At 46.1% G+C, this 57,671-nt stretch carries 55 protein-coding genes and 1 riboswitch (1 of these 56 running past the window's edge); of the genes, 39 read left to right on the top strand and 16 right to left on the bottom strand.

The window, feature by feature from the left end:
- From GC093_RS01185 to GC093_RS01150, 8 genes are all read left to right on the top strand, one after another.
- Positions 1-400, top strand: partial view of a bifunctional metallophosphatase/5'-nucleotidase gene (locus GC093_RS01185; RefSeq protein ID WP_171650023.1) — the final stretch only. The gene continues 1,187 nt to the left of window position 1, outside the view; 400 of the gene's 1,587 nt are visible here — the last part of the coding sequence; its start codon lies beyond the left edge, outside the window; the stop codon is at positions 398-400.
- Between the two features lie 109 nt (positions 401-509).
- Positions 510-671, top strand: a complete 162-nt coding sequence (locus GC093_RS01180) for a hypothetical protein (protein WP_171650022.1) — start codon at positions 510-512, stop codon at positions 669-671.
- 236 nt (positions 672-907) lie between these two features.
- On the top strand, positions 908-2,017 hold the full coding sequence (gene hisC, locus GC093_RS01175) for a histidinol-phosphate transaminase (protein WP_171650021.1): 1,110 nt from the start codon (positions 908-910) through the stop codon (positions 2,015-2,017).
- A gap of 123 nt (positions 2,018-2,140) precedes the next feature.
- A complete protein-coding gene (locus GC093_RS01170; protein ID WP_171650020.1) occupies positions 2,141-2,944 on the top strand; it encodes an alpha/beta hydrolase in 804 nt (267 codons plus the stop codon).
- A gap of 52 nt (positions 2,945-2,996) precedes the next feature.
- Positions 2,997-3,830, top strand: a complete 834-nt coding sequence (gene pxpB / locus GC093_RS01165) for a 5-oxoprolinase subunit PxpB (protein ID WP_246313276.1) — start codon at positions 2,997-2,999, stop codon at positions 3,828-3,830.
- Positions 3,820-4,836 carry a 5-oxoprolinase subunit C family protein gene (locus tag GC093_RS01160; protein WP_171650019.1) on the top strand — a complete coding sequence of 339 codons (1,017 nt, stop codon included), beginning with the start codon at positions 3,820-3,822 and terminating at the stop codon, positions 4,834-4,836. Before pxpB ends, GC093_RS01160 begins: the two co-directional genes overlap by 11 nt.
- 730 nt (positions 4,837-5,566) lie before the next feature.
- Positions 5,567-5,854, top strand: a complete 288-nt coding sequence (locus tag GC093_RS01155; protein ID WP_171650018.1) for a CD3324 family protein — start codon at positions 5,567-5,569, stop codon at positions 5,852-5,854.
- 136 nt (positions 5,855-5,990) lie between these two features.
- Entirely contained in the window at positions 5,991-6,752 is a 762-nt protein-coding gene (locus tag GC093_RS01150; RefSeq protein ID WP_171650017.1) for a LamB/YcsF family protein, read from the top strand.
- Here the strand turns inward: GC093_RS01150 and GC093_RS01145 are convergent.
- On the bottom strand, positions 6,749-7,510 hold the full coding sequence (locus GC093_RS01145) for a sulfite exporter TauE/SafE family protein (RefSeq protein ID WP_171650016.1): 762 nt from the start codon (positions 7,508-7,510) through the stop codon (positions 6,749-6,751). The two genes, GC093_RS01150 and GC093_RS01145, sit on opposite strands and share 4 nt — an antisense overlap.
- Before the next feature lie 333 nt (positions 7,511-7,843).
- Positions 7,844-8,227, bottom strand: coding sequence for a hypothetical protein (locus tag GC093_RS01140; RefSeq protein ID WP_171650015.1), 384 nt, complete (start codon positions 8,225-8,227; stop codon positions 7,844-7,846).
- Between the two features lie 210 nt (positions 8,228-8,437).
- Between GC093_RS01140 and GC093_RS01135 the strand changes: the two genes are divergently transcribed.
- Both GC093_RS01135 and GC093_RS01130 read left to right on the top strand, forming a co-directional pair.
- The gene (locus tag GC093_RS01135; protein WP_171650014.1) at positions 8,438-8,818 is read left to right on the top strand and encodes a response regulator; all 381 of its coding nucleotides are present in this window, start codon (positions 8,438-8,440) and stop codon (positions 8,816-8,818) included.
- A 43-nt stretch (positions 8,819-8,861) separates the two neighbouring features.
- Complete coding sequence (locus GC093_RS01130; protein ID WP_246313275.1) at positions 8,862-10,604, top strand: diguanylate cyclase; 1,743 nt, start codon at positions 8,862-8,864, stop codon at positions 10,602-10,604.
- Positions 10,605-11,116: 512 nt separating this feature from the next.
- Here GC093_RS01130 and GC093_RS01125 read toward each other — a convergent pair.
- The 6 genes from GC093_RS01125 to GC093_RS01100 form a co-directional block, all read right to left on the bottom strand.
- Positions 11,117-11,812: a stalk domain-containing protein gene (locus GC093_RS01125; RefSeq protein WP_171650013.1), complete on the bottom strand. Its 696-nt coding sequence runs from the start codon at positions 11,810-11,812 to the stop codon at positions 11,117-11,119.
- 64 nt (positions 11,813-11,876) lie between these two features.
- Positions 11,877-12,092, bottom strand: coding sequence for a hypothetical protein (locus GC093_RS01120; RefSeq protein ID WP_171650012.1), 216 nt, complete (start codon positions 12,090-12,092; stop codon positions 11,877-11,879).
- Between the two features lie 174 nt (positions 12,093-12,266).
- The gene (locus tag GC093_RS01115) at positions 12,267-13,385 is read right to left on the bottom strand and encodes a YeeE/YedE family protein (protein ID WP_171650011.1); all 1,119 of its coding nucleotides are present in this window, start codon (positions 13,383-13,385) and stop codon (positions 12,267-12,269) included.
- A 72-nt stretch (positions 13,386-13,457) separates the two neighbouring features.
- The gene (locus GC093_RS01110; protein WP_171650010.1) at positions 13,458-13,718 is read right to left on the bottom strand and encodes a sulfurtransferase TusA family protein; all 261 of its coding nucleotides are present in this window, start codon (positions 13,716-13,718) and stop codon (positions 13,458-13,460) included.
- 5 nt (positions 13,719-13,723) lie between these two features.
- The gene (locus GC093_RS01105) at positions 13,724-14,113 is read right to left on the bottom strand and encodes a rhodanese-like domain-containing protein (protein WP_171650009.1); all 390 of its coding nucleotides are present in this window, start codon (positions 14,111-14,113) and stop codon (positions 13,724-13,726) included.
- Positions 14,114-14,128: 15 nt separating this feature from the next.
- On the bottom strand, positions 14,129-15,100 hold the full coding sequence (locus GC093_RS01100) for a sulfurtransferase (protein ID WP_171650008.1): 972 nt from the start codon (positions 15,098-15,100) through the stop codon (positions 14,129-14,131).
- Positions 15,101-15,231: 131 nt separating this feature from the next.
- On the opposite strand from GC093_RS01100, the gene GC093_RS01095 reads away from it, so the two are divergent.
- Complete coding sequence (locus GC093_RS01095; RefSeq protein WP_171650007.1) at positions 15,232-16,308, top strand: YVTN family beta-propeller repeat protein; 1,077 nt, start codon at positions 15,232-15,234, stop codon at positions 16,306-16,308.
- A gap of 1 nt (position 16,309) precedes the next feature.
- Complete coding sequence (locus tag GC093_RS01090) at positions 16,310-16,840, top strand: TlpA family protein disulfide reductase (protein WP_171650006.1); 531 nt, start codon at positions 16,310-16,312, stop codon at positions 16,838-16,840.
- Positions 16,841-16,973: 133 nt separating this feature from the next.
- On the opposite strand, the gene GC093_RS01085 is transcribed toward GC093_RS01090, so the two are convergent.
- Together GC093_RS01085 and GC093_RS01080 are read right to left on the bottom strand one after the other, a co-directional pair.
- A complete protein-coding gene (locus GC093_RS01085) occupies positions 16,974-18,011 on the bottom strand; it encodes a ribonucleotide-diphosphate reductase subunit beta (RefSeq protein ID WP_171650005.1) in 1,038 nt (345 codons plus the stop codon).
- Positions 18,012-18,427: 416 nt separating this feature from the next.
- Positions 18,428-20,653 (bottom strand): ribonucleoside-diphosphate reductase subunit alpha, encoded by a 2,226-nt coding sequence (locus GC093_RS01080; protein WP_171650004.1) that lies wholly within the window; start codon positions 20,651-20,653, stop codon positions 18,428-18,430.
- Between the two features lie 770 nt (positions 20,654-21,423).
- Here GC093_RS01080 and nikR point away from each other — a divergent pair.
- Genes nikR through GC093_RS01065 form a run of 3 tightly spaced genes read left to right on the top strand, consistent with a single transcriptional unit; the run spans position 21,424 to position 24,057 of the window.
- Entirely contained in the window at positions 21,424-21,912 is a 489-nt protein-coding gene (gene nikR / locus GC093_RS01075; RefSeq protein WP_171650003.1) for a nickel-responsive transcriptional regulator NikR, read from the top strand.
- 27 nt (positions 21,913-21,939) lie between these two features.
- Entirely contained in the window at positions 21,940-22,344 is a 405-nt protein-coding gene (locus tag GC093_RS01070; protein WP_171650002.1) for a DUF2203 domain-containing protein, read from the top strand.
- 33 nt (positions 22,345-22,377) lie between these two features.
- The gene (locus GC093_RS01065; RefSeq protein WP_171650001.1) at positions 22,378-24,057 is read left to right on the top strand and encodes a copper resistance CopC/CopD family protein; all 1,680 of its coding nucleotides are present in this window, start codon (positions 22,378-22,380) and stop codon (positions 24,055-24,057) included.
- Positions 24,058-24,608: 551 nt separating this feature from the next.
- On the opposite strand, the gene GC093_RS01060 is transcribed toward GC093_RS01065, so the two are convergent.
- Complete coding sequence (locus GC093_RS01060; RefSeq protein ID WP_171650000.1) at positions 24,609-25,817, bottom strand: MFS transporter; 1,209 nt, start codon at positions 25,815-25,817, stop codon at positions 24,609-24,611.
- A 157-nt stretch (positions 25,818-25,974) separates the two neighbouring features.
- Positions 25,975-26,895, bottom strand: coding sequence for an aldo/keto reductase (locus GC093_RS01055; protein WP_171649999.1), 921 nt, complete (start codon positions 26,893-26,895; stop codon positions 25,975-25,977).
- A gap of 182 nt (positions 26,896-27,077) precedes the next feature.
- Between GC093_RS01055 and GC093_RS01050 the strand changes: the two genes are divergently transcribed.
- Positions 27,078-27,518: a hypothetical protein gene (locus GC093_RS01050; RefSeq protein ID WP_171649998.1), complete on the top strand. Its 441-nt coding sequence runs from the start codon at positions 27,078-27,080 to the stop codon at positions 27,516-27,518.
- A gap of 92 nt (positions 27,519-27,610) precedes the next feature.
- Positions 27,611-28,141 carry a signal peptidase I gene (gene lepB / locus GC093_RS01045; RefSeq protein WP_171649997.1) on the top strand — a complete coding sequence of 177 codons (531 nt, stop codon included), beginning with the start codon at positions 27,611-27,613 and terminating at the stop codon, positions 28,139-28,141.
- A 49-nt stretch (positions 28,142-28,190) separates the two neighbouring features.
- Here the strand turns inward: lepB and GC093_RS01040 are convergent, their stop codons facing one another.
- Positions 28,191-28,451: a hypothetical protein gene (locus GC093_RS01040; protein WP_171649996.1), complete on the bottom strand. Its 261-nt coding sequence runs from the start codon at positions 28,449-28,451 to the stop codon at positions 28,191-28,193.
- Between the two features lie 173 nt (positions 28,452-28,624).
- On the opposite strand from GC093_RS01040, the gene GC093_RS01035 reads away from it, so the two are divergent.
- From GC093_RS01035 to GC093_RS01005, 7 genes are all read left to right on the top strand, one after another.
- Complete coding sequence (locus GC093_RS01035) at positions 28,625-28,771, top strand: hypothetical protein (RefSeq protein ID WP_171649995.1); 147 nt, start codon at positions 28,625-28,627, stop codon at positions 28,769-28,771.
- Positions 28,772-29,062: 291 nt separating this feature from the next.
- Positions 29,063-30,097: a phenylalanine--tRNA ligase subunit alpha gene (pheS, locus tag GC093_RS01030; RefSeq protein WP_171649994.1), complete on the top strand. Its 1,035-nt coding sequence runs from the start codon at positions 29,063-29,065 to the stop codon at positions 30,095-30,097.
- A 21-nt stretch (positions 30,098-30,118) separates the two neighbouring features.
- A complete protein-coding gene (gene pheT, locus GC093_RS01025; RefSeq protein WP_171649993.1) occupies positions 30,119-32,569 on the top strand; it encodes a phenylalanine--tRNA ligase subunit beta in 2,451 nt (816 codons plus the stop codon).
- Between the two features lie 445 nt (positions 32,570-33,014).
- A complete protein-coding gene (locus tag GC093_RS01020; RefSeq protein WP_171649992.1) occupies positions 33,015-36,995 on the top strand; it encodes a hypothetical protein in 3,981 nt (1,326 codons plus the stop codon).
- Positions 36,996-37,021: 26 nt separating this feature from the next.
- Positions 37,022-37,567: a CvpA family protein gene (locus GC093_RS01015; protein ID WP_171649991.1), complete on the top strand. Its 546-nt coding sequence runs from the start codon at positions 37,022-37,024 to the stop codon at positions 37,565-37,567.
- 449 nt (positions 37,568-38,016) lie between these two features.
- On the top strand, positions 38,017-38,454 hold the full coding sequence (locus tag GC093_RS01010; RefSeq protein ID WP_171649990.1) for an NUDIX hydrolase: 438 nt from the start codon (positions 38,017-38,019) through the stop codon (positions 38,452-38,454).
- Positions 38,455-38,526: 72 nt separating this feature from the next.
- On the top strand, positions 38,527-39,909 hold the full coding sequence (locus tag GC093_RS01005) for a UDP-N-acetylmuramoyl-tripeptide--D-alanyl-D-alanine ligase (RefSeq protein WP_171649989.1): 1,383 nt from the start codon (positions 38,527-38,529) through the stop codon (positions 39,907-39,909).
- A gap of 101 nt (positions 39,910-40,010) precedes the next feature.
- On the opposite strand, the gene GC093_RS01000 is transcribed toward GC093_RS01005, so the two are convergent.
- Positions 40,011-40,406 carry a cupredoxin domain-containing protein gene (locus tag GC093_RS01000; protein WP_171649988.1) on the bottom strand — a complete coding sequence of 132 codons (396 nt, stop codon included), beginning with the start codon at positions 40,404-40,406 and terminating at the stop codon, positions 40,011-40,013.
- A 245-nt stretch (positions 40,407-40,651) separates the two neighbouring features.
- The gene (locus GC093_RS00995) at positions 40,652-41,017 is read right to left on the bottom strand and encodes a phage holin family protein (RefSeq protein ID WP_171649987.1); all 366 of its coding nucleotides are present in this window, start codon (positions 41,015-41,017) and stop codon (positions 40,652-40,654) included.
- A gap of 310 nt (positions 41,018-41,327) precedes the next feature.
- On the opposite strand from GC093_RS00995, the gene GC093_RS00990 reads away from it, so the two are divergent.
- From GC093_RS00990 to GC093_RS00970, 5 genes are all read left to right on the top strand, one after another.
- On the top strand, positions 41,328-43,694 hold the full coding sequence (locus GC093_RS00990; RefSeq protein WP_171650050.1) for an endonuclease MutS2: 2,367 nt from the start codon (positions 41,328-41,330) through the stop codon (positions 43,692-43,694).
- A 190-nt stretch (positions 43,695-43,884) separates the two neighbouring features.
- Positions 43,885-44,562: a PspA/IM30 family protein gene (locus tag GC093_RS00985; RefSeq protein WP_171649986.1), complete on the top strand. Its 678-nt coding sequence runs from the start codon at positions 43,885-43,887 to the stop codon at positions 44,560-44,562.
- 118 nt (positions 44,563-44,680) lie between these two features.
- A complete protein-coding gene (locus GC093_RS00980) occupies positions 44,681-45,100 on the top strand; it encodes a DUF350 domain-containing protein (protein WP_171649985.1) in 420 nt (139 codons plus the stop codon).
- 138 nt (positions 45,101-45,238) lie between these two features.
- Entirely contained in the window at positions 45,239-45,751 is a 513-nt protein-coding gene (locus tag GC093_RS00975; RefSeq protein WP_171649984.1) for a hypothetical protein, read from the top strand.
- Positions 45,752-45,896: 145 nt separating this feature from the next.
- Positions 45,897-47,231 (top strand): MFS transporter, encoded by a 1,335-nt coding sequence (locus GC093_RS00970; RefSeq protein ID WP_171649983.1) that lies wholly within the window; start codon positions 45,897-45,899, stop codon positions 47,229-47,231.
- 128 nt (positions 47,232-47,359) lie between these two features.
- Here the strand turns inward: GC093_RS00970 and GC093_RS00965 are convergent, their stop codons facing one another.
- Positions 47,360-47,863 carry a DinB family protein gene (locus GC093_RS00965; protein WP_171649982.1) on the bottom strand — a complete coding sequence of 168 codons (504 nt, stop codon included), beginning with the start codon at positions 47,861-47,863 and terminating at the stop codon, positions 47,360-47,362.
- Between the two features lie 236 nt (positions 47,864-48,099).
- On the opposite strand from GC093_RS00965, the gene cysK reads away from it, so the two are divergent.
- The 10 genes from cysK (at position 48,100) to cobT (ending at position 57,641) form a co-directional block, all read left to right on the top strand.
- Positions 48,100-49,026: a cysteine synthase A gene (gene cysK, locus GC093_RS00960; protein WP_171649981.1), complete on the top strand. Its 927-nt coding sequence runs from the start codon at positions 48,100-48,102 to the stop codon at positions 49,024-49,026.
- A 277-nt stretch (positions 49,027-49,303) separates the two neighbouring features.
- Positions 49,304-49,588 (top strand): hypothetical protein, encoded by a 285-nt coding sequence (locus tag GC093_RS00955; RefSeq protein ID WP_171649980.1) that lies wholly within the window; start codon positions 49,304-49,306, stop codon positions 49,586-49,588.
- A 293-nt stretch (positions 49,589-49,881) separates the two neighbouring features.
- A complete protein-coding gene (locus GC093_RS00950; protein WP_171649979.1) occupies positions 49,882-50,373 on the top strand; it encodes an Lrp/AsnC family transcriptional regulator in 492 nt (163 codons plus the stop codon).
- Positions 50,374-50,386: 13 nt separating this feature from the next.
- The gene (locus GC093_RS00945; protein ID WP_171649978.1) at positions 50,387-51,589 is read left to right on the top strand and encodes an aminotransferase class I/II-fold pyridoxal phosphate-dependent enzyme; all 1,203 of its coding nucleotides are present in this window, start codon (positions 50,387-50,389) and stop codon (positions 51,587-51,589) included.
- A 138-nt stretch (positions 51,590-51,727) separates the two neighbouring features.
- Positions 51,728-51,994: an aspartyl-phosphate phosphatase Spo0E family protein gene (locus GC093_RS00940; RefSeq protein ID WP_171649977.1), complete on the top strand. Its 267-nt coding sequence runs from the start codon at positions 51,728-51,730 to the stop codon at positions 51,992-51,994.
- 177 nt (positions 51,995-52,171) lie between these two features.
- Positions 52,172-52,717 (top strand): hypothetical protein, encoded by a 546-nt coding sequence (locus GC093_RS00935; protein ID WP_171649976.1) that lies wholly within the window; start codon positions 52,172-52,174, stop codon positions 52,715-52,717.
- 29 nt (positions 52,718-52,746) lie between these two features.
- Positions 52,747-52,942: riboswitch (cobalamin riboswitch) on the top strand.
- Positions 52,943-53,136: 194 nt separating this feature from the next.
- Positions 53,137-54,192, top strand: a complete 1,056-nt coding sequence (locus tag GC093_RS00930) for an ABC transporter substrate-binding protein (protein ID WP_171649975.1) — start codon at positions 53,137-53,139, stop codon at positions 54,190-54,192.
- Entirely contained in the window at positions 54,193-55,224 is a 1,032-nt protein-coding gene (locus tag GC093_RS00925; RefSeq protein ID WP_171649974.1) for a FecCD family ABC transporter permease, read from the top strand.
- Between the two features lie 46 nt (positions 55,225-55,270).
- Entirely contained in the window at positions 55,271-56,056 is a 786-nt protein-coding gene (locus tag GC093_RS00920; protein WP_171649973.1) for an ABC transporter ATP-binding protein, read from the top strand.
- A gap of 523 nt (positions 56,057-56,579) precedes the next feature.
- Entirely contained in the window at positions 56,580-57,641 is a 1,062-nt protein-coding gene (gene cobT / locus GC093_RS00915) for a nicotinate-nucleotide--dimethylbenzimidazole phosphoribosyltransferase (RefSeq protein WP_171649972.1), read from the top strand.
- The last annotated feature ends 30 nt before the right edge of the window (positions 57,642-57,671 follow it).

Genomic DNA, 57,671 nt, shown 5'->3' with positions numbered 1-57,671 from the left:
ACAAGATATCAAGGATGCTTTGGAGCGCTCGGCATCCTATTTTGCCACCTATACAGGCGGATCAGTTCAGGTTAATCCAGCCTTCAGTGATCCCAAGCCGCAGCATTATAATTATGATATGTGGGAAGGCGTTGAATACAAGCTCAATATCTCGCGGCCAGAAGGAGAACGGGTTGTCCATTTAGCTTTTGAGGGTCAGCCTATTGACCGAAATCGCGAATATGATGTGGTGATGAACAATTACCGTGCCGGAGGCGGAGGCAACTATGCTATGTTCCAAGGAAAGCCGGTTATCCGTGATATTCCAACTGATATGGCTGAGTTGTTAGCCACCTATATCATGGAAAAAGGAACTATAGAAGCTTCTTTAAACTCGAACTGGGAAGTCATATGGGATTAAGCAAGGGAAGATTCGTGAGCAACCCTATATAGATAGGCAGGGATAGTCCAATCCATTAGAAACGTATATCCATACTATACATTAATCCATTGAAGAGGAGGGGTAATGTATGGGATTCGGTCTTGGCGGAATTGGCGGAATTGGCGGAGTTGGCGGAGTTGGCGGAATTGGTGGAATTGGTTGTGGAGTTGGTACAGGTCTGGTTACTAGCACAGCTGTAATATTGGTATTGTTCATTCTTCTTGTTATCGTTTCAAGAGCGTTTATCTAATTAAAAGTAATTATGCATGAAATAGGGAAAGCAGCTAGGCTATATGAGCCAATAGCTGCTTTTTCTCTTTTTTAACTGGATTTAGTGAGCTTATCCCTACATGGGTGAATTTTTGAAGTATCATAGTTCCTTTTCAAAAAAATTAATCAAAAAGTATTTACTAAACAAACGCGGTGATGTATTATCGAATTAAAGTATTGAAGTATTTTTTAAAAAAATAATTAGGAGCTGACCTCATGTCAAATTTAAAGCAAACCCATATTGTCCCAAGAAAAACTCTCGATAATATTAAACCATATTCACCGGGCAAGCCGATCTGGGAAGTGCAGAATGAGCTGGGGCTAACCAAGGTTATCAAGCTGGCCTCTAATGAAAATCCACTGGGTGCTTCGCCTAAGGCGATTGATGCTATTAATAGTTTTGTGACGGAAATCCACCGATACCCAGATGCAGGAGCCAAGCTTGCAAGTGCTGCTATTGCATCGAAGTTAGGCATCAAAGCGGAAGAAATTATTGTAACTAACGGTGGGGATGAGTTGATCTCGCTTGTTTCTGAAGCGTTTTTGGAGGCCGGCGATGAAATTGTTGTGCCGTCTCCTTCATTTAGTGAATATGAGTTTGGCGCACATTTAATGGGGGCTAGAACCGTAGCTGTTCCACTAAAAGAAGACTATCAATATGATGTTGACGCACTGCTTGCAGCTGTAACGGAACGTACTAAAATTATGTACATATGCTCTCCTAACAATCCGACGGGCACCTATATACCAGCCGCAGACTTAAAGCGCCTTATTGAAGCTTTGCCTGAGCATGTTCTCCTGATGGTGGATAGTGCCTACAGTTATTATGCATCAGCGGATGATTACACAAGCGGTATGGAATATGTTAGGGCTGGATATCCGGTTATTGTTCTTCAAACGTTTTCCAAAATATTTGGTCTTGCGGGCATACGTGTTGGATTCGGAGCTGCTCCAGAAGCTGTTATTCGCACCATTCTGAAGGTGAAGGAGCCGTTTAATGTGAATGCATTGGCTCAAATAGCTGCAGCAGCAGCAATTACGGATGAAGAACATGTACAAGCATCGATCGAAGTAAACCAATTGGGTAGAGAGCAGCTGTATGAAGGACTCAGCGAACTAGGTCTGAGCTATACGACGAGTATGAGTAATTTTGTGCTAGTGGAGTTAGGGACGGAAGCCAAATCTATTTATGACCAGCTTCTTGCCAAAGGAGTTATTGTCCGCTACGGGACTATTTGGGGTCTCCCACGCCATATCCGTGTTACGGTAGGGCTGCCTGAAGAAAATGAATGCTTTCTTGAAAGCTTGAAAGAGATATTGGGGTAGCGGTTAATTTAACTAAAATTTTTTCCAATAGTTGGATTCAAATATACGGATTGATGTAGTATGATCGAATCGAAGCTATGAAGATTTGATTTTTTACTTACATTATTCAGGAGGGACTATTTCATGAGTATATTGTTATGGCCGAATGGAACGCCGAATGCGTTAGGGGATGAAGCTGAGGACAAACCAACCCTAGTGCCTTACTTGGTGGAGGCTAAGAATCCAGCAGCTGCAGTAATAGTATGCCCGGGCGGTGGTTATGCACGTAGAGCGGCCCATGAAGGAGAGCCGGTTGCTCTATGGCTGAACTCTTTGGGGATTTCAGCTTTTGTTGTGCATTATCGTGTTGCGCCATATAAGCACCCGAATCCGCTCATGGATGCTCAAAGAGCCATACGAACAGTCCGCAGCAGGGCGATGGAGTGGAATATCGACACAAAACGTGTGGGTATATTGGGATTTTCCGCTGGAGGTCATCTGGCTTCATCTGCTGGGACGCATTATGACAATGGTCAGCCCGATGCGGAGGATCCGATAGAACGTGAAGGTTGCAGGCCGGATTTACTTGTGCTGTGCTATCCGGTTATTAGTTTTATGTCATTTGCACATTCAGGTTCCAGACTAAATCTTCTAGGAGACTCTGCGGACTCAGCGCTTGTAGAGCATCTATCCAGTGAAAATCAAGTGACAGAGCAAACGCCTCCTACGTTTCTATGGCATACTGCAGACGATGCTTCAGTCCCAGTAGGGAATAGTCTGTTATTTGCATCGTCACTTAGCCACAATAAGGTGCCTTATGAACTGCATGTATTTGAAAGCGGGCGGCATGGATTGGGCCTTGCTAAAGAACAACCAGGTGTACAGGCATGGCCGGAGCTATGTGCAGATTGGTTGAAGAGGCAAGGGTACAGTCAGCCTTCAGAGTAAGCTTGTAGCTTGCTGATGATACATCTGACTAAAGATCATCGTGGAGGATTAGATGACGGATACACGGAACCCGGGAATGAGCTATGAGCTGTATCCACTAGGTGAACAGGCTGTTGTGATCCGCTGGGGAGACAGAATAAGTGAGCAAACCCAGCGACATATAGACCGGTCTTTGAAAAGCCTGGAGAGGCATTGGTTTCCCGAACTTACAGAATTGGTTGCTGCTTACCGGACTGTGACTGTTTATTATGACCCTGTTGCATTGTATTTAAAATCGACTCGCGGTTATGATCCGAATGAGATTAACTTGCCCTATGAGCTGATCTGCAGCTGGATACATAGCTGCTTAAGGGAGCAGCGGCCTGAAGATGTCATCGAGGATAGTCAGGATGGAAAAGCAGCTGAGTCCGCTAATGTTAAAGTTGTACCTGTTTGTTTCGGCGGTGCTTACGGGCCGGACTTGGGTGAGGTAGCTCTTCATTCAGGTCTGTCGAGCGAGGAAGTTGTAGAGCTGTATTGCTCAGTATCCTATTTCGTTCATATGGTAGGCTTTGTGCCGGGTTTCCCATACCTGGGCGGCTTGCCAGAGCGTTTGCAGATACCACGTCGCAGCTTTCCTCGAGAGGAAGTACCTATCGGCTCTATCGGCATAGCAGGAGGGCAAACCGGGATTTACCCGTTGGCAAGTCCTGGGGGCTGGCAGTTGATTGGACGAACACCGGTGACGCTATTTGATGCCGCTCTTTCTCAACCGGCTCTGTTTAAAGCAGGAGATTATGTCAGGTTCGAGCAAATATCGGAAGCAGAGTTTACTGTGGTTAGCAGTAAGGCAAAAGCTGAAGCGGGTTTAAAAAGGAAGATGGAGGGTTTATGCGGTGACAATTGAGGTTATTAAGCCGGGGTTGTTCACTACGGTTCAGGACGGAGGGCGGTTTGGCTACCGCGGCATCGGTGTCGTCACAAGTGGTGCTATGGACAGGTTCGCCTTGCAGGCGGCGAACCTGCTAGTAGGCAACGAGCCGAGCGCAGCGCTGCTCGAGCTGACTCTCACGGGCGCGTCGCTCGAGTTTCACGAGGACGCGCTCGTGGCTCTGTGCGGCGCGGACATGGATGCCCGCGCCGAAGGAGCAGGGCCGCCGCTGCCATGCTGGCGGCCCGTGCTCGTGCGCAGCGGCACCACGCTGCGGCTGGGCCACACGCGCCGCGGTGCGCGCGCGTGCCTCGCTGTAGCGGGCGGCATCGCCGTGCCCGCTGTGCTGGCGAGCCGCAGCACGCATGCGCGCTCGCGCCTCGGCGGCCTCGCCGGCCGGGCCCTGCAGCCGGGAGACCGGCTGCAGGTGGGCCCGCCTGCGGCGGCCGCTGCCGCGCTAGCCGCGCGCTTGGCCGCGGCTACGCCAGGGGCGCTGATCGCCCCAGCTGCGTGGGCGATCGCGCCGAAGGCACGCCCGCCGTATGCGGAGCATCCGGTGGTGCGCGTGACCCTCGGGCGTGAAGCGGAAAGCTTTGCAGGCGGGAGCCTGCAAAGCTTTCTGTCCACGCCCTACCGTGTAACTCCACAGTCGGATCGCATGGGCTACCGACTGAACGGCGAGCGTCTTGTACTCTCCGAGCCGCTCGAAATGATTTCCGAATCCGTGACGATGGGCACGGTTCAGGCTCCGCCGGACGGTCAGCCAATTATTCTGATGGCTGACGCTCAGACCACCGGCGGTTATCCTCGCATTGCGCAGGTGGCCGCGGTTGATTTTCCGATCCTCGCACAAATGCGTCCGGGTGGTACGCTGCGCTTTCAAGAAATATCACTGGATGCTGCCCAGGTATTCTATATTCAACAGCAGCTCGAGCTTCGGCAGCTCGCTGCCATAATCAGCTTAAAAATCGCTGGTCTATAATCTATATATCTTGTCTCTTATGGCTTAACACCAAAACCAGTAACAGCCATCTCATCTGCCTCATGAATAGCGGGGAAACATATGCCCGTTAATTGCACTCTAACTAAGCTGCTTTATTACACCATATCCACACCCTTTTTTTGGAGAAAACGAATATAATTATTCTTTAGCTTGAAATGGGAAGCGTTTTTATGTGTTAATAGTAGTGTAGCAGGCCAGCTAACGATTTAACGGAAAGGAGTGATCGTGAACGATGATTACAATACTTGAGGTGGTCTCTGCGTAAGCAGAGGCTCCATAACAAGCGGGGAGGCTCCTAGCCTCCCTCTATTTCTTAAAAGGCAATCCCAGCATAGACATTAAACCTATACATAAGGTATAATAAGGAAGTATTTGGAATCATGATACTAAGACGAAAGGAGTGGCGTTCGATGTATGAAGGCACATTTACCAATAAAGGGTTGTGTGACAATTGAATAAGCATTTTCTCCATCACCGTCACCTGACGTCATTGACATGAACCATAATATATAATATGGAACCCAGGCACGATACGGCAGATCGTGTTTTTTTGTTTTCATGTGTGACCCTACATGCTGACGAACCAAGCTTGATCGATATGACTTGCTTGTGTTAGCTTACTAACTACCTTCAGGAGGTGTGAAGATGAAAATGCTTATCTCTTTCACGGCGGCGCTTGCAACTAAAGCACGGAAGGAGGATTTCATCGATGGGGTACAAAAACGGAAAGGATATTCTTCCCGCTAGCCTGCTCAAGCAATTGCAGGATTATATTTCGGGAGAGATTATCTATATTCCCAAAAAAGAACAGACTCGTGCAGGCTGGGGAGAGAACAATGGCACACGCCTGACGATCCAGCGGCGCAATACGGAAATATACCGGCTCTATGAAAACGGTTCGACCGTTCCTGAGCTGATACAAAAATATCATTTGTCCGAGGACAGCATCCGCAAAATTATTGTAAAGACCCGCGGTTTGGCAGTGCATCAGCACTAGATAGAGGGCTGCTTCAGAGCACCTTTATATGTACCGGATTTCCATACACCTGAAAAAAGCCGGAAGGCTTTTTTTCGTTATCTAGTTTTTTTGAGAAAGGTAAAGGGACATTTCATAAATTAATAGGGGGGAAATAATGAGTACAATCGATCTGAATTGCGACATGGGTGAGAGCTTCGGAGCTTATCAGCTTGGACATGATGAGTCATTAATGAAGCATATTACTTCGGCTAATATTGCTTGCGGATATCATGCAGGGGATCCGGCGGTAATACGTAGGACAGTGCGCTTGTGTCTCGACAATGGGGTAGCTATTGGAGCGCATCCTGGACTGCCCGATATGGCTGGGTTCGGCAGACGTGCCATGCATATTACGGCAGAGGAAGCCTATGAAATAACCGTGTACCAAATCGGTGCACTGTGGGGTTTCGTGCGTGCTGAAGGTGCTGTTCTGCAGCATGTAAAGCCACATGGCGCCCTTTATAATATGGCGTCAGTTGATACAAGCTTGTCCGACGCAATTGCTGAAGCTGTTTATCGCATTGATCCGGAGTTGATACTCTTCGGCCTCGCAGGCAGCGAGCTGGTTAAGGCCGGGAGTAGGAAAGGGCTGCGGGTCGCGGGAGAGGTTTTTGCTGACCGGACTTATCGTGCAGACGGAACCTTGACACCTCGTACTGAAGCGAATGCACTGCTGCACGATGCAGATACTGCCGCCAATCAAGTGATTGGCATGGTGAAGGAAGGCATGAATAGCAATCAGCAGGATAGCCGTATACACCTGAAGGCCGACACAGTATGCATTCATGGAGATGGGCCGCATGCCTTACAGTTTGCGGTAAAGATCCGCGCAAGGTTGGAGCAGGCTAGCATTGCTGTTCGCGCGCTTAGGACTTAAATAAGCTTAATTCCGCTAATCAGGATAATGGCTGCCATAAATGTGCGCAGAGGCTTGGAAGGCAGCTTAGCGGAGAGTGAGCTGCCGACAATAACGCCTGGCACAGAGCCTAGCAGCAAATTAAAAGCTAAGCCGTAATCGATGTTACCGAAACCGGCATGCAGTATCCCGGCAGCCGTCACTAGAAAGAATGCATGTACAATATCGGTACCAACGAGCCTTGCAGCGCCTAGTCGGTAAAAGAACATCATCGCTAGTGCAAACAACGAACCGGAGCCGATGGAAGTCATCCCGACGATAAAACCGAGGATAATCCCGATGGTGATCGTCAAGCTGCGTTTTTCCGTAATTGGCTTCATTTGCCAACGGTTTTCTTCCAGCTTACTGAACCACAGCTTGGCGATACTCGCAAGGGCGACGACAATTAGAACGATGCCCAGCATGTGCTTTACTATGGTCTCCTGAATATTATGAAGCGGCGGGTACAGCTCTAACAAGAGGATCGCCACAACGGCACCAGGAATACTTCCCATAGCTAAATATTTTACTAGCTTGAAATCAATTGTTTTTTGCCGATAATGCTGAATGCTGCCAAATAATTTTGTGATCGAATTATAAAACAAATCGGTGGCTACTGCGACAGTAGGCGATATGTTAAGCAAAATTAATAATGGTGTTAATAATGCTGCTCCTCCTACACCTGTCATACCGACAAGCAATCCAACTAAAAGCCCCATTGCTGCAATACTCCACTCCATACTTTTACACCTCTTACAGTTGTCTGTTAACTCTATTATAAATCAAACTAAGCTTATCGGGAATAAGGAATTTCGTTCCGACTAATTTATAATATGAATATGACATGATTTTGGCGCCCGTCTCAGGTAAAACATCACAAAAAAACGTCCGCACAATATTAGTGCAGCGTTATCATGAAGCTCGATGCAGGCCTCGTATGTAATTGTTTTTGCATCTTCCGGTCCTGCATTGGACCATCTGGGTACACGTTTGGTTAGATACTCGCGGCTATGGCAGGATACAAGAAGGATCGTAGAGGGGATACACAAAAAAGAGAGATAAGGTGTAGCTCCTTATGCTCTCTTTTTGCTAGAACTCCAGTCTTCTTTTTCCGATTTCTTAATAATCTCTGTCATACGGATAGCTAATCCATGAGCATCTTCTTCACCGAATATGTTTTTGATATCTTCGTAAGAGACGTTGTCTTGAAATATTTTACGGGAAACATTGGAATCTTTATACCAAGCTTCTGTGATGACGAAGTGTCCTTCCTTCTTTAGCCAAATCTCATGGTAATACTGTTCTTCTTCATTGCGTAGTTTCATGCTCATGTAATAAGCCGATATAGCAATTCGAGGATCTGAAATTCGTTGACTAAAAACAGAACCTGAAGATACGGGTTGACCGAAGGAGATATATTTCGACACTTTTTTTATTATGTGGTCAATATTATCCATAATATCTGCTCCTTTATAGTACAATGTATCTAGTGTAGGTTGATTTTTAATTGAACAAACCTATTATAATATAATACCATAGTTCATATGACTTATAAATTACTGTTTTATACTTTATGAAGAAGGTTATATGAAATTTACCAACAAAATCTGCGGCTATAATGATATAATAAAACAAAAATTTGAGACGAAATTTGGGGAGATTTTGAGATGGAGAATTATAAGATTTTATTAGCTGATGATGAGTTAGCTTTGCGGTTCTTATTAACTGAAACTCTTGCTGATGACGGGTATGAGATTACAGAATCAGAGGATGGGAAAGAAGCGCTCAATTACATTCAGCGGGAACGATACGATCTCATTATCCTTGATTATATGATGCCTGAATTGACTGGTGTTGAGGTGTGTGAGTGGCTGCGTAACCATGAAAATCCGAATCAGAATACTCCTGTAATATTATTGACTGCGAAAGCATTGGAGAAGGATAGGGAACGTGCGAGTGCTGCGGGAGTGAGTACTTATATTGTAAAGCCCTTCAGTCCACTGCAGTTAGTTGACACCGTTCAAGAGTTAATCGAAAGCAGACAGTGAGTCACTAATATAAGGGATCGAAATCGAAAACGACTGGAAGTGAATGGCTTTGCGGCATACGACTCAAGAAGAGCGGATTCAAAAAGAAGCAAGATTAATGAAAGAAGGACGAAAGCGTTATGTGGTGGAGCTTCGCAAACAGTTGGATAGACTTCGAGAGCTGTTTGCTTCAAAGAACGAGAACATTACATTCGATGTAGCACTGCAAATATACAGGTTAGTCCATACTTTAAAAGGCAGTGCGCCGATGTTCGGATTTGTACGAATCGGGGATATTGCAGAAAAGCTTGTACAGCAATGGGAATGGGCGCAATGTCAAGAAAGCATATCGAGCACAAATACATCTGTAATAGCTGGATTTCAAACGACTGTTTCGGAAGGGACAGTTTGGTTGCAGCAGCTAGCAATGGAATTGGATGTTTACTCTCAAGAATTGGATTTGGATGATAAACAGGACCAGAAGCTATTGCAAGGTGCTGCATTGGCGCCTGGCTGCCGGCTCCTTGTCATTGATGATGATGAGGTGCTTCGCTCTTATCTTGTCCGCCGTCTTACTCTGGAAGGTTATATAGTGGACGATGCACATGATGTTGCAGGTGCTCAAAAACTGCTGCGTGAATTCACCTATGATCTCATTACAATAGATTTAATGATGCATCCACAGTCAGGTTATGAGCTTTTTGAATTTGTGAAAGAGGATCCTACCTTAAAATGGATACCGTTAGTGGTGCTTTCCGGACGCAGCGATATCCATGATAAGGTTCGTTGTTTCTACTTGGGTGCGGACGATTATGTAACAAAGCCCTTTCAGTATGAAGAATTAAGCGCACGTATATACGGCCTGCTGAAACGGACGAAAAATTTTGAACAGATGGCATTTCGCGATCCATTGACAGGTGCCTATAACCGGCGTTACTTTGATCATCAAATTCTAGCTGAGCTGCAGCGGATTCAACGTTATCCATCGCCAATTTCCTTAGCATTTATCGATATTGATCGGTTTAAATCTATAAATGATACACATGGGCATCACATCGGAGATATTGTGTTACAGGGCTTAGCGCATTTGCTTCAAAATCATCTGAGGGAAACCGATTTACTCGCGCGCTTCGGTGGTGAAGAATTTGTTATTGTGCTTCCAGGAGTTTTGGGTGCGGATGCGAAAAAAGTAATGGAGACTATGCTGCAGCATACCCACGCAGGCCCTGTTGCCCAATATGATGGACAGGCCTTTCATATTACCTTTTCAGCCGGAGTTTGCGAATGGTCCGACGGAATTTCGGTAGCTGAGTGGATCAGACGAGCAGATGATGCTATGTATTCAGCGAAGCAATGCGGCAGAGATCGTGTTCTGCTATATGCGGATGATATGTCGGCTGCGCTATCTGAGGTTTCGGCTGCAACGGAGACTCGCAAGAAGACGGTACTGATAGCTGATGATGACCGCATCCTTCGCTCCATCCTTGTTTCCAAGCTGCAGCATCTGCCTGTTCAATTCATTGAAGCGGTCGATGGGGAAGAAGCTTACTCGATTATTAAAGGACAGCACGTGGATTTGTGTATATTGGATGGTGTAATGCCAAGGCTGGACGGTTTTGGAATGCTTGAAAAACTAAAGCGGGAAGAAGCGATGCCCGATGAGCTTCATATTCTGATGCTTTCAGGTCGCAGCCGTGATGAAGACATGTCAAGAGGACAACAGCTAGGCGTTAACGCCTATATGAATAAGCCGTTTTCAATGGTTGAACTAGAATTCAAGGTGAAACAAATGCTGGAGCTTGCATAACGTAACTAAGGCTATGATAGGCGCGATCCTAGGCTTGTCGGCTTTGCTCCACACAAACATAAAAAGAGCACTTCGTACCCTTTTAAAGGTTCCGAGGTGCTCTTATTTAAGTTGCTTTTTAAAGGGCTCAGAACCGAAAATCACCGCTTGACGAAATCATTCGATTTCGGCTCCTTACCAGCTCAGCGTTTGACAAGACCTTACGAAAAGCAATGACGACTGCGAACAAGACAAGACATTGTTCGAAGCTATTGCCTGCCCTCAAATCCTGCATTTATGCAGCCTTATGGCCGATATATCGGCAGTCTTGGTGAATTTATGCAATTGTGCAGCTTTTTTCATGCTTAGCAGAAACCGTATCGCTTTGCGTGAAATTGATGTACTTTTGCAGTTCTTTCCGCTCATAAGCATATTTCGGCAAATAATAACTGCATGTTTGCAGGATTGTGCAGGCTGATGATCGGAGGAGGGTCAAGCACTGATTTTGAGGTTGAACCTATTAGCGAAATAAATTAAAGTTCAACCATGCTCGCTGCAATTCCTTGCAATTGTTCTTTACTTAAAGATTGATCTTCTGAAAAGATAGAAATGTAAGTATCGCCGAGCTTGTACACAAGCATATCCATATCGCTCGGTTTAATCCATTTGGCAGAAACGTTGGTGGATAATTTTACATCCGTTCCTTCATAGGATGATGAATAATCTCGTGAACTCTCCATGATAATCATATGATTAAATACATGGCGAACCGAATCTTCGGAGCTTCCTGTCAGTTTGTATTTGTCTCCAGCAACTATTTTTGTTGGGATATACGCTTTAAAGACGCTGAGCTTTTGGAACTCCTGATCGATTAAACTTTTTTGTGAATCCGTAAAGGTAATGCCTGTCAATGGCGAGGCTTCAGTAACACCGTCTACTCTTTTGCCTAAAATGACTGAATTCGTATCGGCATCATAGTCAATTGGAGCATTGAAGGCTGATGATACGGCACGAAGAGGGACATAAGTCGAACCGTTATAGGTTATGGGCTGGACTTTCTGGCCGTTTTCATCCAAGGGGTACCAGTCAGCACCATTTAATTTAAAAGTAATATCTCCGTTTAAATAAGCTTTGATTTCTTGCAGGTTGGTTCCTGCATAAACCCCCACGGAGCCTGCAAGTAACATTCCAATCGATAGTACCCCTACAAGCAGCTTGTGCCCTTTCAAAATATGACGACTCCTCTCGTTGTGAACATTTTGAGTTGCTGTAGTGTTTAATTTGGACTTCATTCTATCTTTTTTTCATTTCAAAAAATTCACAAAGAGTCCTTTGATGATAGGAGATATCACTGACTCCGGATTGAGTGACAATAAGATTATCGTCAAATCGGATGATGATTCCACCTGAGTCTACGACATGATCGTCTTGAAAAACACGAATTGCACGTTGACGTTCCATAGCCTCTTGAAAATCTTGATCGGTAATTAGACGGCGGTTCTGAGCCAATCTGGGTCTCCCCCTAAACGATAGATATAAACCGATTCTACCATAAATGATATATGCTTGACTAATAAGGCTGACATGAGAATATATTGCTTTCAAGATTCAGGATAAAAAAGAGACCGTCTAAGACCAGATTATTTTCTGGTTCAAACGGTCTTCTTTCTATTCCTGCTGCTATCAGTCTTGAAAAGTATCGCTGCGCTGAAAGAGCATTAGCGGCATTTTGAAAACAAAAGCAACTACAATAACGATCCCAATAATCATACCTATCAAGACGAATACGCTGCTTAAGGATAAACCTCCAATACCGGTAATGACGTTGGCGATGTTGCAGCCAGGGGCTATACGGGAGGAGATTCCCATCAATAAGCCGCCGCCTATAGCAAAGGGCATCCGCGATGCACGCGGGATGCGTAATTTAAAGCTGCCGCTTAAGAGAGAAGCTGCGAAGGAACCGATCACCAGAAATATAACTAGCGTTTCCTCAGGACCTAGTCCGATTCTCGGGAAATCAGCAAACAACGCATTAAGATATGTGTTGTTAAAAACAAAGTCATCGCCCAAAAGCTGTGCCAGAGCAACTGCCCCGATTCTTGTCTCAGGACCTGTAATGCTTACATTTGACATGAGAGCGAATTGGATCGTTGCAACAACCCCAATTAGAAACGCTACTAGCCTGATATCCCAGTGAGATTGCTTGAGCGGGCTGCCTTCCCAATCGGTCAATGCCGATTTGATTCCACTTAGCAAACCGGAAATACCGAAACGATAGATGACGATAGCCAGCATCAAAATCACAATTGCAGCAGGAAGTACATAATAAGGCAGTGGCCATGAGAATAAAGTGTAGCCGCTTTCCGCTATAGTAAGAGGCTTTAGAGTATCTCGAGCCCATGGGTCGTACAGAAGTGCGAATAATAAATTGCCGACGATTGCAAAGAACAGAACCACCCAGAATTGCACATAACCCATGCCACAGCGGTAAAGTGTTCCCGAGCCGCAGCCTCCGGCAATAGTCATGCCAATGCCGAATAAGATACCGCCGAGTAGATTGGCCCCGCCCAAGGGAACTGTCCAGATATCGGATACGCTTTTAATCCCAAGCGTCAGCATTAAACCCCAGCCCAGTAGAGCTGTTGCGATCAGAACCAGCACACCATGCAAGATGCGTGTATCCTTTACGCTGATCCAATCGCGAATCGAGGCGACAAAGCAGAAATCTGCTTTTTGCAATAAAAATCCGTACAGAAACCCGAAGATGGCGGCCATCAAAAATACATCCCAAGTATAAGCCATTGATGTCAACATCCTAACCTAATAGTAATTAATAATATACGTCAATTTCGCTCTAAAGGAGCTATCTATTAACTAAGCCTTTTTAATGAAAATATGATAATTTCCGCCCTTTTTGGCGACACCAAGAAATTCTCCGTATTTGTTCATTTTGACTGCGGCAGGAATTGTTTTGGTGGCAATGGAATGATCAGTAATTTCTACTACGATTTCACCTGATTTAGCGCGTTTCAATCCAGCCAGTGCAAGATTCAAGGTATGAGGGCATACTTCGCCGATTGCATCGACAATATGGTCGGGTTTCAATTCAAGTAATTGTTGTTCATTTAAGCTCATCTGTATTACTTCCTTTCTAGTTGTTCAGGATTAAGATTTTCTACAATTAGGTCGGAGGGACCCACAGCAACTTCATGTCCCTGCTGCTGCCAATCAAGCATACCGCCTAGATGATTATGGACGCGTTCAAAGCCATTAGAGCTGAAATATTTGGCAACCTCGAAGCTGCGGCGGCCACTGCGGCATACAAAGACATATTCTTTGTTCCTGTCTAAACGGTCGATAACATCTATAATGTCACCCATCGGGATTAGAGGGAGCTCGGAAATATGGGCAACCTCATATTCTTCCGGCTCTCGGACATCAATAACAATTACTGGATTGTTAGGTTGGTCCAAAATATCTTTGAGCTCATGGGAGTCCAGATGTGAAATACCTTCAATGATTTGAGCCATGGAGCTTTCTCCTCTCTATTTCACAACTGCTGTGTCATCCGCATTGCCCCATTCGGCAAATGCGCCTTCATAAGGACGGATATCGGAGTAGCCAAGGAGGCGAAGGGTGAAGTAGGTGTGTGCCCCACGGATATTGGTTTGGCAATAAGGAACGATGGTTTTGCTTTTATCGACACCTGTTTGATCGAACGCTTTGCTTAAGTCTTGATAGTTTTTGAATCTTGGCACACCGTCAGATGAGTTAGCATCTAATGCGTCACTCCACTCTCTGTTGACCGCTTTATCGATATGCCCGCCTTTTTTATTGCCACGCAGGTCTTCACCGCTGTATTCCTTGGCTGAACGAACATCCAGCAGCACGCATTGCTGCAAATTCAGTGCCTTAAGTTGCTCCTTGGTCGTAACTAGCTTATCATTGGGAACAGCTGCAAAATTTCCCTTAACCGGGGCAGGAGGCGTATCGGTGGATACTTCCTTTGCTGCGACTGACCAAGCTGCATAGCCGCCATTTAAAACTTTAACGTGATCCTTGAGTCCGTAATATTCAAGTGCGTAAAAGACTCGGCTTGCGTTCAAGGAGTTGCCTTCGTCGTATAGCAGCACCGTCGTGTCACTGTTAACGCCCAGGCCTTGGAACAGCTCAGTAATTTTCTCTTTAGAAGCAATTGTGTTATTAGTCGAATCCTTCAGAAGACCGGAATTTAAAGCATAAGCTCCAGGAATATGACCTTGCTCATAACCTTTTGCACGGGTATCGAATATTTTTACTTTGCTGTCCTTCAGATGCTCTTCGGTCCACTTGACATCAGCCAGCAGAGCTGCGTTTGGATAGGGATCGGTAGCCTTGATGGCTGCAGTTGCTGCTTCTGGTTTAGCTGCGTTAGAGGCCGGTGGTGTTGCTGCTGGAGTGGCCGATTGTTTCTGACCGCATGCAGCCGTGACAAGCGTTAATGCAAGTAATGGAATGAGTAGTAATGGTTTGTTCATATGATTTTTCCCCCAAGATGAAATGTTTTCTTGATTTCAAAGCTTTATCCCCTGTATAATAACATTAATTCCGATTGATTTACAATGATTTATTTTGTGATAATTTTTTAAGTTGTGAGGAGAGCCTGCAAATGCTAGATTCAAAAAAAATAATCATTCTTGCCGTTTCTTTATCAGTAATTATGAGCGGCTGTGCGTTGGAAACCAAACAGGAGGCTGCGCAGCGCTTGCAGTCGAAAACTGGAGCTGGCGGGAATGGGGAGAATGCGAATAACTCGCAATCCGCCGCCGGTAAATTAACGAGCGTTCAATTCTATGTGCCGAGTGAAAAAGAAAATAAGCTTTCCGTGATTGATGTGGTATCGAGCAAGGTGGTTGGCAGTATTCCTCTTTCCGAGACGCCATCAACGGTCGTTTTTTCCACAACGATGCGCGAAGCTTTTGCTGCGAACCAAATGAGCAGCAGTGTTTCTTTTATTAATACACAAACCCTTAAGGTTGAGAAAGAAGTGCCGGTTGGCCCGATGCCGCACGGTATGGTCCTATCACCTGATAACAAAATGCTGTATGTCGCTACGGTTGCCGATCAATTTGTGTACCTGGTTGATACGAAGGAAGGCAAGGAGGCGGGAACGATTGATTTGGGACAAGGTGCCCGGACAAATTACCTCGTATTATTTGGTGAGAAGCTGTATGTGAGCGACCATGAAAATCATAAAGTGTATGTCGTGAATGTGAAAACCAAACAGGTGATGATGACTATTCCGACTGGAAAGATACCGCGTGCCATTAAACTGAGCGATGACGGAAAGAAATTGTATGTTCCGAGTGCCGGCGATCATGCTTTGGAGGTATACAATACCGCTGATGGCAAGCTGCTGAGTAAAATCAGCGTCGCTGAGGGAGCAACGGATGTTGCCGTTACTGAGGACGGCTTAACAGCCATTGTAACGAGCATGGAGGGAAGCGCCGTGAGTTTTGTTGATCTGGCAAGCGGCAAAACTATCAAGACGTTAACTGGGTTGGCTGGAGCGAGGCATATCTCCTTTAACCGCCAACAAACCAAGGCATATGTAACGCTAAGCGGTTCCGATGAGGTGATTGTAATCGATACGGCCAAACAGGAGGTCGTAGAGCGCATCAAGGTTGGGGCGCAGCCGCATGGCATTCAATTGAAGGCATTGCCAGGTATTGGAGGAAGCTGCTAGTATGAAGCGTAATTGGATTATCACGGGAGTACTGATTCTTCTCGCCGGACTGGCAGTTTTCCAAGCCATTTCTGCGCGTCAGGAAAAAGCCGCCAGACCTGCAGGTGTCGGTCCGAAGCCTGGGCTCGCAGCACCTGTACTTGAGCTTCCCGCTTTGGATGGTCAGACGTATAGAGTGGGGGGAGAACGTGAAAAGCCTTTGCTTCTGAACTTTTGGGCATCCTGGTGCGGACCCTGCCGTGAGGAAGCACCGGATTTAAAAAGGCTGTACGATCAATACAGTGATCGCTTCGATATATATGCGGTTAACGTAACCGTTCAGGATGAATTGGCAGATGCGAGGAAGATGGTTAAGGAATTTGATTTCAAATTTCCAGTGCTGCTGGATTATCAGGGACAAAGCCTTAGTGTGTACCAATACAGGGCGATTCCAACCAGTTTTCTGATTGACAAAAAAGGGAATGTCACAGAGATTATAAATGTCGTGGATCCGAAGCATTTGGAGGAGAAAATCCTTGAGCTGAGTAAGTAAACAAGGTAGTTAAGCAGGGACCGAGAATATCGGTCTCTTTTTTTGTGTTGAGCGCAGCAAAAACAACCCCTCACACCATCGTCAATGGAGTGAGGGGTTGTTTTTCTAATGATGATGCTCTGAATTCTAAGAATTATAGATCGTCCCAGTTCAAGCTGGAGGACTTGCTGTAGTTCGTTACCTTTTGTTCAAAAAAGTCGGTTTTCATACTGTTCATGTTGCTGAAGCTTTCAACCCATTTCATCGGATGGTCTTCAATCTCTGGATACAGGATGTCAAGACCGAGCTTACGCATACGCTCATTAGACAAATATTTAATATATTGCTCGATAATCTCATTGCTAAGACCATTAATTTGATTATCTGTAATATATTGGCCCCATTCTACTTCATGCTCAACAGCGGTTTTCATCATATTGCGCAGATCTTCAACGAGCTCTTCGGTGAATAGCTCTGGGTTTTCTTTGCGAATTTCACGGAAAATATTTTGGAATAAAGCCAGATGGGTCAGCTCGTCCCGCTGAATATACTTAATCTCGGATACAGTCCCCAGCATTTTCCCTTGGCGTCCAAGCGCATAGAAGAAGCTGAAGCCGCTGTAGAAATAAATACCCTCCAATATATAATTGGCCATAATTGCTTTTAGTAAATTTTGAGTTGTGGGTGCTTCGATAAATCTTTCGTACAGGTCGGTAATAAATCGGTTGCGGCGCAGCAAATGCTTGTCTTCCCGCCATTGATTATAGATTTCATCGCGAACCTCTGCGGAGCATACACTGTCCAAAATATAAGAGTAGCTTTGGCTGTGAACGGCTTCCTGGAAGGTTTGCACGGTTAAGCAGAGATTAACCTCTGGTGCTGTAATGTATTCGTTAATGTTTGGTAGATTGGAGGTCTGCAGGGAATCCAGAAAAATCAGAAAGCTGATGATTTTATCATAGCTTTGACGTTCGTGCGGCGAAAGGAATTTGTAATCCTTAGCATCTTGAGCCAAAGGGATTTCTTCAGGAATCCAGAAGTTGTTCATCATCGTCCGATACATCTTAGTTGCCCAATCATACTTGACGTTGTTCAACTCGATTAAGTTCGTTGTATTTCCGCCAATCATGCGGCGTTTTCCCCAGTCACGGTCACCGTGTTCGTTGAAAAGCTTCTTTTTGTTTAAGTCCATGGGACTACCCCCTAAATCCCCCTGCAAGGGGGACCCCAAGGGGCGACTGCCCCCTGGACCCCCGTTGTTTGGGAGTTACTATTGTGTTTGTTTGAGTCGCGTCCGTAGGAGAAAATGCTGCAGCTTGCGCTCCAGCATTTTCTCCTACACGCTTAACTTTGGTGCATTGGTTATGAGAGGTGGGGGTGAAAGGGCCCGCTTACGTACATACCGACACTTTGCAGAAGGCAAAGTGTCGGTATATACACGCTCTACTTCTAAAGATTTAAACCATTAAACAACCATTTAAAACATTTAAAGATGAGCAGTTCGCTTCGCTGCTGCTTTGGCGGCGTAATTTAACGCCGCCGAATAAGGGCTGTAATTACAGGAACAAACCCATAACAAGATCTAACCAGACTAAGGTTAGTATGTCATTAAGCGGAGCAGCTTACACAATCTTCAATCTCAAGGCTTTTATTACGAACGTAGTAAACGGTTTTCAAGCCGTTTTCCCATGCGGCCATATACAGCTCAAGGAATTCCTTGGCAGACAGCTCTGGCGTGATGTACAAGTTGAATGATTGAGCCTGGTCGATATGGCGTTGGCGAGCACCGGCAGCCTTAATGCTCCAAAGCTGATCAATGCGATGAGCTTCCTTATAGTACCACATGGTTTCCGCATTAAGGTTCGGAGCCGTTTGCGGGATCACGGCGTTTTTCTTCTCTTCTACGAAAAACTTGTTGAAGATAGGATCGATACCGGCAGTCGAACCAGCGATCAAGGATGTGGATGCGGTAGGTGCGATGGCGAACAACCAGCCGTTACGCACACCGTACTTAGCAACCTGCTCCTTGAGCTCAAGCCATTCAGGACTGTCATAGCCGCGGGATTCGAAATAAGCGCCTGTCTGCCATTCGCTGCCTTCAAACACTCGGAAAGCGCCTTTTTCTTTGGCGATTTCCATGGAGGCTTTGATCGCGTAATAGTTCATCCATTCATATACCTCATCGGCTTTGGCAACGTGATCGTCGGTTTCCCACAAAATTTTAAGCTGTGCAAGCATTTGATGATAACCGCTGGAGCCAAGACCGACCGCACGGTATTTTTTATTAGTAATTTCCGCTTGCGGGATTGGATAGTAATTGAGATCGATAACGTTATCCATCATCCGAATTTGCGTTGTAACAACACGTTCGATATCTTCTTTGGTATAGACACGACCGAGATTCGTGGAGGATAGGTTGCAAACAACGAAGTCGCCGCTTTTCACTTGGTTCGTTATGATGCCGTCCTCATGTTTGGATTCAACAAGCTCGGTAGCGCTCATATTCTGGCAGATTTCTGTGCACAGGTTGGAGCAATAGATCATTCCTGCATGCTTGTTCGGGTTAGCACGGTTCACCGTATCGCGGAAGAATAGGAAGGGTGTACCCGTTTCGAACGAGCTTGTCATGATCCGCTTCATAATATCGATGGCTGGAATTTCATCCTTGGAAATTTTGTCATCATTCACGCAATCCCAATAACGGCTTTCCCATTCTTCACCCCAGCTGTCCTCGATGGAGTAGCCTTTGATTTTACGAACCTCATGCGGATCGAACAAGTACCAAGTGCCTCTTTCTTGAGCGGTCTTCATGAATAGATCAGGGATACAAACGCCAGGGAATATGTCATGCGCCTTCATGCGATCGTCCCCGTTGTTTGTTTTTAAATTCAAGAAATCAAGGATATCCTTGTGCCATACATCCAGATAGACAGCAACTGCTCCGGAGCGAACACCCAATTGGTCAACGGCAACGGCCGTGTTGTTGTAGTTTTTGATCCAAGGTATGACACCGCCGGCTACTCCCTTATAACCGCGAATGTTGGAGCCGCGGCTGCGCACTTTACCTACATAGATACCCATGCCGCCTCCATGCTTGGATACCTGAGCAAAGCTTTGGTCTACATTGTAAATGCCCCATAGATTATCAGGTACAGTATCGATGAAGCAGCTGGACAATTGATGCAGCGGCTTACGGGCATTGGCGAGGGTTGGTGTAGCTACTGTCATCTCCAGCTTGCTGAGAACATCATAGAACTGTTTAGCCCATCTCAGTTTATCCGATTCATTCATAGCTAGATGCATGGCTACGCCCATAAATAGCTCTTGCGGCAGCTCGAGCACTTCTTTATCAATGCCGCGGATTAAATAACGATCGGACAATGTTTTGAGGCCTATATAATTCAACAGGTAATCGCGCTCAGGCTTAATGTAGGCTCCAAGCTCCTGAATTTCTTCGCGGGAATAATGCTCCAGAATGTACTTGCCGTACAATCCCATATCGGTTAAATAGGTAATGAGGGAGTACAAGTCACCGTAACCGAAGTGACCGTATTTGCGATTTGTGCGGGCTTCTTTATATAAATCGTAGGCGAGCAGCTTAGCGGCAACATATTGCCAAGTAGGCTGTTCCACGCTGGTTTTTTCAACAGCGACCTGGATTAATAGACGTTGAATTTCTTTCGTGGTGATGCCATTGCGGAACAATGGAAGCAGTGCGGTTTCCAGCTCTAGCGGGTCGCACTCCGGATAAGCTTCGCTTGCGAAGTCAATTACCTTTTTCATTTTGGAAAATACGAGTTCTTCTTTAGTACCGTCTCTTTTTACAATAATCATCCTACTACCTACTCCTTCTCGAGCAAAGATGGATAAACAAAATGTAACACTGCATAAAATGAAAAAGCATGCCGCCTCTGTCGCTTGCAGGCACATGCCAATAACCTTAGATGGTTTGCAGCAATGCGAAGTTTAACACATCGTACTGGTTTGAACTAAATCATTAATGCCAATACAAGGACATTGCTGACATATTGTATGTAACACACATCATGTAGAGGGCGTCAATTAGTATATAGGGAAGTTTCTGACTGAAAAGTTAAGAGCATTTTGTTATAAAAAACGCTCCGAATCTGCTGTAATGCCGCACTGGGCTTGTGTTGATCACCCTATTAAACTACTAATGACAAAATTTGTCGTGAAGAATGTGTGATTCCACAATATCTAGTTGTCCATAAAGCCGTAAGAAGAATTTACCTCAATATATGGTGGCTGTCAATCTATTAATTTTCGACAAGAATGATTAGTGGGAACGGTTTCAAACCGTCAAAAATGCAGCATTTACGAAGTATTACAGGGTTTTTTAATAAAAATGAGAGATGACTTTAAAAGTGACAAAATGACGCAGAAATAAAAAATAGGTGATAAGACCTAGCAGATCAGTAATCATCTTGGACCCTTGTTGTCCCATTTTATGGATGGCAATTTACAATCATTTTTTAAGGGCAACCCGATCGCTGAATAATGCCTATCATTAAATTTGGATTGATAGTTCCGAATGTGCTACATTTATGGCAAGAAGAAACGGCAACGGAAAAGGGGAGAGCTCAATGAATGAGAAGGAATCACTCGTCAGGTTCGGCATATCGATGCCTCAATCACTGATTGAGCAGTTCGATGCCTTAATTGTTCATCAAGGATATGACAATCGCTCCGAGGCGGTCCGGGATTTGGTACGCAGAGCCTTACTTGCACCCTCCCATATCGTGTCCGAGCAGTTAGCGGCAGGAACTATTGTAATGGTATATGATCACCATGTCAGTGATCTGCCTATTGTACTAACGGAGCTGCAGCATGATTATCACCATGAGATAAATTCCACCATGCATATTCATCTGAATCATCATCAATGCTTGGAGGTTATTGTCGTTAGAGGCGTCGTAAGGAGATTGCGTGAGCTTCAACAGCGCATTCAGGTGCTCAAAGGAGTAAGCTATGCTGAGCTGTCTGTAACACATGTGGATGGACAGGAGAAAGTACCTCATGATGGCGGTAAACATAATCATACTCACACGCATACTCACAACCATGATAATTAGATCTGATTGAAAACGGAGGAGAGCCGTATGAAAATTTATTTTACGGTAGCGGAAGCCAACGCCATGCTGCCTTTGGTGAAGCTAGAGCTGGAGAAGCTGCAAAGCATCAAGCAGCAGTACCGTGATAAGTATGAGGAATTGCAGCAGCTTAAAGACTACCATAAAAAACATGGAAACCTGCAACCCAACAGCGATCCGTATTTCACATTGGAATGTGAGATGGATTTTCTGCAGCTGGAGGGAAATACATTGCTTAGCAGCTTTGAGCTCAAAGGTGTTCAATTAAAGGATATCGATTCAGGACTGATTGATTTCCCGGCTCTGTTGGATGGGCAGGAGGTACTGCTTTGTTGGCGTCAAGGTGAGGATAGCGTTGCCCATTATCATGGGATTCAAGATGGGTTCTTAGGAAGAAGGAAGCTGACTGAGTAGCCCGGAGATTGATGGAGGAGGTTTACAGACATAATGGCTAGTGCAATAGCAATCATAACATCCCGAAAACAGCGAAAGCTATCCTGGAACAGCTTGTGCATTCTGCTGCTGACTATACTTATAGTCTCACTGTGTATTGGAGGGATAGCACCACAGAAAGTATCTGCTCACACGAGCTTAACGAGTGCGGTTCCAGCGGCCAATGCCGAGCTGGAGCAAGCACCCTCGAGTGTGATTCTTACCTTTAATGAAAGGCTGGAGGATGGGGTTTACTACATCAAGGTTTTTGACTCCAAGCAAAAGCCGGTTACTGACAGCAAAGCTAAGCTAAACGCTAGCCGAACAGTGGTCCAATTGGACCTGCCGAAGCTTACAACAGGCAATTATTTAGTCACTTACCATGTGATCTCTGCGGACGGTCACCCGGTTGAAGGGACCTATTTATTTTCCCTAGGACAGAGTATAAGTCAGCAGCCAGGAGGGATACCTTCTAATGCGGATCTGACTTTTACAGGACTGTCACAGGAATTTGGTGTTTTGGACATGGTTAATTATTTGTCCCGGATCCTTTATTTTATAACCATGCTGCTGTTTACAGGCTGGGTCATATGGCTGCGTTTCGGATTAGGGAATATCGGAAATGTTCGCCCGATGCTCGAAGGCTGGGCCGTACAACTGCAGCGTGCTTATTTGCTTGTTTTTCTCTTGTTCATGTTTACTCACATTTACGCAATGGTAGGGAACGGCGGCCCTGAGGCCATGGCAGATCTGTTCACGTCGACGGGTATTGGTTACATATGGCTGGGCAGCCTTGCTTTGTCATTGCTTGGTTTTATCGTTCTTTATCGTAATCCATGGATGGATGTAGTATGGGTTGCCCTTCTATGGGTGTTTAAAAGCTTGAATGGCCATGCGGCAGCTTTTGCGCCTCAATCACAAACCATAGTACTTGATGTGATCCACATGGCTGCAGCGGCCTTATGGATGGGCGGGCTGCTGATGCTGCTTGTGCTTTGGCGCAGTAATAAAGAGGAAGCTAAGGTATTTTTCCCTCGATTTTCATCGATTGCGCTTGCTTCCATAGCATTATTGACTTTATCAGGTGTTTTTATAGTTTTGATTTTCTTGCCGGACATCCGCTATCTGGTTGAAACACAGTGGGGCAAGATGCTTTTGGTCAAAAGCGCCCTTGTGCTGCTTGTTGTGTTAACCGGTTTGACTTTGCGTATCCTGTACCGTAAGCGTACGCTTGAAAAGGTTACATACTTACTCCGGGTGGATGCGGTTCTGGCACTGCTGATTGCTTGTATTGTCGGCATCTTCACTTATTTAACGCCGCTTCCAGCAAACGAACCGCTGTACTGGCATGTGATGGGTGAGAAGATCCACATGACTACACAAATCACGCCGAACGTGCCTGGAGTCAATGACATCACAGTTAAGGTGTGGCTTCCTGAGAAGCTGGGCAAGCCAAAGCAGGTATTACTCAAGCTGCGAAATGCGGGTACCCCTGAAATTGCCCCTATTGAGGTTCCGCTTAGCTTCACTACGGAAGACGAGAAAGCGTTCGAAGAATCCTATAACATGAAGAAGCATACCTACAAAGCGCGCGGCGCCTACTTACCGTATCCCGGGTATTGGGACATCGAGATTCGTGTTATGGACAGTAATGACGACGAGACCGTTTATCAGAAGCAAATAAGGCTCTACTAGTAGAGCTCGGTTATGTGCTAGCTGATTTACTTCATAGAAATAATGCAGAAAAATCGGTTCATATTCGCAGAATTTGCGAAAAGGACCGATTTTTGTTTTGCCTTGGTTTTCTTAAAAGTTGTTATACTTGGCTACGCACATCCTTGGCAAACACTCGTCCTCATTGGAGGATTTGAATAAACGGAACACGGAGTTCCTTTATTCGTTCTATCTCCTCCAACTTAAGGGGATGACGGAAGTCGGAATTCCGCTATTTGGGGCGAATAATGAGTACTATGCACAAAAACAGAGAGATAACGGAATTAGCTGTTCTTCCGTTATCTCTCTGTTTTTGTGCTTTCCCAGGCGATAGAGGAACAAGTCTTTCCGCTATTGGCCGCCACATCCGTGGATGCAGCACTTCTATTTGTCAGGACAACTGATTTTCTCTCGGATTTAGCTTCCAAGATCGAATTCGTATGTTACCAGATACGTGCCGTAATCCCACACCCGATTCCCTCCCCACGCACCAACGTATGGATTCGGATGATACGGACTTTTTTTTATTTGTGTTAGCTTTTTGCCGAATGCGCCTGGTTCCCTTGTTTTACATCCTGGAGTGTTGTGACATCTTCTGTCTCCGTATTTTCAGCCGAGCGGTAGCTAAAGAAAAATAATACTCGGGTGATGGCAATGAGGACAAAGCAGCCCCAAATCGGCAAAAACGCGAGCAGCGCCCCAGACAGCAGCGCTCCGATCCCATTTCCAGCATTCATAACGAGTTGAAAGTCAGAGAAGTAGACCATTTCCTTCCGATGCTTGGAGGCTTCCCTCATCATAATGGTTTGAGAAGCAACCTCATTGACAGCAAGACAAACCCCTACCCAGCCTTGAATAACGAGCAGTAGCCAGAATGATTGGATAAATCCATAGGGCAGCAGAGCAAGCGCCATGCCGATAATGGCTACCCCATATACCTTTATCATGCCGAAACGTTCCATAAGCATGCGGGCAACAGGCAGCAGTAGTGTGGATACTACACCTGCTATGACCACAAAATAAGCAATTTGCAAGTTGCTCAATTTCAACACATTGACATGATAAATGACAAGCAATGGAGCTACCATGGCGATGCCTGCATTGTTAAGCCCGAGCCACCACGTTTTACGGTCACACTCTTGAAAGGGGCGGACCCATGTAAGCTTAATCGGCTGTTTTTCTTTAGGAGCCAGTTCAGCCATAAGGGACATACCCGCAAATGTGGATAAGCATCCAATTAGCATTGAAAATACATAGTTTTTCGGAAACATCCAATTATAAGCATCGAGAAAGTGCCCGATTGTAAAGCTTCCTATGGTGACGATAACAATCCCGATAATTTTGTTGTTGCTAAAAATTTTGGAGAAGTCATTCGGAGACACCCACCTGCGCATAAGAGCTGGCTTCTGAGCGTCCGACACCATGACGGAAACTGCATTGACAGACCAGAAAAACAACAAATAGGGAATCGGATTAGGAAGCAGTACAGAAAAAGCCATGCACAAAAATGCAAACTGACGGATATAACCGCCTGTAAGAAAAACACCTCTGGTGACGGGCAGCTGTCGCGTAAGAAACGCTAGCGACAATGCACAGAACAGAGGTGGAAGTGAATTTGACAAAGCTATCTGGAAATTGGTTGCACCTAAGCGGGCGATTAATACTTGTAAAAAGGTAAAGAAGAATACGCTTTTCATATTTTGCAAGGCTGCGTCCAGGTAGATGCGAGTTGAAAGCTTCATCGGTTCTCAATACCTTTCTTATCTTGGCTGCGGAGTCGAGCTTCAGCTCCGGTTATGACTTCTCCGACTAGCATACCTTGATAAGATGTTGAATTACATGGACGGTGCTACTGAAAAACATGGATTATTATGCTTTAAAATTTATGCGGTTAGCGCCTTATTCTTTCCAGTTTTGAGGATGAAACTCGGAAATATAATCGGCTGCTGCTGCATTGCTGATCACTTGCTCCGGACTTTTGCATCCTGGAATAACGGCAGTCACAGCAGGGTGCTTGAGGCACCAGGCTAGTGCCCAGGTTGCCATATCGATGCCTTGCGGCACCTCGTTGTCGCGGATTTGTGCGACTTCCTCCAGCTTACGAAGCGTATGCTCTCGGTCATGATTGTTGCGTACGTCATTTTCGGAGAAGACGGCTCCAGGTTTATACTTGCCGCTCAAATAACCACTGGCTAAGGGAACTCGCGCGAGCACACCAAGATCCTGCTCCTGGCAGGAAGGGAATACCCGTTCTTCTGGCTTCCGATCCAATCGGTTATACACGACTTGAATTACGCGTGAATTCACTTTAGTTGAAGCTGCTGTTTGATGTAGATTATCGTTGCTGCCGATTGAAGTACCCAAGTGCCGAATTTTCCCCGCTTGAACCTGTTTATCCAGTACTGTCCACAATTCATCATTATCAAAAGCTTCATCTGAGCCGGAATGAAATTGATATACGTCTACATAATCAGTGCTCAATGCTTTTAACGAATCATCAAGCTGCTTAAGTACGTCTGAAGCGGTCCATAGCTGGTTGCGACTAAAGTTCTCATTAAAGTGGTGACCAAACTTGGTTGCAATCACCCAATCCTCTCTGCGCCTGCGGGATATATAATTACCGATCAGTGCTTCCGATACATGGTCGCCATAACATTCTGCCGTATCAATCAGGTTGATACCTGATTCCTGAGCTTGATCCAAAATAGCATCGGCCTCTTGCTGAAGAAATTGTTTGCCCCACTCTCCTCCGAATTGCCAGGTGCCGACACCAATGATGGATACTTTCAAATCAGTTGTTCCTAATCGCCGGTATTTCAAATTGAATCCCTCCCATGATCATATGTATGCTTTTATATTTTAACGATATTATTTCTATGAAGTCAAAAAAGCCAATTTCTTGATTAGCCTATTAGTTTTGGGATAAAATGCTGATTAAATATACAAATTATGAAGTAGAAAAGATGAAGCTAGCTTTTCGAAGGCTTAGGAGGAATTCAACAATGAAAAAACAAATAATCATTTTAATGCTGTCACTAACTACGGCTGTCACTGGATTAACGGCTTGTACTAAGAAAATAGACAAGGTAGGATCAAGTCCTGCCGTGCTAAATGGTCAATCGCAGCATTGGAAAGTGGAGCTCGAATACGTTGCAAATGGAGATGCGCTTGATGAGATTATTTCCATGCAAACTTCAATAACAGAACAAACCATGAGTGAAGTAACCGCAACCATTTATCATAAAGATCAAGAGCCTAAATCACTGCCTGTTACGGAACCTGAGTTGTTCAAAACAGGCCAAGCACTAACATTTGTCGATAAAGGTTCTGTTAAAAATTGGAAGGATACAGAGCAGGTTGCAGTTGAATGGAAAATCGGCGATACACGAGTAAAGGAATATGTGACAGTGGCAAATAAATCGGCCAGCTCGTCCACAAAATAAGGTAGAAACAAAAATTTATGTTTATTTAATATTCCCTTTGCCTGAATCATGTAAGGTATACCTAGAAATAAAGGCGAAGGGATGGGAGCATTATGCAGCGAGTGAAGCGATGGATCAAAGAATGGGTGCCGACTCTGGCGATAACAATAGCGATAAGCTTCACCTTCAATACTTATATAGCGCAAGGGATGACAGTGCCGACAGGGTCCATGCTGCCGACTATACAACTGGAAGATAAAATTCTGGTTGAAAAATTGGTGGGGCTTACAAATTTTCAATTCGGCGATGTTGTTGTCTTCTATCCGCCCCTTCCCGGCCATGAAGACCAACGGTATGTTAAAAGGCTGATAGGACTTCCTGGAGATACAATAGAAGTGAAGCAGGGGAAGCTGATTCGTAACGGAGAGATTGTACAAGAAGCTTATGTAAAAGAACCGATGAAATACAGCTTTGGTCCGGTTAACGTACCGGAGGATCAGTATTTTTTCTTGGGAGATAACCGTAATGACAGCCTTGATTCCCACTTGTGGCCAACACCTTTTGTGAACAAGGACAAGCTGATAGGTAAAGTGATGTTCCGCTATTTTCCAATTGCCGATATCGGTGCACTAGACCCTAAGTAAGGAGACTGCCTCCGTCAAAATCATCATTTGACGGAGGTTCTTGGAAGGATTAGCCTCTTTTGGATTTACGTTGCGAGATGCTTGCTTTTTTGCCGGAACGGTTTTTTTTCCGTTTAACGGAGGATACCGTGCACATTACATCTTTGGAAGTGGCTGTGTAGATATGCTGGTAATGTGGCACGCAATGATGTTGATTAATAATCTCAATGGGATGAATAACCTCAACAAGTTGAGGATGGTAGTGATTTTCATACATAGTCACCGGAGGATCAAATACAGTTTGGGTAGGGCAATCTGGACAAAAAGCCATTTTCTTCAGCTCCTTTGAATGGGTATAAGACACTATACGTTATATTTGACCAATTGGTCTGTTCGATTGCCCCTGCTTCAAATACCCATTTATCAAGGAGTAGAATCCAGAACTAGGCTGCTCTCTTGCATCTTTAATCGAATTTGCATATAATATGCTAATACTTCCATACAATGAAATGCGTTGACGGAGAAGAGTACGCAGTGCCTCTATACAGGGAGGAGCCGCCGGAGATTGAGAGCGGTTCTACAGAAACAGGCTGCCGAAGTTCACTCCCGAGCAGACCCTTGAACCCGTACGGTGAAATCCGCGGTAAGTAGAGGGAACCGGTCACGTAATCATGCGTGAACCGTTATGTCTAATGAAGCGAGAAGCATTCGGATTTTGCTTGTATACCGTGTAATCGGGCTGCAAGAGAAACACGGGCTTTTCGAAACAAGGGTGGTACCACGACTTTTTCGTCCCTGATCCGGGATTGGAGAGGTCTTTTTTGTGTTCGTTGAGGTGTAAACGACAGCAAAGCTTACGAAGAAAGTTTCGCATACGCGAAACTCAGCAAGTGCTTACGAAGAAAGTTTTGCCAAGGCAAAACTCGAAGGAGGAGAAAAATCATGAAAGAGCGTTTAGAGGCTTTAAAAGCAGAGGCGCTGCAGGAGCTGGCGCAAGTAACGAACCAACAGCAATTGAACGACATGAGAGTTAAATATTTGGGCAAAAAAGGACCGTTAACCGAGGTTCTACGCGGCATGGGAGCGTTGAGCGCTGAAGAGCGTCCGGTTATCGGCCAAGTGGCGAATGATGTACGGGGCGCAATTGAAGCGGTTATTGAGGGCAAGCAGGCAGAGTACCAGCAGGCGGAAACCGAATCCCGGCTTCGCGCGGAAACGATTGACGTAACCCTTCCAGGCAGGCCATCCGGTCTTGGTGCGATGCATCCTATCAGCAAGGTTATTCAGCAGATTGAGGATATTTTTATAGGGATGGGCTATATTGTGGCGGAAGGTCCGGAGGTTGAGCAGGACTATTATAACTTCGAAGCTTTGAACCTGCCCAAAAATCACCCGGCGCGAGATATGCAGGATTCCTTTTATGTGACGGACGATATTTTGCTGCGTACTCATACTTCACCCGTACAAGTACGGACGATGGAAAAAATGAAAGGCGAAGTGCCGGTCAAAATCATTTGTCCGGGACGTGTATACCGCCGCGATGATGACGATGCGACACACAGCCATATGTTCACGCAAATTGAAGGTCTTGTAATCGACCGTAACATACGCATGAGCGATTTGAAGGGCACACTGCTGCAATTCGTACAAGAGCTGTTCGGTAAGCAGACTCAAATCCGGATGCGCCCAAGCTTCTTCCCTTTTACGGAACCAAGCGCTGAGGTGGATGTGACCTGTGCAATGTGTGGCGGCGAGGGATGCAGAGTTTGTAAGCAAACCGGTTGGCTGGAAATTCTCGGCTCGGGAATGGTGCATCCGCGCGTATTGGAAATGGCTGGATATGATCCGGAAGAATACAGCGGCTTTGCTTTTGGTATGGGAGTCGAACGGATTGCGATGCTGAAGTATGATGTAGAAGATATTAGACATTTTTACACAAACGACCTTCGATTCCTGAAGCAATTTGTACATCTGTAAAAGAGAGGAGCGTGAGCGGACATGAAAGTATCATATCAATGGTTGTCCCAATATGTGGACGTGAGTGGATATACAGCCGCGGAGCTGGCGGAAAAGCTAACGCGCAGCGGCATTGAAGTAGATTTCGTGGAGGATCGTAACAAAGGTGTGGAGGGCGTGTATGTCGGCTACGTGAAAACGCGTGAAAAGCATCCGGATGCGGATAAGCTGAGCGTATGTACGGTTGACGTAGGTCAAGCCGAGGATTTGCAAATCGTATGCGGAGCAAAAAATGTGGATGCAGGGCAAAAGGTGCCTGTAGCTATTATTGGAGCAATGCTGCCTGACGGTTTTAAAATCAAGCGCGCGAAGCTGCGCGGTGTGGAATCACAGGGAATGATCTGCTCAGCTAAGGAGCTTGGCTTGAACGATAAGCTGCTGCCGAAGGAAATCCAAGAAGGCATTCTGGTGCTGCCAGAGGATACTAAGGTTGGAGATCCAGTTCTGGACGTGCTTGCTATAAACGATCATGTTATGGATCTTGATTTGACGCCGAACCGTTCCGATTGCTTAAGCATGTTAGGCGCTGCATACGAAATCGGTGCTATTCTGGGACGTGCTGTGAAGCTTCCGGATTCGGAGCAGGTACTTGCTGACAGCGGGTCTACCGTTCAAGCAGCCAGTCGCATTTCTGTTGAAATTACAGCTAAGGAGCATTGTTCTCATTATGCGGCACGATTGATTGAAGGCGTGAGCATAGGAACTTCTCCATTATGGATGCAAAACCGACTAATGGCGGCAGGTATCCGCCCGATCAACAACATTGTCGACATCACGAACTATGTGATGCTTGAATACGGTCAACCGCTGCATGCGTTTGATGCTGATAAGCTTGCTAATGGGCATATTGATGTTCGTATGGCGCAGCAAGGCGAGAAGCTTGTAACACTTGATGGCGTTGAGCGCACATTAGAATCCCATATGCTGCTGATTACAGACGGTACCAAGCCGGTAGCAATTGCAGGCGTGATGGGCGGCGAAAATTCCGAGGTTACGGGGAGTACAACACGTATTTTGCTGGAATCGGCTAAATTCGACGGCGGGACAGTCCGCAAAACATCGCGTCAGCTTGGACTTCGTTCGGAGGCATCTCTGCGCTTCGAGAAGGAGGTCAATCCTGAAGCTGTGCTGCCAGCATTGAATCGTGCGGCTTCGCTTATTAGCGAGTATGCGGGTGGACAGGTGGCGGCTGGAATCGTTGAAGCGTCAACGAAGAAGCATCAGCCAGTAAGGATTGATTTGTCAGTTGGACGGATCAATGACTACTTGGGTACCGATTTGACCGCTGAACAGGTGAAAAGTATTTTTGACCGTTTGGGCTTTACTGTAGATTCTGACGGCAAATTATTCACGGTTCATGTACCAAGCCGTCGTGGTGATATCACAAGAACGGTTGATTTGATTGAGGAAGTAGCGCGTTTATACGGCTACGATAATATCCCAACAACGCTTATGACGGGTGTAACTACACCGGGGGCACTTAATAAAGAGCAGACGATTCGCCGTTTGGCTCGCAATCTTCTGACTGGCAGCGGGCTGCATGAGGCGATTACGTATTCGTTCACTCATCCGCAGCAAATCATTGATTTCCCTGGGGCTTATAAAGAGGCTAAACCTGTAGCGCTTGCTATGCCTATGAGTGAGGATCGCAGCACATTGCGTACGAGTCTTATCCCACATTTGCTGGATGCAGCTTCTTATAACCGCAATCGTAATACTAACGATATTGCGCTATTTGAAATCGGCAAAGTATTTGTAACCGATGAAGCATCGCTTTCCCGTTTGCCTGATGAACGTTTGATGTTAGCTCTACTGTTGACAGGTAAACGTCAAGAAACTCATTGGGCGGGTAAATCGAGTGATGTTGATTTTTATGATTTAAAGGGTGCATTTGAAAGTTTGGTTAGCTATCTTGGACTGTCAGAAGCAATTGGTTATACAGTAGCTCAGCCAGACGGCTTCCACCCAGGACGTACAGCGCATATCACATTGACAACGGCAGAAGGCACTAAGGTAATCGGAACGTTAGGACAGCTTCATCCGACCCTTCAGCAGCAGAAGGATTTGGCTGATACGTATGTATTGGAGGTTGAATTCACTGCACTGGCTGAACATGCTGACGAGCAGATTACTTACAAGCAGTTGCCTCGTTTCCCGTCCATAGGACGTGATATTGCTGTTGTTGTTAATCGTGAAGTGCAGGTTGGCGATCTGACTGCAAAAGTACGTGAAGTAGCGGCAGATTTGCTTGAGTCTATTCAAGTGTTTGATATTTATACAGGCGATCGTTTGGGCGCTGACAAAAAAAGCGTTGCTCTTTCCCTGGTTTACCGGACGGCTGAACGTACGTTGACAGATGATGAGGTTAGCGAATTGCATGGTAAGGTCGTCGATGCATTAGAGCAGTCATTTGGAGCAGAGTTACGTAAATAAAAAAAGGTGTGAGTTTGTCTCTGGAAATTGACAAAAGTACGCCTGTTATAGCAGGAAAAGCGGTTCTTCGTATCGAATTAACATGAGATACGAGGAACCGCTTTTTTTGGTTGAATAGAAAGTATAAATTTTATACTTTGCTTCACTCAACCTTGACAAACGCGTTCGTCCAGGAAGATTGCTGAAAGGCGATTAGGGGATTTTTATAATGCGTGTTCAAAAAGTTGATTTTTCAGCATCGAGAAGGTTGCAAGAAGGTGAAGAAGGAGGAGCGGAGTTTAGGCAAAACCTAAATGAGCACCGGACTTCGAGCCTGAATGCAAGATTCGATGTCGAATAACCTTCCTGAGATACTTCGTGATCAAAAGGGGGCTTTTTGAACAACCTCTTTTACAGCCTCTTCAGGGGTGAAATTTGTTGTGATGTCCGAAAGGAGAGCTTACAAGTGAGTGATGACAAAATCCGGATGACGGTAGATATATTCGGCAGCCAATATAAGCTGGTTGCTCAAACAAATGTTACCTATATGAAGCGGGTAGCAGCGCAAGTTAATGAACAAATGCATAAAATTGCCGCGGGTTCTCCGCGTTTGGATACGCCGAAGATTGCTGTGTTAGCGGCGGTACATATGGCAAGCGATTATTTTAAGATGCAGGAGGAGCTGGAGCAATCGCTTGATAAACAGCGACAGCTCGAGCAATCTCGTGAAGATCTTAATAAGCTGCAAGAGCTGCACTTGTTGCTTCAGCAGGAGCTTGTAGGTGAGCAGGGGCGTATAAAGCAATTGGAAACGTCTAGCAAAAGCCTGCAGGTTGAGAGGGAGCAAGCGAAAGCAGAGGTGGAAAAGCTTCGCGAGGCTGCGGTTCAGTCGAAGCAGAAGCATGAGCGCCTGGAAGCAGACTATCGCAGCGAGCGAGAGGTCCGTAGTAAGGCCGAGGAGCAGCTTCAAGCTGTACACAAGACGGCTGGTGAACTTCAGGAGCAGAACCAGCTACAGGAAGCGGAGCTTGCTGCGGGCATAGAGCGGACAGCTGCATTGGAACAGCGATTGGTGAAGCAGACTGAGGAGAAAAAGCAGCTGGAACAGCGGATTGAGCAGCAGTTGAAGGAGCAGCGCAGCCTGCGCGGACAGGTGGAGGAGAAGCAAAGTCAGCTGAATAAGCTGGGTGAGGCACAACGACGGTTAGAACAGCAATTGCAGCAGGAGCAAGGACAGCTGCAAACCTTGCGTTCTCAGCTGGATGAACAGCAGGGCGAGGTGCAGGAGCTGGAGGTGCTTTGCAGCAGCCGTCAGCAGCAATTGGAGGAGTTAGGCCAGCAGAATGACCAGCTGCAGGAGCAAATAAGTCAGCAACTGCAAGAGTACGAATTGCAGGTTGAGCTATATAATGAGCTCCAAAGCGAGCTTAAACAAGAGCAAGATCGCGGTAAAGCGAGTGAGGAACAGCTGCAGGAGCAGCATGAACAGAAGAGACAGCTGCAGGTACAGCTCGGTCATCAGGCTGAGGAAGGACGTATTTTGCAAGCGCGTCTGGAGCAGGAACGTGCGAAAGGCGAGGAGGCTCTTAGCGAGCAGCAGGAGCGAATGGAGTTGCAGTTGGCACAGGTGCGCGAGCAAGGCGCGCAAGAGCAGCGAGGGCTGCAAGAGCGGTTGGAGCGTCAGCTTGCGGAAGAGCGAGAGCAAAACGAGCTGGCGATGCTGGAGCAGCAGGAGCGAATGGAGTTGCAGCTGGCACAGGTGCACGAGCAAGGCGCGCAAGAGCAGCGTGAATTGCAAGAGCGTCTTGAACGGCAGTTCGCGGAAGAGCGAGAGCAAAGCGAGCTAGCGATGCTGGAGCAGCAGGAGCGAATGGAGCAGCAGCTGGCGCAGGTGCGCGAGCAAGGCGCGCAAGAGCAGCGAGGGCTGCAAGAGCGTCTGGAGCGGCAGTTCGCGGAGGAGCGAGAGCAGAGCGAGCTGGCGATGCTGGAGCAGCAGGAGCGCTTAGAGCAGCAGCTGGCGCAGGTGCGCGAGCAAGGCGCGAAAGAGCAGCGAGAGCTGCAAGAGCGTCTGGAGCGGCAGTTCGCGGAGGAGCGAGAGCAGAGCGAGCTGGCGATGCTGGAGCAGCAGGAGCGAATGGAGCAGCAGCTGGCGCAGGTGCGCGAGCAAGGCGTGCAGGAGCAGCGAGAATTGCAAGAGCGTCTTGAGCGGCAGTTCGCGGAAGAGCGAGAGCAAAGCGAGCTAGAGCTGCTGGAGCAACAGGAACGTCTGGAGCAGCAGCTGGCGCAGGTGCGCGAGCAAGGCGCGCAAGAGCAGCGAGGGCTGCAAGAGCGGTTGGAGCGTCAGATGGCGGAGGAGCGAGAGCAGAGCGAGCTGGCGATGCTAGAGCAGCAGGAGCGAATGGAGCAGCAGCTGGCGCAGGTGCGCGAGCAAGGCGCGCAAGAGCAGCGAGGGTTGCAAGAGCGTCTGGAGCGGCAGTTCGCGGAGGAGCGAGAGCAAAGCGAGCTAGCGATGTTGGAGCAGCAGGAGCGCCTAGAGCAGCAGCTGGCGCAGGTACGCGAGCAAGGCACGCAAGAGCAGCGAGAGCTGCAAGAGCGTCTTGAGCGGCAGTTCGCGGAAGAGCGAGAGCAGAGCGAGCTGGCGATGCTAGAGCAGCAGGAGCGAATGGAGCAGCAGCTGGCACAGGTGCGCGAGCAAGGCGTGCAGGAGCAGCGAGAATTGCAAGAGCGTCTTGAGCGGCAGTTCGCGGAAGAGCGAGAGCAAAGCGAGCTGGCGCTGCTGGAGCAGCAGGAGCGCCTAGAGCAGCAGCTGGCGCAGGTGCGCGAGCAAGGCACGCAAGAGCAGCGAGGGCTGCAAGAGCGGTTGGAGCGTCAGCTTGCGGAGGAGCGAGAGCAAAGCGAGCTGGCGATGCTGGAGCAGCAGGAGCGAATGGAGCAGCAGCTGGCGCAGGTGCGCGAGCAAGGCGTGCAGGAGCAGCGTGAGCTGCAAGCGCGTCTAGAGCGGCAGTCCGCGGAGGAGCGAGAGCAAAGCGAGCTGGCGAGGCTGGAGCAGCAGGAGCGAATGGAGCAGCAGCTGGCTCAGGTGCGCGAGCAAGGCGTGCAGGAGCAGCGTGAGCTGCAAGAGCGTCTAGAGCGGCAGTCCGCGGAAGAGCGAGAGCAAAGCGAGCTGGCGATGCTGGAGCAGCAGGAGCGAATGGAGCAGCAGCTGGCGCAGGTACGCGAGCAAGGCGTGCAGGAGCAGCGTGAGCTGCAAGAGCGTCTGGAGCGGCAGTCCGCGGAAGAGCGAGAGCAAAGCGAGCTGGCGATGCTGGAGCAGCAGGAGCGTCTGGAGCTTCAGCTGGCGCAGTTGCGTGAGCAAAGTGATCTTGCACTGCAAGAGCAGCAGGAGCTTCAGGTGAAGCAGCGTGTACAAAGCGAAGCGGCAGCGGCTCAATTACAGGCTCAGCTAGACGCGCAGCGTGGACAATTTGCTGAGCAGCAGCGTCAGCTAGATAGCGCGTTGGAAGAGGCACAGCTAATGCAAGAGCTTCAAGACGAGCTGCAATCGCAGCACGATAGTCTAGAACAGCAACTGCAGGAGCAGCGTACCCATAGCACGGAAGTGCTTCGCGAGAGGGATGAGCGCTACTCTGTTCTAGAGCGGGAGCTGCGTCAGCGCGGGGAACTGCTTGTGGAGCAGCAGCAGCAGATTGTTGCTATGCAGGAGGAGCAACGCGGATTGCTGTCGCAATTCCGTGAGCAGCAAGCTTATCAGCAGCAGCTGCAGGATACTGTCAGTCAATGGCAGCGCCGCAGCGATGAGCTGACCAAGCAAATTGAGGAACAGCGCAGTCAAATGAATGGACAGCGCGAAGAATTGGAACTTCAAGAGGAGCTCTATAGTGAGCTTGAAGGCCAGTTTACCGAGCTGCAAGCTAGTCTAAAGCTGCAGAATGACCAGAGTCGTGAGGCGATAATGAAGCTGGAAGAACGTTGCTATTTGCTGCAGGAACAGCTTCAGGGGCAGGGGGAAGCCGCTGCAACGCTTGAGGCTCAGCTTAAGCAAGGGACAGGCCAATATGCAGCGTTAGAGCGTGAATATCTCGAGCAATTGGAGCATAATCAAGGCTTGGATAAGCTACAGGAGGAACAACAGGAGCGTATCGAAGCCTTGGAACAGCAGTCCAAGCATTGGCAGCTCCGCACCGACGAATTATCGGGAGAAGCTGAGAAGATTCGACGTGAGTATATAAGCCAAAAAGAAGAATTACAGCTGCAAATAGAGTTATATAATGAACTGCAAGATAAATATGATGAACAATCTCAACAGCAGCAATCACTTCAGAATGAATACTCAAGTCATCAGGAGCGTGCTGAGCAGATTTTCACGGAACTTCAAGAATTGAAATCTGAATATGAAAAGCTGCAGACCGAGTATAACGAATGGATTGAGCTCGTTGAGAAGGAATAGAATAAAGGCATAAGTGGGGAAGCAGCATGAACGGATTGGATTGGGCGGCCGTTGTTTTAACGGTTGCAGGCACCATGTTAGGGTATTACCGTGGCTTGGTCAGTCAGTTGGTATCCGTCGCGGGATTATTTATCGCTTATGTTGTGGCATTTGCCTTTTATCGTGAAACAGCACCTTGGATTGCCGAGGTGCTTTCTTTACCTTCATATGAGACTTACAAGAAATACGAGTTTCTTGTCAAAGGACTCAACTTGGATGCTTATATGTATAATGCCATTGCTTTTGCTTTGTTACTTTTCGGAGTAAAGCTGGCACTAAGCATAGTCGGTCGTGTGCTAAATTGGATAGCATTGACACCAGGAATAAAAATGTTTAACAAATGGAGCGGCGGGCTGTTAGGTTTCGCTGAAGCGGTCCTGCTTGTCGTTGTTGCGGTTCAAGTTATGACCGTTATACCGAATGACACGGCACAGCGTTTGTTGAAAGGCTCAACAACGGCTCCTTATATACTGAACGCATTACCTTCTGTGACCGATAAGCTTCATGAGCTATGGAAGCAGAAAAATACGTAGCCGCGGAGTTTTTGCATCGAGAGAGTTTTCAAGTGTTAATGGAGAAACGGTTTTGTGCGAATGAATCGCGAACAGAGCCGTTTTTTTGTTTTCCTCAATTTAAGTTGAACAGGGTAAGCTCCATCTAGTTGACATGTTTCTGTGTTGCTTTCCGATTTATCTGGAATTATTCCATCTAATTTCGAACGTTGACCCAAAGTTGAGATTTTTCAATAGATTAGAGTGAGTTTTCCCGCAAAATGAAGCCACAGCGCGTATGTTGGAGAAATTAGTATGAGCTTTTCCTGTTTTGTTGTCGGAATTCGGAAGCTTGTGCTCATGTGAGTGAATTGTTTAAGTGGTGCCTATTGCCATGAGGACATAAGATAAGTTGTGAGATTCAATCGTTCATTCAACTCATGTAGCTTGCATGAACTTATTACTTTTATTTTTTGAAAGGAGCTGAGTATATGATAAGGGTTGTTGCCTTATGTGTTATTCGTAACAAGGATCAAATTCTAGTCATGGAACATCGCGATCCAGCCACACAATTAACACACTACAGACCCGTGGGAGGTACTTTGGAATACGGTGAGAAGAGTATGGAAACTGTGGCGCGTGAAGTCTGGGAAGAGATTGGAGCTGGGTTGACAAACTTACGGTTCCTTAAAGTTATAGAGAATGTTTTTAAAGTAAAACCACATGGCTTAGAGATAGGGCATACCATTGATTTCATTTATGAAGCGGATTTGGTTGATAAGTCCCTTTATTCTAAAAGTCTGATTGAAGGCGTGGAAGGAACTGAGAAGTTTAGGGTTTTATGGATCTCGCTTCACGAATTTAAAGGTACTAATAAATATCATCTTGTTCCGGATGGTTTACTAGAATTGTTGGAAGAAACGATGTAACATTAATCGAGTTTAATTCAGCTGTCATATACATATTTAATATACTCATTAAGCATTAGGGAGGGAAGTAAGGTGATAAAACGTACTCTTCAGCAAGTTGAAGAAATGTGTTTGGGTATAGGATTGGAGGACTTATTCTATGACATCGTTGTTCAAGGTATTTCTATTGATTCAAGAACTATTGCAGCGGGAAGCTTGTATGTGCCTATTGTCAGAGTGAAGAATGGGCATGATTACGTTAAAGAGGCCATCCGAAAAGGCGCTGTTGCGTCACTTTGGCAAAACGATCAACCTAATCCCCCTCATGACTTCCCATTAATTTTCGTTGATGATTGTGTAATAGCTCTTCAGCATTTGGCGAGTTCTTATCGGAAACAACTTTCAATAAAAGTAATCGCTATTACAGGAAGTAACGGGAAGACAACAACTAAGGATATGGTGAGTTCAATAGTAGAGACTTCTTACAAGGTCCATAAAACTAAAGGAAATCTAAATAGCCAGATCGGACTGCCCTTAACTCTTCTTGAGATTAAAGAAAATAGCGAGGTCGTTGTCCTTGAGTTAGGGATGAGTGAACGCGGACAAATTGAACGGCTTTCAAGGATAGCCGCCCCTGACATAGCTGTAATAACAATGATTGGACTTTCTCATTTATCATCTTTAGGCTCTAGAGAAGAAATAGCCGCGGCCAAGCTAGAAATAGTAATCGGGTTGCAGAGTAATGGTGTTCTTATATTAAATGGTGATGAACCGTTGTTAAAGAATGGGTTAGATGAAATGTCTCTCTCAAAATCCATTCGGATCATTCGTATTGGAGAGAACAACGAGACCAACGATTATTATGCATCTGTTATTCAACAAGAAACTGAAAATACATCATTTTTAGTGAATACATTTATGGAATCATGTATGATTCCGATCCTTGGTAAACATAATGTTTTGAACGCCCTTGCTTCCATTGCTGTTGGTGAAACCCTTTGCGTTCCTACAAATCGTATAAGGATGGGATTAGCGCAATTAAAAATGACCGGAATGAGAATGGAGAAAGTGGAATCTAAAGCTGGATTTACAATGATAAATGATGCTTGGAACGCAAGCCCAGTTTCCATGAAGGCAGCTATAGGAGCGTTTGAGGAGCTAAAAGGTTATTCGCGTAAATTTTTAATATTGGGAGATATGTTGGAGCTTGGTGAGTGTGAAAAACAGTTTCATAGGGAAATTGGAGAGGGTATCGACCCTAATAAAGTCGACTATGTGTTTACAATAGGCAAGATCGCCCAAGAAATTGCTATTGAAGCAACAAAAAAATTCAAGGATGCTGATCGTGTCAAAGCTTTTCAACATAAAAAAGAAGCAATATCTGAGATTCGCGCTCTTATCCGGCCACAGGATGTTCTCTTGGTCAAGGGATCCAGGGGTATGCAATTAGAGGAAATTGTTTGGGAATTAACTTGAAAAATATTGTAAAAACAAGCCAATCTTTATATGAAAAAAGCCGACTCCCCGCTGAAAAGCTTAGGGAAGTCGGCTTATGTAATTGACTTGAGTTGTTAAGCTTAGCTTTCAACAATCAGCTTGGATTTCATTGTCATATGACCTTGTCCGCAAGGGATGGAGCAAATGATGTCATAGGTACCCTCTTTGTCGGCTTTGAAGGTTGCTGTTTTGGTATTGCCGTCTAGCTTAACGCTTAAGCCTTTAATTTCAACACCGTGCATACCTTCTTTGTTCTCTAAAGAAATTTTGATGTCTTGGCCTTTTTTCACTTTGTATTCAGCTTGGTCAAATTTGAAGTTAGATGCAACTAGCTTTACGTCTTGGGAAGCCGCGGAGCCTGCACCGGCTGCTGCTCCAGTAGTTGTGGCTGGCGCTTTTGCTTCTTCTTTTTTACCGCAAGCGGATATAGCAAATACTAAACAAACAGCCATGGCTAATACGATTAATTTTTTCATCAAATAACCCTCCGTTAAAAAGATAAATTTACTTTATAACGCAATCTTACATGATCTTCGTAGGGTTTGCAGTGACAATAAAGTGACAAAACGATGATGTATTTACGAACAAAAACTAGCTATATGAGATAAATCATGGACATTTATTGTTTTGTATGAACAACATGACATGGCATAAAAAATCAGCCGTGCGCGATAAACCCGCAGGCTGATTTTTTTGACCTATACCTTCCACAAAAATACGACTAGCGTTTTTCGTTTCCGGTAATGCCTTGTTCAAAGGGAGTTTTGACTGGTATAAACAGGTCGATAATCCCAATGACCAGAGCGGCAAGCAGCGCACCAATAATACTTGTCGTAACACCGCTGACTATGAACTGTGCAAGCCAGATGATTACCGCACTTGTAATGAAACCTACAATTCCGCGGCCGAATGGTGTAATTCGTTTGCCGAATATCCCTTCAATGACCCAAGCGGCAACCGCAATGACTAAAGCCAAGAAAAAGGCACTCCAAAAACCGCCAACTTCAAAAGCCGGAACGATAAAGCTCACAAACATTAGCACCAAAGCAGATACGATAAACCTGATTAAATGTCCAAGCAAATGCATCGCTGATACCTCCTTTTGGGAATAGCGGATGATGGTCCGCAGTACGTTACTATTGGCTTTTGTTCGTCAATGTGTTCGACATTGTTTACTCGGTGCACATCATATTATGTACTTTCCGAAAACTACTTATGTGGACCATTATTTGGGGCAGTAAGGTGAAAATGACTTTACTTGAAAATTAGCTAAACCCTTGTGTCTTGGATATAATATAATAGAGAGAAGCTTTTACAATATCAGGTATATGGAAGCTAAAGCTTCAGGTTTTTAAGTGATTATTCTTGTGTATAGGAAAGAAAGGCAGGAAGCGGAATTGAACAGCAAAATATTAAAGACATTGGATTTCTCCGCCATTTTACATAAATGCGCCCAACATGCGGCGACAAGCTTAGGCAAGGCTCGTTTGGAAAAACTATTGCCAAGTGGTGATTTTTTAGAGGTTAAGGAGCGCTTGAAGGCAACCGATGAAGCGGTAAATGTAAACAGGCTTAGGGGCAGCGCCCCATTTGGAGGTATCCGTGATATTACAGCAGCCGTACACCGAGCGAGAATCGGGGGTATGCTGAATCCGGCTGAGCTTTTTGATATAGCCAATACAATTTCTGGTGGCCGTCGCTTAAAGCGGTTTCTTGAAACGGTCCATGAGGAATACTCTATTTCTTTGCTCATCGCATTAACGGAGTCGATAGCTGATCTAAAGACTACTGAGGATAAAATTAAGGTGTGTATTGACGATAATGCGCAAGTGGTTGACTCAGCAAGCCCTGAGCTAGCGCGGATCCGCCAAGAGCTGCGGAGCAGTGAAACCCGTGCACGCGAACGCTTGGAGCAAATGGTTCGCACTCCATCGATTCAAAAGATGCTTCAGGATAATCTGGTCACGATACGGAATGACCGTTATGTCATTCCGGTAAAACAGGAATATCGCGGCCATTTTGGCGGGATGATTCATGATCAATCCGCTTCAGGTGCAACGCTGTTTATTGAACCTGAGCAGGTTGTACAATTAAATAACAGAGTGCGGGAGCTGAAGCTCAAGGAAGAGCGGGAAATTGAGAAGATCCTGCAAATACTAACTGCTTTAGTTGCTGAAGTTGCAGATGAGCTTCTTGGTAGCCTAGATGTGTTGGCTGAGTTGGATTTTATATTCGCTAAGGCCGGGCTGGCTCATGAGATGAAAGCAACGCTCCCGATGTTGAATGATCGCGGGTTTATTAAGATTAAGCGCGGTAGACATCCGCTTATCGCTGCAGAGAAGGTTGTGCCGCTTGATATTGAGCTTGGCAACAACTATACAACTATTATCGTAACGGGCCCTAATACTGGGGGTAAGACCGTATCGCTTAAGACGATTGGTTTGCTTTCATTAATGGCTATGTCAGGACTATTTGTATCCGCAGAGGAAGGTAGCCAGCTATGTGTATTTGATGCTATTTATGCGGATATCGGAGACGAGCAGAGTATTGAGCAAAGCCTGAGTACGTTCTCAAGTCATATGACCAATATTATTAGCATTCTTCGGGATATGACACCTAAGAGTTTGGTACTAATGGATGAGCTGGGGGCGGGTACCGATCCGGCTGAAGGCTCGGCACTAGCTATCGCATTGCTTGAGTATATACACAGAATGGGCTGTAGAATTGTAGCAACAACCCACTACAGCGAGCTGAAGGCCTATGCTTACGACCGTCAAGGCATTATCAACGCGAGCATGGAGTTCGATGTGCAAACGTTGAGCCCTACTTACCGCCTGCTAGTTGGCGTCCCAGGGCGAAGCAACGCATTTGCTATCGCCGAGCGGCTGGGGCTCGCGAGATCCATCATCGACCATGCCCGTGGGCAGGTCGGGGAAGAGGATCAGCGCGTGGAATCGATGATCGCTACGCTCGAAGAAAATCGGCTGATCGCAGAAGCTGAGAGAAACACCGCCGAGCAGCAGCGGCGCGAGGTAGCGGCCTTGCGCGAACAGCTGGAGGCGCAGCAGCAGCGCTTCGAGGAGCAGCGTGATAAGCTGTTCGAGAAGGCAGAGCGCGAAGCGCAGGAGGCGGTGGCCAAGGCGCGCCGCGAGGCTGATGAGATCATCGCAGATTTGCGGCGTATGCAGCGCGAGTCGATTCTTGGCGTTAAGGATCACCACTTAAGTGATGCCAAACGAAGATTGGATCAAGCAGCACCGGAGCTTAGAAAGAAAAAAGCAACGGTGAAGAACGGTTCTAGCAAGCCTGATAAGCTGCAAGCGGGTGACGAGGTATTGGTTACTAACTTGCGTCAAAAAGGTCATATTGTTGAAATTGTTGGTGAGCTTGAAGCAACCGTACAGCTTGGCATTATGAAGATGAAGGTGCAATTGGCTGATCTTGAACTGATCAAATCAGCTCCTGCTGCCAAAAAACCACAGCAAGTAGCCGCTAGCTTGAAGCGGACACGGGACGAGAACGCGCGGATGGAGCTTGACCTACGTGGTGCTAATCTGGAGGAAGCAATGATTGAAGTTGACCGTTTCCTGGATGAATCCTACTTGGCCAATTTTGGCAATGTGTACATCATTCATGGAAAAGGCACTGGTGTACTACGCACAGGTATTCAGGAATTTCTGCGTAAGCATAAGCATGTAAAAAGCTATCGTATCGGTAGTTACCACGAAGGCGGTATGGGAGTAACGGTCGCTGAGCTAAAGTGACAAAAAATTTTGTGAAGCTCTGAAACTCCTTTTCTTTTTATACGTATGTATAAGTATGAAACATCAGCATCATGATTATTGTGGCTACCGAGCATGAGGTATTCTTTAAACATCAGAATTATTCAGTTTGCTGAAAGTTATTAATTCTGATGTTATTATAAATTTAACAAATCATGGGAGGAAATAAACAATGGGAATTTTTAAAAGATTACGTGATCTGACAGCGGCTTCGATCAATGATTTGCTGGACAAAGCTGAAGACCCAGTTAAGATGCTTAACCAGTTTTTACGTGATATGGAAGAGGATATCAATGAGGCTGAGGTTGCGGTAGCTAAGCAAATAGCTGTTGAGAAGAAATTCAAGCAGCAATACGAAGAATCAAGTGAAATGGTAACAAAGCGTGAAGAGCAAGCATTGAAGGCTTTGGAGCAAGGCAACGAAGATTTGGCTCGCAGAGCATTGCAGGATAAGAAAGAACATCAAATCCGTTTTGATGAGATGAAGAAGCAATACGATATCGCTAAAGGTAATGCAGACCGTCTTCGCGGCCAACTAGGTGAAATGAAAGACGAGCTTACCAAGATGAAGAACAAAAAGGATTTGCTCGTAGCACGTGCAGAAGCAGCAAAAGCACAAAAGCAAATCAATCAAGCCATGTCCGGTTTCGGTGTCGATAATGCTTCTAAAGGCTTTGACCGTATGTCGGAAAAAGTACTTCAAATGGAAGCAGAAGCTGAAGCCAGCAATGAGCTTCGTTCCAAGGACCGCAGCTTGGATGACGAGTTAAATCAATTAAACAAGAGTGACGGTCTTGATGATGAGATGGCTGCACTAAGAGCAAAGCTGCAAGCAAAGAAAGAAGTTTAATTAAATATAGAGATGCTTATAGGAGGCTGGGGCTTTTGCCACAGTCTCTTCATCCGTTATAATGGAAAGACAATCCAATCGCTCAACAACTTGTCAATGAGGGTGAGGTATTTATACGATGAATGAAGAGGTGGATGTGTTGTTAAGCAATCCGTATATTGAGACTTTAGCGTTCTTTTCAGTAGCCATAGTAGCTTTAGTTGTATTTTTGGCTATATTCGAGCTCGTTACGAAGTACAAAGATTGGGAAGAAATTAAAAAGGGGAATTTGTCCGTAGCCATGGCAACCGGAGGGAAAATATTTGGGATTTGCAACCTGTTTCGTTTTGCAATCCTAAATAATGACTCTATACTTCATTCTTTGCTGTGGGCTGGATACGGCTTTATTTTACTAATGATTGCTTATTTCATTTTCGAATTTCTGACTCCGTATTTTAAAATTGACGAGGAGATCCAAAAGGACAATAAAGCCGTCGGTTTTCTATCGATGATCATTTCGATTTCAATTTCTTATGTCATTGGAGCCAGTGTTTCGTAATCGGTTTGCAGACAGCTCGGGAGGCATAGCATGAAATATTTGTGGGGAACTTTGTTTGTTTTGGCGCTTGTTTTTTTGGGCGCGGGGATCTATTATTTTATTAATCACGCATAGTATGATGAAACCGGAGGAATGATGATGACGCAGCTTGACCATCTGTGCCCTTGGTGCCAAACCGAGATCGTATGGGACCCTGAAATCGGGCCGGAGGACACGTGTCCTCATTGCTTTAACGAGCTTGGTGAATACCGAAGTGTATCCCTAAAAGTGAAAACAGACGGGGAACAGCTACTTTTTGATGAAGATGATGAAGATTTGGATGATGAAGATGTAGATGACGAAGATTTGGAGGACATGGAAGACGAGGAAACCTTCGACGATTACGAAGAAGGCGTCCAACTGGTTATGGATACACAGGAAGAAGCTCCAGAATGTACATCCTGCCACAATCTAATGTTGTTTGCCGGCACTCGGACAATGTCGCCTGATTTTGTGCCAGTTGTTCCATCCAAGCTTAAGCAGTCTTTGTTGAAGCCATCCCATTCTTCGCAAGTATACGTATGTCCTTCCTGCTTTAAAATAGACCATTTTATAGCAGATGATGATCGAAATGCTATGATTGAACTATTGAAAGAGCATGGTAAAAGATAACTAGGTATAAATCCATACATAAGAGGGAATTTACAGCACGATCCAAAGCTGTTGAATTCCCTCTTTTTGTCATTCGGTCATGTTTTGTGCGGGAATGGGGAAGGTTAACAGGGACGTCATATCTCTCATGTATAGGTGAATACATATGCATTCTGGAACTAAGGATTTTCCGCAGAAATGGGTGCGAAGTACAGAGAAACGGCCTTCCTGGAATTATCGGGACAAGCATACAAGCTCTTCTCCTCCCTCTAAGAAAAAAGAACCACTGACTTCACAATCTCGTCTGCTCTTAACGGTTCAAGGTTTATGTGCGGTTGCTAATGCCTTATCTGGAACCTTCGTAAATGTGTACTTATGGAAAGCGCGGCAAGACTTTCTGATTCTCGGATGGTTTACTCTGGTGAATCATGTAGCTATGGCTTTGACCTTCTGGCTCGCAGGTAAATGGGTGAAGGAGCATAATAAAATGAATTGCCTGAGGGCAGGTGTTGCTGTTTCAGCCCTATTTTATATGCTGGTTCTTTGGTTTGGCGGGCGTGCTGTTGATTATTATTTATTATTAGGCGTTATTCAGGGGATATCGGCGGGATTTTTCTGGTTGGCATTTAATGTCGTCTATTTTGAAGTAACAGATCCAGGAAACCGCGATCGATTTAATGGTTGGGCCGGGTTGCTGGGATCAGGTGCGGGGATGGTTGCCCCCTGGATTTCTGGCTATTTAATCGTGCATATGAAGCAGGCCAACGGTTATCGGCTTATTTTCACCTTATCTTTAATTGTGTTTGTACTTGGGGTAATAGTCAGCTTTTTTCTGAAAAAGCGCAAATCCGAAGGTAATTATGAGTGGCTGCTGGCAGCGCGCTGTTTACGAGAAAAAGGGACGGCTTGGCGGACAGTGACAGCAGCTTTGGTTGCCCAGGGTGTCCGTGAAGGGGTATTTGGATTTATGATCGCGCTGCTCGTCTATGTTCATACCGGAAATGAAATGCAGCTGGGCAATTTTTCGCTGATTACTTCTACTGTCGCATTGTTCAGTTTTATGCTTGTCGGGAGACTGATTAAACGCAAGCACCGAAAAGTGGCCATGTTAATTGGGGCAGTAATGATTGTATTAGTAGTTGTTCCATTTTTCTGGAAGGTGAATTTTACGACCTTGTTGATATTTGGTGTGGGTGTGGGGTTGTTTTTTCCATTGTACTCGATTCCGATGACGTCCTCTGTGTTTGATTTGATTGGGGGTAATGCGGATAGTGTAAAGCGTCGTGAGGAATATATTGTAATGCGGGAGCTGGCGCTGAATGTCGGACGTATTGCCGGCTCGGCTCTGTTTATTATCGTAGTATCGATGACGAAAGAACCGCTTGCGTTGAATCTGCTGTTGTTGGGGATTGGGAGTTCTCCGCTAGTGGCTTGGTTTTTTATGCGTAAGGTTCATGCTCAGGGCGGCCAAGAGGTTGCGGTGAAAGAGGGGACAAGGTAACAGCAGCTAAATAAAAATAAAACGCTCGCCTCTGGCAGAAGAGTCAGTGTTTAAACCGTTAATGAATGGCGGTCTAAACGTTCTTCAAGAGGTGAGCGGATTTGTGTACAATTGGTTATATGAATGGGTTAAACAGCAGGCGGCTCCATTCCCATTAGCGACCATTCATCTCTCGAAGGGCCGTATACTCCGGGAACACTCAGACCGGCTTGCCTCATAAGTATGGTCATTTGACCGCGATGATGGATTTGATGGCTGATCAAAATTTGCAGCGTTACTCCGTTGGGCCATTGTTCGCCGTACATATCTACTTTTTCCAATAGTGTTGCGTCTGTCCATTGGTTTTTGATAGCGCTGATCAAGGCTTCGCTGCCCGTACGATAAGCATCTACAATTTCTTGTGCGCTTCCTGGTACTTGCTCTTCATTCTCGGGTGCGGCAAAATCCAGGCCGGTGCGGGATAACATCTCATGCAAGGTCGTTGTAATATGCCAAGCGATCCGTCCTAATGTACGGTCTTGTGAAGTGACTTCCTGCTTCAGCGATGCGTCTGTAAGTGCATTGAAAATTTTTAGAGTAGAAGCACTTTCATGCCCCCAAGTTTCCTCAAAAGCGGCGATTGAAGTAAACATAGATCAGGCCTCCTAAGGTATTTTAAATTTGGGTGTAACATGTTGTAACAAATATTGAGCAGGTAAGGTTGCAGACATGGAAATATTCGACAAGAGAAGGTCTAATTCCTGTCTTCTGACCCCAATCTATTCATAAGTTATTATTAATTCTTGACAAAAAAATGTGTCTCGATACAATAAGGTCGGTAGACTTATCCGGAAGCTAGGATTTGAGCAAATGATGGGGAGGAAACAGCATGAATAATAACTGTCGAATGGTAAACAGCATAACCGAGCTCATTGGGGATACACCGGCGGTACGGATTCGCAGACTTGTAAGCGAAAATGATGCAGAGGTGTATGTAAAACTGGAATATTTCAACCCGAGCGGCAGCGTTAAGGACCGAGCGGCTTATAACCTGATTGTTCAAGCGGAGAAGGATGGGCTTCTAAAGCCAGGAGCAACGATCATTGAGCCGACCAGCGGGAATACAGGGATTGGGTTAGCGATGAATGCAGCTGCCAAAGGTTACAAGGCTATCTTGATTATGCCGGACAATATGACCAAGGAGCGCATTAATATATTGAAGGCTTATGGTGCACAGGTTGTACTGACGCCGGCGGCGGAGCGGATGCCGGGAGCAATCCGTAAGGCTCTGGAGCTGCGGGATCAAATTCCTAACAGCTTTATCCCGCAGCAGTTCGAAAACAAGGCAAACCCGGATATTCACCGGGTCACAACCGCTGTGGAAATTATCGAGCAAATGGAAGGTAAGCTCGATGCATTTGTTGCGACTTCCGGCACAGGAGGAACGATAACCGGTACCGGTGAAGTGCTTCGCGAGAAGCTGCCGGGAATCCGGATCTATGTGGTGGAGCCAGCTGGTTCGCCAGTTCTATCAGGTGGACAGCCTGGGCCGCATAAGCTGGTAGGAACAAGCCCAGGGTTTGTTCCTATGATATTGAATACGAATGTATACGATGAAATCGTTCAGGTGGCTGATGAGGATGCTATAAACACGACCCGAGACTTAGCGAGTAAGGAAGGGATATTGGTCGGGCCATCCGCAGGCGCGTCCGTCTTTACTGCACTACAAGTAGCGCGCAAGCTGGGTAAGGGTAAGCGGGTGCTATGTATAGCTCCGGATACGGGCGAGCGATATTTGAGCATGGATATTTTTTAAAAGCTCCAGCCACATAGTATGTTCGTATGGAAGCCAATGGATGTGCGAAATCACTTCTGTTGGCTTTTTGCTTTGCCCGAATTACAAGGATAGCTATGAGCATTTTAGACAAAAATAGGGTCTTTTCATTTAATCCACAAGTAGGCTGTGCAATCAACGAAAGAAATTCGCTGGATAAAACACTGAAAAATTTACATAAAATGATTTGAATAAAAATACATTATTATGTATAATTATAAGTAATGGCATTGATAAAATAAATGGAAGGTGGAGCATAATGAAAATAGCATTGAATAACGAGCTTCCCGGCTTAAATGAGTACCGTGAATTGCTTTCCTCTATGGAAGATAACTCGTTGGATGCAGGACAGCAGTATGAACAGTTTTGCAATAGCCGTTATGTACTTGCGGCCTATGACCAAGGGCGGTTAGTTGGTATTGGCAGGGTTGCAGAGGAGAGCGAGGCTAATCAAGTCTGCCATATTACCATGCTGCAGAACTACCGCGGTCGTGATGTGGATACGTATATGCGCAAGCTGCTATTTGTTAACCGCATAGGTTGACTCATGCTGAATAAAATCCATTTGATTGCTGCATGAAAGCATTCAATAAAGCCCAGGGCAAATGGGAGCCAGAGGGCTTTTTTGGGTTGATTAGCAAGTGTAAGTTTGTATGCTTTGCTTCGCTCCACCTTGACAAATGAGGTTGTCCATGAGGACGCCGGAGCCGATTAAATGGCTTGTGCCGAGCTTTACCAATTTTATTTTGCAATAAGCGACTCATTGGGTGTAATATGTAGTAATAATCTTTGATTCCAAAGATTTAATGCTGCTGTAAATAGGAGGACTATCAACCAATGGAACAATTTAAAATGCGCATTATCGAATTATTAAAGGAAGACGCGAGAAGAACGCCTGGATTGATCGCAACTTTGCTGGGAGCCTCGGAGGCCGAAGTGGCGGGAGCGATCCAAGATCTAGAGGCGGCGCACGTAATCGTCAAATACGCGACAGTTGTCAATTGGGCGAAAGTCGACGATGAGAAGGTTACAGCGCTTATTGAAGTGCAAATTACGCCGGAACGCGGCCGCGGGTTTGATGCGATTGCGGAACGGATTTACTTATATCCGGAAGTGAAGTCCGTATTTTTGATGTCGGGCGCCTATGATCTGCTCGTTGAGATTGAAGGCAAAACATTGAAGGAGGTCGCCTCCTTTGTATCCAACAAGCTTTCTCCTATTGAACGCGTTTTATCAACTAAAACCCATTTCGTGTTAAAAAAATATAAGCAGGACGGCATAATCTTTGAGGACAAAGAAGAGGATCCCCGTCTGCTAATCTCCCCGTGAAGGACGATGAGCTATGATAAAGCAAAACCATATACAAGGATCAACCAATAAGGCTATGAGCGGTTATTTGGCTCCATTAGTGAGAGAAATCCCGCCTTCAGGTATTCGTAAGTTTTTTGATCTGGTTAGTGCTAGTAAGGAAGATATCATTTCTCTAGGTGTAGGGGAACCAGATTTCAGCACACCGTGGCATGTACGCGAAGCATGCGTGTATTCACTGGAGCGGGGTAATACCAAATATACTTCCAATGCAGGGCTTTACGAGCTTCGAGAGGCTATTGCCGAATATTTGTACGATTCGTTCCAGGTCCCTTATGAGCCTTCTGATGAAGTGCTTGTTACAGTAGGTGGCAGTGAAGCGATTGATCTGGCATTGAGAGCGCTAATCGTTCCAGGAGATGAAATTCTCATTCCGGAGCCGTGTTATGTTTCTTACTCCCCTATCACCAGGATTGGCGGAGGTATTCCTGTCGGAATTGAAACTTTCGCTAAGGATGAGTTTAAACTAACACCTGAAGCGTTAAAAGCAAGTATAACTCCGAAGTCCAAGGTACTGATCTTATGTTATCCAAGCAATCCGACAGGCGGTATCATGAGCTATGAGGATTGGTTGCCTATTGCCAAAATTGTTGAAGAGCATGACCTTATCGTCATTTCCGATGAAATATATGCTGAGCTTACTTATGAACAGAAGCATGTAAGCTTTGCCGCTATGCCAGGTATGCGGGATAGAACAATCTTGGTCAGTGGTTTTTCCAAGGCATTTGCGATGACTGGATGGCGTATGGGCTATGCTTGCGGACACAGGGATCTGATCTCGGCAATGCTTAAAATACATCAATATTCGGTAATGTGCGCTCCAGCTATGGGTCAGGTTGCTGCTCTTGAGGCGTTGAGAAACGGCATGGAAGAGAAGGATCGTATGATGGAGTCTTACAATCAACGCCGCCGTTTGATAGTACATGGCTTTAGGGAAATTGGACTACAATGTCATGAGCCTCAAGGAGCATTCTATGCCTTCCCTTCGATTATCTCTACAGGCCTAAGTTCGGAAGAATTTGCCCAACGCTTGCTGCATGAAGGTAAGGTAGCGGCTGTGCCTGGTGGAGTGTTTGGCCTTGGTGGAGAAGGATTTCTCCGGTGTTCTTATGCCTCTTCTGTTAACCAATTAATCGAAGCGATAGACAGGATTGGGAATTTCTTGAGAAAGTTGTAATTTCGGCATCAAACGACAAAAATAGCCATTTCCAACCTCGTGAAAAACTGGTATCTTTATATAATAAAGAAGTTTCATAGATTTGATTAATTTATGAAATTTTATGTCTAAAGATATGGCATCAAGGAGGGATGAACAATGGCTTTTCCGGAATATCAGCTTCGGCATACTTTAAATGTTGGTTGGATTCGTGAAAAGGATCAGCAGGCCAAGTGGTTTTTTGGAACAAAGAAGCAATCATCTACCGTCTTATCTTTGGAAGAAGAAATTTATCATTTGCGTCGTGATTTGGAACAACTGGTCTATCATGAGAAGAGTTTAACCTCACCGAAGGTTGTGGAAATCAGCATGATGCTTGATACCAAAATAAATGAATACATGGCTCGTAATAAAAAGAACCGATAACCTCGGTTCTTTTTTGCTTTGTTGAAAGGCTGTAGGGAGTGCGCAATTTTTGTAGAAACTACTTTTTTATGGTAAGATGTGAGTTGGGATTTACAGGATCGGACAACGGATTGGACAATCATTGCTTATGCTTGAAACGCAGTATTCCCTAAGGAAATACTTGCAGGAGGAGAACAGATGAAAAGGAATTTCATGTTAATTACGTTGTTGTTATCATTATTTGCATTGGTTGGCTGTGGCGGAGGACCTAAAGCGGATGTGCCAATTTTTATGATGGCGCAGAATGGGGTTCCCAACGAAATAGCAGACAAGCTGCAAGCGGACTTGCGAACTAAAGTGGGTGAAGCGCCAACGGTAACTGTATTGACAACGCCTATTTTTTCGATGGAGAAGCTGATTGTTGAGATTGCTGCCGGGGATAACGGAATTCTTATCGTACCGATGGAGCAGTATAAAGCGATTGGTCAGCAAGGCGGCTATGTGAGTCTTGATGGCATTGCTAAAGCGGAGGATTTCCCGGATGGTGTGCTTGAGCTTCCTGTAGATGGTAAGGACGGCAAGGAAGGTAAGAAAGAAAAGCACTTATACGGCATTCCTTTGGAACATACAAAGTGGTTTATGGATCTCAAAGTGAACGGTAAGGATTTGGTTGCTTTTGTACCGGCAAACGCTAAAAATCAAGATAAAGTCATGCAGGTTCTAAAAGTAATTGCTCAGAAGTAAGGTTGCAGGCTGAGAACTGCCGCTAACTAATTTAAAAGCCTAGAACAGGTGCCCATGAGCAGATGCCCATAGGGTTAAAAGGGAAGCCGGTGCGAATCCGGCACGGTCCCGCCACTGTAAATGAGGAGTTCCTCAAGAAAGCCACTGTCCTGAATAGGGAATGGGAAGGCGAGGAAGCTGCACACCCTCATGAGTCAGGAGACCTGCCTGTTCGGATAGAGACTGTCTCTTTCGAGGAAAAAGGAGCGTCACGCACAAACGATAAGGGGCTCAACCTGAGCCTTTCTTGTTGTTTGGATAAGCGCTGCGCCCTTTGGCTCCTTTTTTGTTAAGGAACTGAAGGGTTTTTTCGTATAAAGAGGGTAGGTCAGCTCTAAGCATAGAAGGCAAAGGGTTGGGTATTAAGGAAGGGTGAAGACATGAGTAAATTCAAAAGAAATAAATGGATGATCGGATTACTAGGGCTTGCTTTATTAGGGAGCGCTGCAGGTTGTGGAGGCAATACAACGCCTGGAACATCAGTTTCGCCCAATGCAGGTGACATCAATAAGGAGGGGCAAACGGGGCAAGTAGGGCAAGGACAAGTTGGACAAGGACAGACAACGCCGACTTCACCCGCTATTGGGAGTAAGTCAACTGTTTATCCATATAAAGTTAAAGATGCGACAGGTAAGGAATTTAGTTTTGATAAGGCGCCAGTCCGGATTGTTTCTGTATCCCCAAGTGAGACTGAAGCTCTGTTTGCTCTGGGATTAGGAGATCGGGTAGTTGGAGTTTCAGATTTCTGTGACTACCCTGCTGAAGCAACCTCCAAGCCAAAGATGGGCAGTATTGTGAAGCCTAACGAGGAGTCGTTGATCGCAGCGAATGCAGATATTGTGCTTTCTGGAGTTTCTCTTAAGGTCCCAGCAGTTGAACAGCTGCGAGGGTTGAAGGTTAATGTGTTTAAGGTTGAGCCGAAGACAATGGATGATGTGATGAACAATCTGCTGATGTTCGGTCAGTTATTTGATAAGCAGGGGCAAGCGGAGGCGCTTGTTGCATCCATGAAGGAAAGTCGTTTAAAGGTTACTGATGCCTTGAAGGATTTGAAGCCTGAGCAGAAAAAAAGGGTGTTTATAGAGTTTTCACCGGGTTGGACTGTTGGAAAAGGTGAATTTATTGATGAGCTGATTACGTTGGCCGGAGGTATTAATGTAGCTTCGGATACTCAAGGATACATGGCGATTAATGAAGAAAAAGTGATTGCCGATAATCCTCAGGTTATTTTGTACCCAAACAATTTAATTGATGATAAATCAAACAAGATGCTGGATCAGGCGATCAAGGAAAGAAGCGGTTGGGGGGGGATTGAGGCTGTGAAGACCAATCGGTTTGTAGGTTTGGATAAAAATCTTATGAGTCGTCCCGGTCCTCGTATGGCTGATAGTTTAGTCGATATCGCTAAAGGATTATATCCGGAGCTGGTGAAATAGATGAAGCGTAAGCTGATGCTATGGGGAGGAGTAGGGATGCTGCTCCTTTTTCTTTCCGTTACAGTCAGCTTGTCGATTGGAACGGTCCGACTGCCGCTCATACAGGTATGGGGCATCTTAGCCCATCATTTGCCATGGGTAGGTGCAAAGATTCCAGTCGATTGGCAGCCTGCTGCGGAGCAAATTATATGGCGGGTTCGCTTACCGAGAGTGCTGCTGGGAATCTTGGTTGGCGCAGCACTTGGTATAGCGGGAGCGGCATTTCAAGGTGTGCTGCGCAATCCATTGGCAGATCCATATACATTAGGAGTTTCCTCAGGAGCTGCTTTAGGAGCATCCTTTCTAATTTTGTTTGGTTTGCAGTTTGCTTTTTTTGGCTCGTGGACCGTGCCGATTGTCGCTTTTGTAACAGGAGCGGTTTCGCTGCTAACGGTGCTGTTGTTGGCTCGTACGGACGGTAAGCTGAAGATGGAGACCGTGCTTTTGGCAGGCGTGGTGATGCAAGCTTTTCTAGGCTCCTTCGTATCTTTAATGGTAGCCATGTCGAAGCAGGTTATTAATGAAATTATATTTTGGATGATGGGAAGCTTATCCCTAAGAGGCTGGTCTTATTCGCTTGTGTTGCTTCCATATTTGGCTGTTGGAGCCATCTTATTGCTGACGTATGGAAGGGCAATGAACCTGTTTGCTTTGGGTGAGGCGCAGGCTTCCCATCTGGGAGTTCGTGTTGAGCGGACCAAGCTGATTGTACTATCTGCGGCAACTCTAGTTACTGCTGCTGCGGTATCGGTTTCAGGGGTTGTGGCTTTTGTTGGTTTGATAGTTCCTCACTTGCTGCGTTTGATAATTGGGCCGGATTATCGGCTGCTGCTGCCTCTCTCCCTGCTAGGTGGGGCGATTTACGTGCTGTGGGCTGACACGCTGGCTAGGATGCTCTTGAGCCCTACAGAAATCCCACTTGGAGTTGTTACTGCTTTTATGGGAGCACCTTTTTTCGCTTATTTACTCAGGAAAAACAAACGGTCAGCCTAAGTGCAAATTGCATTGCTTGGGATTGTAACAGGGGAGGCGTTGTTCGTTGGCACTTGTGCAGGTGAGTAAGGTGTGTAAAAAATACCAGGAGCAGGGTGTGCTGGAGCAGATAAGCTTTGATATAGAGGCGGGCGAATGCTTCGGCATCCTTGGTCCTAATGGCAGCGGCAAATCTACGCTGCTGAAGCTGTTGTCCGGCATCGAAGCGCCGACATCAGGCCGTGTGCAGCTGGAAGGACGCGCTGCACATGAGCACCCGCGCAAGGAGCTGGCGCAGTGGATGGCGGTGCTGCCGCAGGATGCGCTGCCGCCGCTCGGCTTCACCGTGCGCGAGATCATTGGAATGGGTCGATACCCATTCCAGAATTGGCTCGGCTCTGAGCTGGCCGATGCGGAGAGCTTGGTGGACTCCATCATCGAGCGTCTGCAGCTTGGGAAGCTGCAGCACCGCGCAGTAGATGGATTAAGCGGCGGCGAGAGGCAGCGAGTTGCCTTGGGCAAGGTGATGGCGCAGGAGCCGCGACTGCTGCTGCTCGATGAGCCGACGACATTCTTAGACATCGGCTATCAGATGCAGATGATGGACTGGATCAGCAGCTGGCAGAAGGAGACCGGACTGACCGTTATTTCAGTCCTGCATGATTTGAATCTGGCTGCGCAATATTGCGGGCGGATGATGATTTTGCAGGAAGGTCGAACTGTGGCAATCGGTCAGCCTGACGATGTAATCCAACCTGCTTTGCTGGAGCAGGTATATGGCACACAGCCGATTGTAATGCGCCATCCAGTACTGGATGTGCCTCAAATTTTGCTGCAGGCGGATAGAAGATGAAAGATGAAAGCTGAAAGATGAAGGCTGCGTTAGTATTCGGTTGATTCTTTAGCAACAAACATAAGTGAATTTTTTGTGTGAAAATTGGATGTATTTTCTGGGCTCAACCTTAAAATTGGTGTTTGACCATCTCACGTTTATCAGCCTGCACAAAATCCTGCAAACATGCAGTTATTTTCCACTGAAATTCGCTGTTGAGAAGAAAAAGCTGCGAAAGTACAGCAATTTTCATGTGAAATGGTCCGATTTTATCTAAGAATGAAAAGAGATGCACATTTGCAGGAATTCACGAAGACTGCTGTTAAAATTTCAAAAAGCCTGTATAGATGCAGGTTTTGGGAGTGGGCAATGGCTTCGAATAATGTCTTGTATGCTGCCATTGCCGTTCGTGAAGTCTTGTCAAGCAATGAGCTATCGAATGACTTCGTCGAGCGCTGATTTTGGTATTAAGCCATTTTTAACATACTTAGGTAATGGATGAAGATAAATAGATAACGTTTTTCATGAGAGGGGAATATCGATTATGCAGCAATCATTAGACTTATTATTGAAGGAAATTAAACCGCTTGATCAAGAAGCGATAGCAGCGGCTGGAAGACATTTAGACCAATTAACCAAGCCTCCGGGAAGTTTAGGTAAGCTGGAGGATACAGCAAGACAACTCGCGGGTATTACAGGAGAGACGATAGCGGAGTTTGGTAAGAAGGCAGTTATCGTTATGGCGGGTGACCACGGAGTTTGCGAAGAAGGCATAAGCGCATTCCCAGCAGAAGTAACACCGCAGATGGTGCTTAACTTTCTGAGCGGAGGAGCAGCGGTTAATGTTCTAGCTCGTCAGGCTGGTGCAGATGTAGTTTGTGTGGACATCGGCGTTAATGCCGATTTGGAGCATCCGCAACTGTATTCTCGCAAGGTACGTAAAGGAACGCGCAATATGATGCGCGGACCGGCGATGACAGAGCAAGAGGCTCTTGAAGCCATTCACATCGGAATTGACCTTGTGAAGGACTTGGTTGCTGACGGCTACACCATGTTCGCCACTGGTGAAATGGGTATTGGTAATACGACGGCAAGCTCTGCCTTGCTTGCTGTGCTTACGGGTACGGATGTGGCAGGTGCTGTAGGCCGAGGCACGGGCATCGACAATGAAATGCTGCGACACAAGCAGGAAGTTATTGAACGCGCGATCGAAGTTAATAAACCGGACGCAAGCAATCCTTTTGATGTATTGGCAAAGCTGGGCGGCTTGGAGATAGCAGGATTAACCGGTGTGATCCTTGGGGCGGCGTTGTATCGCAAACCTGTCGTGATCGATGGTTTTATTTCTTCAGCAGCGGCATTAGTGGCAAGTCGTATTGCACCGCAAAGCGCTTCTTACATTATCGCTTCGCACCTGTCCCACGAACAGGGGCATGCACGATTGCTGGAGGCAATCGGCTTATCACCTATGCTACGGATGGATATGCGGCTTGGCGAGGGCACCGGAGCCGTTCTGGCATTTTCACTAATCGAAGCATCGATCAGAATAATGAAGGAAATGGCAACCTTCACTAGTGCTGGGGTGTCTCAAGCTCCATCTGAGTAATAGTCTATGCCTACGAAGTGAGCTTTGTTT

The organism is Paenibacillus foliorum (assembly GCF_013141765.1).
In the GTDB taxonomy this organism is placed as follows: Bacteria; Bacillota; Bacilli; order Paenibacillales; family NBRC-103111; genus Paenibacillus_S; species Paenibacillus_S foliorum.
Note: the sequence above shows the minus strand (reverse complement) of the source record. Positions and strands in the feature narration are given on the sequence as shown.

Coding starts and splice junctions, on each gene's coding strand:
- GC093_RS01015 (WP_171649991.1), top strand. CDS start 37,022: ATGAACGGATTGGATTGGGCGGCCGTTGTTTTAACGGTTGCAGGCACC.
- GC093_RS01155 (WP_171650018.1), top strand. CDS start 5,567: ATGGGGTACAAAAACGGAAAGGATATTCTTCCCGCTAGCCTGCTCAAG.
- GC093_RS00985 (WP_171649986.1), top strand. CDS start 43,885: ATGGGAATTTTTAAAAGATTACGTGATCTGACAGCGGCTTCGATCAAT.
- GC093_RS00950 (WP_171649979.1), top strand. CDS start 49,882: ATGGAACAATTTAAAATGCGCATTATCGAATTATTAAAGGAAGACGCG.
- GC093_RS00945 (WP_171649978.1), top strand. CDS start 50,387: ATGATAAAGCAAAACCATATACAAGGATCAACCAATAAGGCTATGAGC.
- GC093_RS01135 (WP_171650014.1), top strand. CDS start 8,438: ATGGAGAATTATAAGATTTTATTAGCTGATGATGAGTTAGCTTTGCGG.
- GC093_RS01105 (WP_171650009.1), bottom strand. CDS start 14,113: ATGGCTCAAATCATTGAAGGTATTTCACATCTGGACTCCCATGAGCTC.
- GC093_RS01010 (WP_171649990.1), top strand. CDS start 38,017: ATGATAAGGGTTGTTGCCTTATGTGTTATTCGTAACAAGGATCAAATT.
- GC093_RS01085 (WP_171650005.1), bottom strand. CDS start 18,011: ATGGACTTAAACAAAAAGAAGCTTTTCAACGAACACGGTGACCGTGAC.
- GC093_RS00955 (WP_171649980.1), top strand. CDS start 49,304: ATGAAAATAGCATTGAATAACGAGCTTCCCGGCTTAAATGAGTACCGT.
- GC093_RS01035 (WP_171649995.1), top strand. CDS start 28,625: ATGAAATGCGTTGACGGAGAAGAGTACGCAGTGCCTCTATACAGGGAG.
- GC093_RS00970 (WP_171649983.1), top strand. CDS start 45,897: ATGCATTCTGGAACTAAGGATTTTCCGCAGAAATGGGTGCGAAGTACA.
- GC093_RS00935 (WP_171649976.1), top strand. CDS start 52,172: ATGAAAAGGAATTTCATGTTAATTACGTTGTTGTTATCATTATTTGCA.
- GC093_RS01180 (WP_171650022.1), top strand. CDS start 510: ATGGGATTCGGTCTTGGCGGAATTGGCGGAATTGGCGGAGTTGGCGGA.
- GC093_RS00995 (WP_171649987.1), bottom strand. CDS start 41,017: ATGCATTTGCTTGGACATTTAATCAGGTTTATCGTATCTGCTTTGGTG.
- GC093_RS01145 (WP_171650016.1), bottom strand. CDS start 7,510: ATGGAGTGGAGTATTGCAGCAATGGGGCTTTTAGTTGGATTGCTTGTC.
- GC093_RS01130 (WP_246313275.1), top strand. CDS start 8,862: ATGGCTTTGCGGCATACGACTCAAGAAGAGCGGATTCAAAAAGAAGCA.
- GC093_RS01140 (WP_171650015.1), bottom strand. CDS start 8,227: ATGGATAATATTGACCACATAATAAAAAAAGTGTCGAAATATATCTCC.
- cysK (WP_171649981.1), top strand. CDS start 48,100: ATGAATAATAACTGTCGAATGGTAAACAGCATAACCGAGCTCATTGGG.
- GC093_RS01100 (WP_171650008.1), bottom strand. CDS start 15,100: ATGAACAAACCATTACTACTCATTCCATTACTTGCATTAACGCTTGTC.
- GC093_RS00980 (WP_171649985.1), top strand. CDS start 44,681: ATGAATGAAGAGGTGGATGTGTTGTTAAGCAATCCGTATATTGAGACT.
- GC093_RS01080 (WP_171650004.1), bottom strand. CDS start 20,653: ATGATTATTGTAAAAAGAGACGGTACTAAAGAAGAACTCGTATTTTCC.
- GC093_RS01050 (WP_171649998.1), top strand. CDS start 27,078: ATGAAAAAACAAATAATCATTTTAATGCTGTCACTAACTACGGCTGTC.
- nikR (WP_171650003.1), top strand. CDS start 21,424: ATGAATGAGAAGGAATCACTCGTCAGGTTCGGCATATCGATGCCTCAA.
- cobT (WP_171649972.1), top strand. CDS start 56,580: ATGCAGCAATCATTAGACTTATTATTGAAGGAAATTAAACCGCTTGAT.
- lepB (WP_171649997.1), top strand. CDS start 27,611: ATGCAGCGAGTGAAGCGATGGATCAAAGAATGGGTGCCGACTCTGGCG.
- GC093_RS01090 (WP_171650006.1), top strand. CDS start 16,310: ATGAAGCGTAATTGGATTATCACGGGAGTACTGATTCTTCTCGCCGGA.
- GC093_RS00965 (WP_171649982.1), bottom strand. CDS start 47,863: ATGTTTACTTCAATCGCCGCTTTTGAGGAAACTTGGGGGCATGAAAGT.
- pheS (WP_171649994.1), top strand. CDS start 29,063: ATGAAAGAGCGTTTAGAGGCTTTAAAAGCAGAGGCGCTGCAGGAGCTG.
- GC093_RS00925 (WP_171649974.1), top strand. CDS start 54,193: ATGAAGCGTAAGCTGATGCTATGGGGAGGAGTAGGGATGCTGCTCCTT.
- GC093_RS01095 (WP_171650007.1), top strand. CDS start 15,232: ATGCTAGATTCAAAAAAAATAATCATTCTTGCCGTTTCTTTATCAGTA.
- GC093_RS01150 (WP_171650017.1), top strand. CDS start 5,991: ATGAGTACAATCGATCTGAATTGCGACATGGGTGAGAGCTTCGGAGCT.
- GC093_RS01115 (WP_171650011.1), bottom strand. CDS start 13,385: ATGGCTTATACTTGGGATGTATTTTTGATGGCCGCCATCTTCGGGTTT.
- GC093_RS00975 (WP_171649984.1), top strand. CDS start 45,239: ATGACGCAGCTTGACCATCTGTGCCCTTGGTGCCAAACCGAGATCGTA.
- GC093_RS01065 (WP_171650001.1), top strand. CDS start 22,378: ATGGCTAGTGCAATAGCAATCATAACATCCCGAAAACAGCGAAAGCTA.
- hisC (WP_171650021.1), top strand. CDS start 908: ATGTCAAATTTAAAGCAAACCCATATTGTCCCAAGAAAAACTCTCGAT.
- GC093_RS01000 (WP_171649988.1), bottom strand. CDS start 40,406: ATGAAAAAATTAATCGTATTAGCCATGGCTGTTTGTTTAGTATTTGCT.
- GC093_RS01170 (WP_171650020.1), top strand. CDS start 2,141: ATGAGTATATTGTTATGGCCGAATGGAACGCCGAATGCGTTAGGGGAT.
- GC093_RS00930 (WP_171649975.1), top strand. CDS start 53,137: ATGAGTAAATTCAAAAGAAATAAATGGATGATCGGATTACTAGGGCTT.
- GC093_RS01110 (WP_171650010.1), bottom strand. CDS start 13,718: ATGAGCTTAAATGAACAACAATTACTTGAATTGAAACCCGACCATATT.
- GC093_RS01070 (WP_171650002.1), top strand. CDS start 21,940: ATGAAAATTTATTTTACGGTAGCGGAAGCCAACGCCATGCTGCCTTTG.
- pxpB (WP_246313276.1), top strand. CDS start 2,997: ATGACGGATACACGGAACCCGGGAATGAGCTATGAGCTGTATCCACTA.
- GC093_RS01060 (WP_171650000.1), bottom strand. CDS start 25,817: ATGAAGCTTTCAACTCGCATCTACCTGGACGCAGCCTTGCAAAATATG.
- GC093_RS01040 (WP_171649996.1), bottom strand. CDS start 28,451: ATGGCTTTTTGTCCAGATTGCCCTACCCAAACTGTATTTGATCCTCCG.
- GC093_RS00940 (WP_171649977.1), top strand. CDS start 51,728: ATGGCTTTTCCGGAATATCAGCTTCGGCATACTTTAAATGTTGGTTGG.
- pheT (WP_171649993.1), top strand. CDS start 30,119: ATGAAAGTATCATATCAATGGTTGTCCCAATATGTGGACGTGAGTGGA.